The organism is Ruegeria sp. AM1 (assembly GCF_056540745.1).
Genome location: NZ_JBQFXH010000003.1, coordinates 1 through 57,671, shown reverse-complemented (window position 1 = coordinate 57,671; position 57,671 = coordinate 1). Strand labels below are relative to the sequence as shown.

Sequence of the window (57,671 nt, the reverse complement as noted above, 5' to 3'; positions counted from 1 at the left end):
GACCTGATCAATGGCCTGTTCAATCTCGCGATCTGCAACCTGACCGGTGCCATGAGTGTCGGCATAGATCGAAAGCGGCTTGGACACGCCAATCGCATAGCTCAGCTGGATCGTGCAGCGCTCGGCCATTCCGGCGGCAACCACGTTTTTGGCCAGATAGCGCGCGGCATAAGCCGCCGAACGGTCAACCTTGGTCGGGTCCTTGCCCGAGAACGCGCCGCCCCCGTGCGGGGCCGCACCGCCATAGGTGTCCACGATGATTTTCCGGCCTGTAAGGCCCGCATCCCCATCCGGACCGCCAATGACGAATTTCCCGGTCGGGTTCACGTGCCACTCAGTCTCAGCACTCAGCCAGCCGTCGGGCAGGATTTCGCGGATATAGGGTTCGACGATCACGCGGATGTCGTCTGAGGTCAGCGCCTCATCCAGATGCTGGGTCGACAGCACGATCGAGCTGACGCCGACCGGCTTGCCATCCCGGTACACCACCGACAGCTGCGATTTCGCGTCCGGGCCCAGCGCCGGCTCGGTGCCGTTCTTGCGCACTTCAGCCAGACGGCGCAGGATCGCGTGCGAGTACTGAATGGGCGCGGGCATCAGCGCGGACGTCTCGGTCGTTGCATAACCGAACATGATACCCTGATCGCCAGCCCCTTCGTCCTTATCGCTCGACGCGTCAACACCTTGCGCGATATGGGCCGATTGTTCGTGAAGCAGGTTCGTCACCTCGACGGTTTCGTGGTGGAACTTATCCTGTTCGTAACCGATATCTTTGATACACGCGCGCGCGATATCTTCGATCCGGTCCATGTATTCATGCAGCTTTTCCTGATCCGACAGGCCAACTTCGCCACCGATGACAACGCGATCGGTCGTGGCAAATGTCTCGCACGCCACGCGAGCTTCGGGCTCTTCGCTCAAAAAAGCATCAAGTACGGCATCTGAAATACGGTCACAGACCTTGTCGGGATGCCCTTCGGAAACGGATTCCGAAGTAAAAGTGTAGTTCTGTCGGGACATAAAAGTGCTCCATTGAGATTACCCCCGTCACGTCAGGAAGCCGTTGTGACAAGCGACCGTGGGCATACGCCCAGAGGCGAATAGGGTCAATCGCAAATTAGTCCAAGCTGTTTCGGGCGTTGCGCCAAAACAGCGCAAACAAGACCAGCAGCACCAGAAAAACCGCCCTATCCCCCAGACGCGCATAAAGCGTCGGTGTAAGCGCGCGCGGTAACGTCGCATCCACATACCCCGCCTGCCCCAGAGGCAGCGATGCAGTGATACGCCCAAGCGGGTCGATCATGGCAGATACGCCGGTATTAGCCGATCGCATCATCGGCAGTCCTTGCTCAATCGCGCGCATCTGCGCCTGAGCAAGATGCTGATACGGCCCCGAGCGGGTTCCAAACCACGCATCATTGGTGATCTGCAGCAGGAAATCCGCACGCGCAGGCGCGGAAAGTACGTCTTGCGTGAACACCGCCTCATAGCAGATCAGCGGCAAGGCCATCCCCAGTTTTCCAGCGTCCAGCAGATCAGCCCCGGGCCCCGAACTGAACCCATTTCCGGTTGTCGCTGCCAATCCGTGAATGCCGAACTTGGCCATCAGGTCTCCAAAGGGAACATATTCGCCAAAAGGCGCCAGATGGTGCTTATCATAGAGGCCCGCCTGCTGCCCATCCTCATCCAGATAGACCATCGAGTTGTAAATCCGCGCGCCATCCCCGCGCTGGATGCCCAAGACAACCGGCACGCCCTGGGCCGCATCGGCGATGGCCGCAAGATGGGGCTGTGCGCTTCCCAGCCAGGCAGGCACCGACGTCTCGGGCCAGACGATCAGATCCGGTCTGGGCTCTGCCGCCGTAAACTCGATCTGACGCGCAAAGAACAGCGGCGCATAATCACGGTCCCATTTCTGATGCTGCGGCGCGTTCGGCTGAACCATCCGCGCGATGTTGTCACTGTCCACCACTTCTGGGCGCATCGATGCATAGATCAGGGCAAGAGCGGCCAGACCAACCGACATCGCAACAGGCATTGCATACCCCCTTGCGCTTTGACCGCTGACCAAAGCCGCGCCCAAAGGCAAAGTTGCAAACAAGGTTAGCGCCGTCAGGCCATAGGGCCCCACAATTGCCAACATCTGCGCAACCGGCGTATCCACCCAGACCTGCGACGGGCCAGCCCATGGAAAGCCGGTCAGCACATATCCGCGCGCCATCTCGGCCAGCGACAGGCTGACGGCCAGCAACAGGGCTTGCCGCCCCTGCCCTGTCGCCCCCGGCCTGCGCGCGACCCAGAAGGCCAAGGCCCAAAACAACGCCAACCCAGCTGCCATGAAACACAGCGCAAACGGGGCCATCCAGGCATGGCGCTCGGCATCAACCTGAAACGGCTCGATGATCCAGTTCAGCGCGTGGGCAAAATATCCGGTGGCAAAGCACCACCCGACCCATGCGGCCTGCACGCGCGTTGCGCTGGCCAGAAACAGCGGCGCAATCAGCGAAAACGCAATCAGCGTCGCGATCCAATAGCCAAACGGGGCCAACCCAAAAGCCCCCAGCGCGCCCAGCATCGCCGCCAGAACAAGCCTCAGCCAGACAGGCCAACCGGCGGCAGGGTTCATGCAACGATATCCGGCAACATAACGCGCAGCCGCTTGATCCGGCGTGCATCCGCGTCGACCACTTCGAACTCGGGCCCTTCGGGGTGCGGCACAACCTCTCCCCGCGCGGGAATGCGCCCCGACAGCATAAAGACAAGACCGCCTAATGTGTCGATCTCTTCTTCATCCACATCTTCGTGGCTGGTCAGCGAGCGCCCGATCTCGGCTTCAAACTCCTCAAGTGGTACCCGCGCTTGGACGACATAACAGCCGGGTTTCTCCTGAAACCAAAGCTGATCTTCGTCAGCGTCGTGTTCGTCAGCGATTTCACCAACAACCTGTTCAATCAGGTCCTCAATCGTCAGCAGACCGTCGACACCGCCATATTCGTCGATCACCAGCGCCATGTGACGGCGTTCAGTCTGCATTTTGGTCAGCAGAACGCCGATTGGCATGGACGGCGGCACGAATAACAACGTGCGCAACATCGCGCGCATCTCGAATTCGGCCGAGCCGCCATTGAACCCGTGCGTCAGGGCGAAATCCTTAAGGTGAACAAAACCCAGCGGCGTATCCAGCGTTCCGTCATAGACCGGAATACGCGACAGGCCACTGTCGCGAAACAGCTGCGCGAGCTCTTCTTTGGTCGTAGTCAGGGGGACCGACACGATCTCTGCCGTCGGTATCGCCACATCCTCAACCCGCATACGGCGCAAGTTGATCATGCCCCGTGGCTGTGCCGCGTCTGTTTTGTGGCCGTTTACCAACTCGGCCTCATCTTCGTCATGCGAGGAGAATGCATCAATTATTCGAGTAAGAAATCCGCTTTTCTCTTCGGTAGTGTCGTTGCCGTCCTGCGGAAGCGCGCTGTGCGCCGCCCTAGAACTGCCGTCTGTGTCGCCCATTATCCTGTTCCAATTTCTCAGGCACAAATGCCCGCGTTACCCATTATATGGGTCATCAATACCTAATTTGCAAAGTATCTCGACCTCGACACCCTCCATCAAAGTGGCGTCTTGGTCACGAATGTGGTCATAGCCCAGCAAATGTAACATCGCGTGAATGATCAGATGCGTAACGTGATCTTCGATGGCCTTCCCGGCCTCGCGGGCCTCATACGCGCAGGTATCGTATGAAATCGCGATGTCGCCCAGCGCAATTTCACCCGTAAAATCAGGGCTTGGCGGCAAAGGCGTCTTGCCTGCTGCTTCGGGTGCCAGATCTTCGGCAGGCCAGCTCAGCACATTGGTGGGGGTCGGTTTGTCCCGAAACTCGGCATTCAGCTCGGCGATCCGTGCATCGTTGCATCCCAGCAGGCTGATCTCGCACAGCGCGGCGTCCAGTCCGAAGTGATCAAGCACCGCACCGATGGCCCGCCCGGACAGCACCTCAAGATCCTGCCAGCGCGCATCTTCAACCGAGATTTCCAGGTTCATGCCGCCATCTTTCGTTTGCCCCAGCCGATTGCGGGGCCGGCACTTATCCCGTTTCCCGGCCCGCGTCGGCCTCATACGCTTCGATGATGGCCGCGACAAGCGGGTGGCGGACCACGTCTTTCGAGGTGAAATAGTTAAAGCTGATGTTCGGAATCGTTTTTAGCAACCGTTCCGCATCCGCCAGCCCCGACTGGACCCCACGCGGCAGATCGACCTGCGAGCGGTCACCCGTGATCACCATACGGCTGCCTTCGCCCAGACGGGTCAGGAACATTTTCATCTGCATCGTCGTGGCATTCTGCGCTTCATCCAACACAACAAATGCATTGGCCAGCGTCCGTCCGCGCATAAAGGCCAGAGGAGCGATTTCGATTCGCTTCTCCTCGATCAACTTGGCCAGCTGTTTGCCCGGCAGGAAATCATTCAGCGCATCATAGAGCGGCTGCATGTAGGGATCGACCTTGTCCTTCATATCACCGGGCAGATAACCCAGTTTTTCACCCGCTTCGACGGCCGGACGGCTGAGGATAATACGATCCACGTGACCACCGATGAACATCGACACGCCAACGGCAACCGCCAGATAGGTCTTACCGGTTCCAGCAGGCCCGATTCCAAAGGCCAATTCGTTGTTAAATAACGACTGAACATAGGCTTTCTGAGCATCCGTGCGCGGCTCAACCAGCTTCTTTCGCGTCTTGATCTCGACCGTACCGCCTTTGAACATCTCAAGCTGGTCACCATCGCGCGAGCCGGTTTCGGCCTCTGAGTTGCCCATCCGCAATTCTCGGTCGACATCAGCGGCCTCAACCTCGCGCCCCCCTTCGAGCCGGCCGTACAAGGCCTGAAGCACCTCAATCGCCTGTTTCTGGGCATCTTCGTCCCCCAGAACAACAAGCTGGTTGCCGCGGCGGACAATCTGAACCGAAAGCTTGTGCTCGATATCAGTCAGATTGCGGTCATATTCACCGCACAGATCAATCAAGAGCCGGTTGTCTGGAAATTCAACAAGTGCCTCGCGCTGAGGCATTTCATCTTGCGGTGGGGTCAGTTCACCGATGGCCAATCCGTTCTCCTGTCTTGGCGTTTCACCCCGAGCGTAGACAACAAAACTCGGTGGGCGCAAGCAACAGTTTCAAAAATTTACCACTGATGGCAAAACCGCAAGTCGCCCCGGGATTTCGGCCAGGGCCATCCTAAAACCGATAGTTCAGACCAAACCGCAGGTTGCGATAGTTAGGCGTGGATTTGGTGGAAAAGCCCGAGCTGAAGTCAATTTGCTTTGAGTCGAACTGAACGTATTCATATTCACCCGTAATGGACCACCTGTCGGTCAGCTGGTGTTCGGCACCGATGCTGGCTGAAAAACCACTGCGGCGATCATTGTCCACCGAGGTTTGCGTCGACGTTCCGCTGGTGATGCTGCTTGACGTCGAGATGTCCCCGCTCACATACCCCACCGAGACGAAATACAAGATGCTGCGGCTACGGTTGGTCAGACCATTGCGTAGTTTGATCGAGAGCACATCCGAAATCTCGGACCCCGCGCCCACGACGGTGCCGCTGATGTTGGATTGCGTGCTGTCTTCGAGGCTTCCGAAATCATAACCGACTTCAAAACCATAGACATAGTCGCGCCCGCCTATTGCGGGCAAAACACCGCGCCAGCCGCCCCGGACGCCGCCAAATCCACCGGATGTTTCAAGCTCACCGACTGCAAAGGTTCCACCGCTGGTCCGTAATCCGAAACGGTCACTGCCGCCGTTCGCATATCCGCCCGATATGCCCAGATAGAACGCGCTGACATCATCCGAAAGACGTTCTGGCCCAACAACAGCCGGGTCATCGGTGCCCACGGTCAGATTACCGCCGACTGCGGCGCCCGCACATAAAGTGGCCAGAGCCACTCCCAAGAGGGCTTGTCCAAACTTCGGAATAAAAACTCGACTAACAGCTACCACTCTTACCCTCCATCACTGCGAACAGACAATCAGGCCTGCGCAAGCCTTGCTAAGCAGGGTTCAAACATCACCCCTGACAAAGGCTAGCTATGCTGGGAGCATGCTTCAAAGCAATAAATCAAGTATTAATTTTAGTGTAGAACACCAGTTATGGTATATAAACTGCCCATATCAGCAGGTTCAGATTAACTCTCCGGCAAGAGAGTTCGCGCCCGATGCGGTGATCCGAACATCGCGCAAATCTCCGGCGGCGATACTTTCACCAACGACGTGAACCGCATGAAGATACTCGGATTTCCCGACCATCTGCCCGGTCAGACGCCCTGGTTTTTCGAACAATACGCGTACGGTGCGACCGACCATGGAATCCTGAATTTCGCGCTGATGGCGTGTAATCATGGCCTGCAAGCGTTGCAGACGGTCATCTGCCGCTTCTTCGGCAACCTGTGGCCGTTCTGCCGCAGGCGTCCCCGGACGGGTCGAGTATTTGAAGGAATAAGCATAGCCGTACCGAACCTCTTCCACGAGGCTCAAAGTCGCCTTAAAATCCTCTTCGGTTTCTTCGGGGAAACCAACGATAAAATCACCCGACATCAGAATATCAGGCCGTGCCGCACGAATACGTTCAATAAGGCGCAGATAGCTTTCTGCAGTATGGCTGCGGTTCATTCGCTTCAGGATTTTATCTGATCCCGACTGCACCGGTAGATGCAGGTACGGCATTAGCTTGTCACAGGTCCCATGCGCTTCGATCAGATCATCTGCCATGTCATTTGGGTGCGAGGTGGTAAAACGAATGCGCTCCAGCCCATCGACCTTGTTCAGCTCCCAGATCAGACCCGCCAGCGTCATGTCTCCATCAGGTCCCGCCCCATGATAGGCATTCACATTCTGACCCAGCAGAGTGATTTCCCGCACGCCGCGTTCCACCAACTCGCGCGCTTCGTTCAGAATGCGATCGGCAGGGCGGCTGACCTCGGCGCCGCGCGTATAAGGCACCACGCAAAAGGCGCAAAACTTGTCACACCCTTCCTGCACCGTCAGAAACGCCGTTGGGCCGCGCTTCGCTTTGGGACGGTTTTTCAGTTTCTCGAACTTGTCCTCTTCGGGGAAATCGGTGTCCAGCGCCTTTTCCCCGGCGCGGGTCTTGGCCTCCATCTCGGGCAGGCGGTGATAGCTTTGCGGGCCGACCACAAGGTCAACCATCGGCTGACGCCGCATGATTTCCTGACCCTCTGCCTGCGCAACACATCCGGCGACACCGATCTTGAGGTCCGGCTTTTCCGCTTTCAATCCTTTGAAACGCCCAAGCTCGGAATAAATCTTTTCTGCCGCCTTCTCACGAATATGGCAGGTGTTCAGCAGGATCATATCCGCATCATCAGGCGTTTTGGTCTCCACATACCCCTGACCGCCCAGCGCTTCGGCCATACGCTCGCTGTCATAGACGTTCATCTGGCAACCATAGGTTTTGATAAACAGCTTTTTCGGTTCGGACATGGGTTGGGCCTTTGCATTCGCTGGACCGGCGTCATCTATACGCATCGAACGCCGCTTGCAATGCCGCCGCAATTACCCGAATTTGTCGGAAATTTCCAGCAACGCGGAATGCCAGAAGACGATGCAGTACGACTCTCTCGATCACTTCATGAAAACCGGACAGACCGCGCTGACTAAGGGACCCGTTGCCCTTGTCTTTGCCGAGGATGATGTCGAGCTTGAAGGCACCCTGCGCCACCATCTGAACCTTGGGTTCAAATCTCTTGTGGCGTTCATGCCAGCCGAGTTCGAGCTGCCATCGGAACTGAACGAAACTATTCACCGCGTCGCCCTGACCTGCGCCCCAAGATCGGTCGTTTTTGACACAATCAACCGGATCACGCAGACCGCGCCTGATATCTGGTACTACTACTGCTACAACGCGGAATACCTGTTCTATCCGTTCTGCGAAACACGCTCGATCACCGAGATGCTAGCGTTTCACACCGAAGAACGCCGCGATGCGATGCTGTGCCATGTCGTTGACCTCTATGCCGAGGATCTTGCCGCCCATCCCAATGGCGTGGCCGCAGATCAGGCCCTGCTGGACAGCACAGGGTATTATGCCCACGCCCGCCATGATGCGACGGGTCAACCGCTCGAACGTCAGCTGGACATGTCAGGCGGCCTGCGCTGGCGATTCGAGGATCACATCCCCTATGAACGCCGCCGCATCGACCGGATTTCGCTGTTCAAGGCCGCGAAGGGCCTGAAACTGCTGCCGGATCACACGTTCAACGAACCCGAATACAACACCTACTCCTGCCCCTGGCACCATAACCTGACCGCAGCGATCTGTTCATTTCGGGCGGCCAAGGCGTTGAAGAGCAATGCCGGTTCGACCTTTGACATCCCCACGTTCAGTTGGCGCAACTCGATCGGCTTTCAGTGGAATTCCAACCAGTTGCTGGAGTTAGGCCTGATCGAACCCGGACAATGGTTCTAAACGCCTTCAGCGCTGCAGAACCGGAAACCAATCCTCACGCAAATGCTGACCGGGTGTCATCTCGTGTCCAGGAAACGGTGGCGACGTGCGCCCCGGGCGCTCGACATATCGCGCATCATCCCCCACCAGACGCAGGGAAAACGCACGGCGGCGGCTGTCCGAGTGGTTCCCGCGCGCGCCGTGCAGCGTGCGATAATGAAAGGCCACAGCGTCGCCCGGCTCCATCTCGAACTCGACAACCTTCATGCCTTCGGCATCCGGGTCTGGCACAGGAATATACTGACCCTCATCGGCAAAGAACCCTTCTTCCGATACCCAGCGTGTGGGCAGAACCTCTTTTTCCCACAGATGAGAGCCGGCCACGCATCGCAGCGTCGCCTGCCTGACCGGGTCCAGCGGAGACCAGAAGCTGATCGTTTGCCGCCCTTCGACAAAGTAATAAGGCCCGTCCTGATGCCATGGTGTGGCCATCGACGTTCCCGGCTCTTTGACCAGCACGTGATCATGAAACATCTGAACCGTGTTTGACTGCATCAGATCGGCGGCAACCTCAGCCGCAGGCGACTCTTCGATCACTTTGCGGAACTGCGGAATGCGGGACCAGTTGCAATAGTCGTCAAAGAAACGGCCGGTTTCACCAGCCTTTTTGTTTTCGGACGCATAGGGCCCCGGATCCGCCATATTGGCCGCCACCCCGTCGCGCAACGTCTCGACGTAATCCGCGAACAGACCTTTGACCAGAACAACACCGTCTGCCTGATAGTCAGCGATCATGTCCGGTGAGACGAGAGAATGCGGCATCTGCCCCTCCTGATTTTGTGCAATCAAAGACTGCGCAGATTTGTCAGGCGGGTTCAACTCACCATCAACAATGATGAGCGACCGGGCTGTTTGGTATCCGTGGCGGGAATTAAGGCTTCTTTCGCAGACGGATTACAACGTCGACCGAGGCGATTTCGACGCCTTCGGGCGCTTCGGGCAGTTGTTTGATCACCAGTTGATCCGAGGGCGCGTCGCTTAGGCGGCTTTCGTCTTCCCAGAAGAAATGCGGATGATCATGGGTGTTGGTGTCAAAATAGCTTTTTGACCCATCAACAGTGATCTCCTGCAGCACACCAGCCTCACAAAACGCGCGCAGCGTGTTGTAGACGGTAGCAAGCGACACCGCGTCACCCTTCTTTTTGGCCGACTCAAACAGGCTTTCTGCGGTGACATGGCGATGGTTCCCGTCGCCGACCAACAGTTCGGCCAATGCAACCCTTTGACGCGTCGGGCGCAGCCCGGCGTCAACCAACCAGTTTGTAGCGATGTTCTGGCTCTGAGGTGTCATAGATCGGATACCTGATTTCTGCTGATAATATATATAGGTGCCATTAGGTGGGAATTTCAAATGAAATTCATTCGCAAAGAATATGCTAAGCCGCACATGTTGTTGTCTGCTGCTCTTGCAGGACCTTGCATACGGGTGCTAGACGAGGCCAGATAGAACAAAACAGACCCCTGGCAGGAGAGGCGGCAAGAATGGCCCAATTCCCGAGCAGTTTTGACAAGGACGATCTGCTGAAATGCGCTCGTGGCGAGCTTTTTGGCCCCGGCAACGCACAGCTGCCTGCTCCGCCGATGTTGATGATGGACCGGATCACCGAAATTTCGGATGATGGCGGTGCGCATGGAAAAGGCCATGTATTGGCCGAATTCGATATCACGCCTGACCTTTGGTTCTTTGACTGCCACTTCCCCGGCAACCCGATCATGCCCGGCTGTCTGGGGCTGGACGGTTTGTGGCAGCTGACCGGCTTTAACCTCGGCTGGCGCGGCTGGCAGGGGCGCGGCATGGCCGTGGGTGTGGGCGAGGTCAAGCTGACCGGCATGGTGCGCCCTGACCGCAAAATGCTGACCTACAAAATCGATTTCAAAAAAGCGATCCAGACCCGCCGCCTGACGATGGGCGTGGCAGATGGTATCGTCGAAGCGGACGGTGAAATGATTTATGATGTCAAAGACATGAGAGTCGTTCTGTCTGACGCCTGACCCTGACAGGCCCGAAATAAGGAGCACGCACATGCGTCGAGTAGTCGTAACCGGTTTGGGGATCGTCTCCTCCATCGGGAACAACGCCCAAGAGGTTCTGGCCTCACTCAAATCCGGCACGTCCGGGATTGAAGCCAATGAGCAGATGATCGAACATGGCTTTCGCAGCCAGATCGCCGGATCGCTCAAGATCGACGTGACCGAGCATGTGGACAAACGCACGCTGCGTTTCATGGGGCCCGGTGCGGCCTACGCCCATATCGCGATGTCTCAGGCCATCGCTGATTCCGGCCTGAGTGAAGATCAGGTGGTGAACCCGCGCACCGGTCTGGTTGCGGGCTCGGGCGGGCCATCGACCAGTGCCATGCTGACGGCGCATCAGACCGTGCTAAAAAACGGCGCGACCAAGCGGATTGGCCCCTTTGCCGTGCCGAAATGCATGTCCTCGACGATTTCCGCGAACCTTGCCACCCCGTTCAAGATCAAGGGCATTAACTATTCGATCACTTCGGCCTGTACGACTTCGCTGCATTGCATCGGCAACGCGGCAGAACAGATCATGATGGGGAAACAGGATGTGATGTTCGCAGGCGGCGGCGAAGAGCTCGACTGGACCCTATCCTGCCTGTTTGACGCGATGGGCGCGATGTCATCAAAATACAATGACACGCCCGATAAGGCCTCGCGCGCGTTTGACCAGAACCGCGACGGCTTCGTCATCTCTGGCGGTGGCGGCATCGTTGTTCTCGAAGAGCTGGACCACGCGCTGGCGCGCGGTGCCAAAATCTATGCCGAAGTGACTGGTTACGCCGCCACCTCAGACGGTCATGATATGGTTGCCCCCTCGGGCGAAGGCGCGGAACGCGCCATGCGTCTGGCAATGGCTAACGTGCCCGAAGGCCGCAAGGTCGGCTATATCAACGCCCACGGCACCTCGACCCCGGTTGGCGATGTGGGCGAGGTTGAGGCCGTACGTCGCATCTTTGGCGAAGGCAACGTGCCGCCGATCTCATCGACCAAATCGATGACGGGCCACGCGCAGGGCGCCGCAGGCGCGCTTGAAGCGATCTTTTGCCTGCTGATGCTGGACAATGATTTCATTACGCCGTCGATCAATGTCGACACACTAGCCGAAGGCATCTTGCCCGGTGAAATTGCGACTCAAGTAGTTGAAAATGCAGGCTTGGACAGTGTCATGACCAACAGCTTCGGCTTTGGCGGCACAAATGGTTCCATGGTTCTGTCAAAGTATAACGGGTGAATAGGATGTCGGATCAATTAAAAGGCAAACGCGGCCTGATCATGGGTGTGGCCAATGACCGCTCGATCGCGTGGGGCATCGCCAAAGCTATGCACGAGGCCGGCGCCGAACTGGCTTTCACCTATCAGGGCGAGGCGTTTGGCAAACGTCTTGAACCACTAGCCCAGAGCCTTGGCAGCGACTTTATGGTAGATGCGGACGTCACAGACGACGCGTCGCTGGACCGCGCCTTTGGTGAGTTGGGAGAGCGTTGGCCAACCATCGATTTTGTGGTTCACGCCATCGCCTATTCGGACAAATCCGAACTGACCGGGCGGTTTTTGAACACCACCCGCGCCAACTTCAAACATTCGATGGATGTCTCGGCATACTCGTTTATCGAGGTTGCGCGCCGCGCATATCCTTTGATGAAAGACAATGGTGGCACCCTGCTGACACTGACCTATCAGGGCTCGAACAAGGTTGTTCCGAACTATAACGTCATGGGCGTGGCCAAGGCGGCGCTGGAATCGGCGACCCGCTATCTGGCCAATGATCTTGGCCCCGAAGGCATTCGTGTGAACGCCATTTCGCCCGGTCCGATGAAAACGCTGGCCGGAGCGGCCATTGGCGGCGCCCGCAAGACCTATAAGTTCTGCGATCAGAACGCGCCGATGCGCTCAAACGCGACGCTTGAGGCTGTGGGCGGCACTGCGGTCTATCTGGCCTCGGATGCTGGCACCTATACCTCGGGTGAGATTATTCGCGTCGACGGGGGATTCCACGTTCTGGGCATGCCGCAGCCTGATTTCATGTGACCATATCTTTCCCTGCCAGCGCCAAGATTTGAACATCTTTGACCGGCAGGGATTGGGTCATGAGCAAACTTGACCAGATCATTGCAAACAATGCGCGCGCAACCCAGTCCCGCAAGTCAGGACTCAAGGGGGGGCGGGCGCGCATAATGCTGCTGACCCTGACCACCCTGCTGATTTTGTTCGTGTTCTACACGCAGCCGCAGGTGCGCGAGGCTATTCAGCCGTTTCTGAACCAACTGCCCGGGCTGTAATCTCAGCCCTGCGCGTTCACCGAGACAATCTCGATCTCAAAAATCAAATCCTGCCCAGCGAGCGGATGATTTGCATCCAGCGTCACCGTCGTCTCATCGGCTGCGACCACCACAACCGGCAATGCCTGCCCATCAGGTGTCTGCATCTGCAGCTGCGTACCGGGTTCCAGAGGGATGTCTTCGGGAATTCCTTCGCGCGGAATGTCCTGACGCATGGCCGGGTTGATCGGCCCATAGGCATCGACACACGCAATCTCGACCCGTTTCTTCTCGCCGATCTGCATTCCGGGCAGCGCCACCTCCAGGCCCGAGATAACCTCGCCTGACCCGACCGCAAATTCCAGCGGTTCCCGTCCCTCGGAACTGTCAAAGACGTCACCGCCCAGAAGGGTACCGGTGTAGTGAATGCGAACGGTGTCGCCCTGCTTGATCGCGGTCATCGTGGCCTCCGGCCTCGTAAGGAAATGAACGCTAAGCCTAGAGATTGGTACAATATTGTAAACCCTCGGCTCTTTCGCAGCTTTTCCCATTATGCCAACCTGCGCCCGATCAGCGGAGGGATAAATGGCAATCACAACATGCGTGTTCGATGCATATGGCACTTTGTTCGACGTGGCGGCCGCAGCCCGTCAGGCCGCAGCCGAACCCGGGTTCGATACCCTGCGCGAGAAATGGCCTGCATTGGCCAACCACTGGCGTTTGAAGCAATTGCAATATACGTGGTTGCGCGCGGTGGCAGATGCACATGCCGATTTCTGGGACGTCACGCAGGATGGTCTGGACTGGGCGCTTGAGGCTGTGGGGCTGCAGGGCGACATGGCCCTGCGACAACGCCTGCTGGACCTGTATTGGGAGTTGCAGGCCTATCCCGAAGTGCCGACCATGCTGAAGGCCCTGAAAGATGGTGGCCTACAGACCGCGATTCTGTCCAACGGCTCGCCACCGATGCTGGATGGCGCTGTTCAATCTGCAGGTATCGGAGCGGTCCTGGACGATGTCTTGTCGGTCGAAAGTGTCGGCGTCTTCAAACCTCATGTGCGGGTCTATGATCTGGTGCAGCAGAGATTTGGCTGCTCCCGTGACGAAGTGCTTTTTGTCAGCTCAAATGGCTGGGACGCCGCCGGGGCCAGCGGCTATGGCTTTGTGACGGCCTGGGTCAATCGGACTGACGAGCCAATGGATCGGCTGCCCTGGACCCCCGCCCATGTCTTGCCTGATCTGACCTCAATCCCATCGCTTGCAGGGCTGTAATGGCAGATTTCACCACATCTGACGGCCTGCGCCTGTACTTTGAGGATACCGGGGTCGGCACGCCGCTGCTGTGCCTTGCTGGCCTGACCCGGAACAGCGAGGATTTTGGATGTCTCGCACCGCATGTCGCCGATCTGCGGATGATCACAATGGATTATCGGGGACGTGGCCTCTCGGACTATGACCCCGATTTCATGAACTACAATATCCTGCGCGAGGCCCAGGACGCCATCGAACTGCTCGATCATCTGGGTCTGGACCAAACCTATGTGCTGGGCACATCGCGCGGCGGCCTGAACGCCATGGCACTGGCCAGCAGCCACCCGCAGCGCCTCTTGGGTGTGGTGCTGAACGATGTGGGCCCGGTGATTGAACCCGATGGGATCGCCCGGATCATGGAGTTTGTTGGTAAACCGCCCGATGCAAAAACCCATGACCAGATGGCGCAGCTTTTGAAACAGGCGTTAGAGCCCAAGTTCCCCGGCGTGCCACTCTCGGTCTGGACGGCGCGGTCCAGGGCCCAATACAGCGAAACGCCACAAGGTCTGTCCCTGCGATATGACCCGGCGCTGCGCAATGCGCTGATCGAACAGGCCGCCGCCGGACCCCCACCGGATCTGTGGCCTCTTTTCGACGCGCTACGCGGTATTCCCACTGGCGTGATCCGCGGCGCCAATTCCGATATTCTTGGGGCAGCCACCGTCGAACAGATGCACCGCCACCATCCCGGCTTGATATCGGCAGAAATCCCCAACCGCGGCCACGTCCCGTTTATGGACGAGCCGCCCTCCATCGACCTCATTCGCAAGGTACTGAACGCATGAGCACCATCGAGATGATAGAAGCCGCCGCCCTTAGGCTGCAAGGGCATGCCCGGGAAACGCCGCTGCTGAGCTCGCCCTTTCTGGATGAGATCGCGGGCCGCCGGGTGCTGGTCAAACCCGAATGCCTGCAACATACCGGCAGCTTCAAGTTTCGCGGCGCGTGGTCCGCGATATCCGCGCTGGATCAGATGGCGCGCGGGCGTGGCGTCATCGCCTTTTCGTCGGGCAATCACGCGCAAGGGGTCGCCATGGCGGCCGCACAGCATGGCATCCCATCGGTCATCATCATGCCGTCAGATGCCCCGCAGCTGAAAATCGACAACACCCGCGCGCTCGGCGCTGAGGTCATCCTCTATGACCGCGCCACCGAAAGCCGGGAAGAGATCGGCGAAGCGCTGGCCGCCGCGCGCGGCCTGACCCTGATCCGTCCCTATGACGACCCGCAAGTCATTGCCGGTCAGGGAACGACCGGGTTGGAAATCGCCCGTCAGGCGGCTGAACTGGGCGTGACCGAGGGCGACGTTCTGGTCTGTTGCGGCGGTGGCGGGTTGACCTCGGGCGTGGCGCTGGCGCTTGAGAAACGCGCCCCCGGCTTGCGCGCGCGCCCTTGCGAGCCCGAGGGGTTTGACGATGTCAAACGGTCGCTGGCAGCGGGCAGCATTCAGAACAACAACACAACCGCCGGCAACATTTGCGATGCCATCCTGACCCCACAACCCGGAGAGATCACCTTTCCCATTCTGACCCGCCTGTGCGGCCCCGGCCTCGCCGTGTCAGAACAAGAGGCTTTGCAGGCCGTGGCCCATGCCTTCCTGCGCCTGAAGATCGTTCTGGAACCCGGCGGCGCCGTCTCGCTGGCCTCAGCCCTGTTCCGAAAAGACCAGATCGCAGGGGACGCAGTCATCGTTGTTGCCTCAGGCGGCAATGTCGATCCGCAGATTTTTGCCCAAGCATTGGACCTGTTGGCCTGACACGCGGCGGCAGGCCGCACATCCTTCACCCGCACCCGCAATTCAGACAGGAACCAGGACATGAAAATCGCCGATCTCGGGGACGTAAAGCTGCACTACCGGGTCGATGGCGACCCGGATGGCGCGCCAATCGTCTTCGCAAACTCACTGGGAACAGATTTGCGCCTGTGGGATGCTGTCGTGCCCTTGCTGCCTGCCGGGTTACGGATCATCCGGTATGACAAACGGGGGCATGGCCTGTCCTCGCAGCCTCCGGCCCCCTATGCGATGGGCGCGCTGGTGCGGGATGCCGAGCGTTTGCTGGACTATCTCGATATCAAAGACTGCATGTTCGTCGGCCTCTCTATCGGCGGAATGATCGCACAGGGGCTGGCGGTCAAACGCATGGATCAGGTGCGCGCGCTGGTTCTGTCCAACACCGCCGCCAAGATCGCAACGCCCTCGATCTGGCAGGACCGCATCGCTGCGGTCCGCGCGGGCGGGATCGAAGCCATCACCGACGCCACAATGGAGCGCTGGTTTACCAAGGCATTTCGCGACACCCCTGAACATCTGCTCTGGCGCACGATGATGGCGCGCCAGTCGCTCGAAGGATATCTGGGCTGCTGCGAAGCGATTTCGGGCACGGATTTCTACACGCCAACCAGCGGGCTGCGCCTGCCTACTCTTGGCATCGCAGGCAGCGATGATGGCTCAACGCCCCCGGATCTGGTACGCGAAACCATCGACCTTATCCCCGGCGCGCGGTTTGAGCTGATCCGCAAGGCTGGACACCTGCCCTGTGTCGAACAACCCGAGAAATACGCCGCCATCCTTGGGCAGTTTCTGACCGAGACGGGACATATCTAAAGGAGCCTTGATATGGCCGATTTCCTGCTGATCCACGGCTCCTGCCATGGCGCATGGTGCTGGCGCGATCTGATCCCTCAGCTTACGGCGCTGGGTCATACCGCCCGCGCCATTGATCTGCCCAGCCACGGTGCAGACCCGACGCCGATTGCAGAGGTCACGCTGGACAGCTGCCGTGACGCAGTGCTGAACGCCTCGACCCCCGACACCCTTGTCGTCGGCCATTCCTGGGGCGGTTATCCGGTCAGCGCCGCTGCCGAAACATCGCCCAAAGCGATGCGGGCGCTGATCTATCTGTGTGCCTATGTTCCCCAATCCGGCCTCTCGATGATCGAGATGCGAAAGCGCGCGCCGCGCCAGCTGACGGACGGCGCAGTCGAGAAACCCGCCGACGGCCTGTCCTACAGCGTTTACCCTGAGCGGGTGCAGGACCTGTTCTATCACGATTGCAAGCCCGAGATCCTCTCATATGCGCGCCCACGGCTCTGCCCTCAGCCGATCGCGCCGCAAGACACGCCCTTGCGGCTGAGCGATCATTTCGCGCAGGTCCCCAAGGCCTACATCCGGGCGCTGGACGACCGGACCATCCCAACCGAATACGAAGAACAGATGAGCCATTGCGCGCCGCCCGAGATGCGCCTGACCATCGAAAGCTCGTACTCTCCATTCTTTTCGCACCCAGTCAAATTGGCCAGGCTGATGGATCAGATCGCCCGCGCGCTCTGACCGTCATCCGCGCATCCCAGAAGTTACGGGACGTTACGCCGGTTCCTGCAAAGCCTCTCTTTCCAGATGCTGAAACCACCGCTAGGGTCCGTGCAAAGAGTTTGCCCTGGGTCCCATGCGCCTGCCATTTCTGTTTGTTCTCGGTACCGTAATGATCGACGCGATGGGCATCGGCCTTGTCCTGCCGATCATGCCGCAACTGATCGTCGACGTTCAGGGCGGCACCCTGGCCACCGCTGCCATATGGGGCGGTATCCTCAGTACCGCTTTTGCCACGATGCAATTCCTGTTCGGCCCGGTTCTGGGAAATCTGTCAGACGCCTATGGACGCCGAACCGTGCTGCTGGTCTCTCTCTTTGTCATGGCACTGGACTATGTGGTGATGGCCATCGCCGGCAGCATCTGGCTGTTGCTGCTGGGCCGTATCGTCGGCGGCATCACCGCCGCCACCCATTCCACCGCCGCCGCCTTCATGGCGGATGTCTCTGAACCAAAGGACAAAGCCGCGAATTTCGGTCTGCTCGGCGCAGCCTTCGGGTTTGGCTTTGTTCTGGGCCCGCTGCTGGGCGGGGTCCTCAGCGAATTCGGCACACGCGCGCCGTTCTGGGCCGCCGCCGGGCTTTCTGCGCTGGGGTTCCTCGCTGGGTATTGGGTGATGCCCGAAACCGTAACCGACAAAACGCGGCGCGCGTTCAACTGGCGTCGGGCCAACCCGGCGGGTTCACTCCGTGCCATCGCCGGGCTGCCCGGCATTCGACCGATGCTGACGGTCTATTTCCTGTACTCCGTCTCGATCTATGTCTATCCGGCGATCTGGTCGTATTTCACCATCGAACGCTTTGACTGGTCCCCGCAGGTCGTAGGGTTTTCTCTGGGCATCTACGGCATCGGAATGGCGGCGGTGCAGGGTGGGCTGATCCGGCCTGCCACGCGATATCTGGGGGAACGGGTTACAATCATCGTCGGCATGGGGTTCGAAATCGTCAGCTTTGCCCTGCTGGCCTTTCTGACCAGCGGGAAAATTGCACTGATGCTGATCCCGGTCACCGCTCTGGGCGCTGTGGTGACTCCCGCCCTTCAGGCCATGATGTCACGCGCAACGCCGGATTCTCAGCAGGGTGAGCTTCAGGGCGTTCTGGCGGCGCTGCACGCGCTGTCCATGATCCTGTCGCCTCTGGTGATGGCCAGCGTGTTTGCCCAATTCGCAAAGCCGGACGCGCCTGTCTATCTGCCGGGCGCACCGTTCCTTCTGGCCTTGTGTCTGATGCTGGTCGGCCTAGTAGTTTTTCTGCGGTCGCGCCCTGCGATAGCATAACAACGACATATCCATGGCGGTTTCAGCCTTGCGGCAGGTGCTTCGACACGCCACCGTGATCCAAAGCGAATGGGAAACACATGCAAACCATCAAAGCCGCCATATGCCGAACCTTCAACGCACCTCTGGTGATCGAGGATATTCTGATCGCACCGCCCGGCATGGGAGAGATCGAGGTGACCCTCGATGCCGTGGCCATTTGCCATTCAGACATCACCTACGCCAGCGGGGCCTGGGGCGGGTTTCTGCCTGCCGTCTACGGCCACGAAGCGGCGGGTGTCATCACCGCTGTCGGCGATGCAGCGGGTGAGTTTCAGGTGGGCGACTCGGTCGTGGTCACGCTGATCCGCGCCTGCGGCTCCTGCCCTTCTTGTGCCAGTGGTAAGCCGACGATTTGCGAAACGCCCTATGACTCGGCAAATGGTCCATTGCAAACGGCTGATGGCGGCCCGTTGGATCAGGCTATGGCATGCGGCGCGTTTGCCGAAAAGGTTGTGGTCAGCCATCGGCAGATCGTCAAAATCCCAGACACAATGGCCAAGGATGTGGCCTGTCTGCTGTCATGCGGAGTGATCACCGGCGTTGGGGCGGCTGTGAACGCGGCGGGCTTACGCCCGGGGCAGGACGTTGTTGTGATCGGCGCGGGCGGCGTTGGCCTCAACGCGATTCAAGGCGCTAGGCTGGCCGGCGCGCGCCGCATCGTGGCCGTTGACATGACCGATGAGAAACTTGAAATCGCCAAACAGTTCGGTGCCACCCATGGCGTTCTGGCAACTTTGGAGCAACCGTGGAAGGCCGCATACAAGGCGCTTGGCGGCCGTGGGGCAGATGCGGTTCTGATCACGGTTGGGGCAATCCCTGCCTATGATCAGGCCCCGCGCTATCTGGGGCGCGGCGGCAAGGCCATCATGATCGGGATGCCGCATTCAGGTGCAGAAGCCAGCTATGAACCGGTTATTCTGGCGGCGATCGGTCAAGGACTGATCGGCTCGAAAATGGGCGATGTGGTCATTCAGCGTGACATTCCGTGGATGATTGATCTGTACGAACAAGGGCGTCTGAAACTGGACGAGCTGATCTCGGGCCGCTGGTCGCTGGACCAAATTAACGAGGCAATTGAAGACACTAAAACCGGATCGGCCAAACGCAACGTGGTGATCTTTGACAGAGCCCGATAGCCTGATGCATCGCACATAGGAGGACGTCAGATGAAGCTGCTAGACCTCGACATCATCGTGACGGCCCCACCCGCGCCGGGCTGGGGCGGGCGATACTGGATTCTGGTGAAAGTGACGACCGATACCGGGATCACCGGTTGGGGCGAGTGTTATGCGTCTTCGGTCGGCCCTGACACGATGAAGCATGTGATCCGGGACGTGTTCGACCGGCACATGGCTGGTGAAAACCCCGAAAACATCGAATTGATGTTCCGCCGCGCCTATTCCAGCGGTTTTACCCAACGTCCCGACCTGACAGTTATGGGTGCGTTCTCGGGTCTGGAAATCGCCTGCTGGGACATTCTGGGCAAGGACCGGGATCGCCCCGTCCATGCGCTGCTGGGTGGGCAGATGAACGCCCGTATCCGGGCCTATACCTATCTGTACCCCTTGCCGCAACATAACCTGACCGATTTCTGGACCTCCCCCGAACAGGCCGGAGAAAGCGCCGCCGAAATGGTCCGGCACGGCTTCACAGCCGTCAAATTCGACCCCGCGGGCCCCTATACAATGCGCGGCGGGCATATGCCTGCCATGTCCGATATCTCAATGTCCGTCGCGTTCTGCAAGGCGATCCGCGCGGCAGTGGGCGATAAGGCCGATCTGCTGTTTGGAACCCATGGCCAGTTCAATACGGCAGGCGCAATCCGCCTTGGTCAGGCCATTGAGACCTACTCACCGCTCTGGTTCGAAGAACCCACGCCGCCGGACATGATCGAGGACATGGCCCGCGTCGCCCGCAATGTGCGCATCCCCATAGCGACCGGCGAACGCCTGACCACCAAGGCCGAATTCGCTACGGTCTTGCGCGCGGGTGCCGCTGAAATCCTGCAACCGGCTCTGGGGCGTGCCGGAGGTATCTGGGAAATGAAAAAGGTTGCGGCCATCGCCGAGGTCTTCAACGCGCAGATTGCACCGCATCTCTATGCCGGTCCCGTCGAATGGGCGGCCAATGTTCATCTGGCGGCCTCCATTCCCAACCTGTTGCTGCTGGAAACGATTGAAACCCCGTTCCACGATCAGCTGATCAATGGTTCGATCCGCGTTGAAAATGGCTTTGTCACGCCGCCCTCCGCGCCCGGACTGGGAATAGACGTGAATGAGGAACTGGCCCGCGCGCACCCCTATACCGGCGACGCATTGCATCTGCAGATGCAGGAAGACCCGTGCGACTATGTCAACGGCAACAATTTCCAGGGGGGTGCGCCCGCAACCGAGGGGTGACAAGCGCAGGCCAGTTGGGGCATATTTCGCGAATCCCCCAACCTCCGGATCTCATTTCGTGACAGTACAAGACCTAGACCCTCAGGACCTGCCGCCCAAAACACCCGCGGACATGACAGAAAGCGCCGCTCAGGCTGCTGCGTTCCTCAAGACGCTGGCACATGAGGGTCGCCTGATGATCCTGTGCCATCTGGGTGCCGGAGAACGCTCGGTCAGCGAGTTGGAAACGCTGCTTAAGCTGCGGCAGGCTGCCGTAAGCCAGATGCTGGCCCGGCTGCGCGAAGAAGGTCTCGTCACAACGCGGCGCGAGGGAAAGACCATCTACTATTCGCTCAGCGATGGAAAAACCTCGCAGGTGATCGAGTTGCTTTACGGGCTGTTTTGCGCGCCGAACAACCACGGCTGATCAGCTCGCGACATATCCCGCCACAACCTGCAACAGTTTGAACGCTGTCGCCGCGTCATGTTCGACAACCGCCAGGAATTCTTCTTCACCGATCCGCAGGCAGACCAGATCGGTCTCTGCAACCATACTCAGCGCCCGTGGTTCTTTGCGGATCAGACCAAGTTCCCCAACGATTGCCCCGCCACCGACACGGGTAATCAGCTGATCCGGCTCTGACGTTTTCGGCAGATATAGGCCCGCCTCCCCTTCGATGATCATATAGGCGCCGTCTGTCGGCTGATCATCTTTCAGGAAAACGACCTCACCTGACTGTGCTTCGAACCAGCGCGCGCCAAAGGCCAGCAGGCGCAGCTGTCGCCGGTCCAGCCCGGAAAACAGTGGGGCCTGCTCCAGTGCGCGCAGCTTTCTGGCCAAATCCGCCGAAGCCGCGCCATCGCCCTCGACATCCGAGGGTTTCTGGTCCGAAACGACCCGCCCCTGCCGGATCTCAACGAACATATCAAAGACCTCTGGCGTCTCGAACTGGTCGTTCAGATAGATCACCGTGGTTTCAGGCAACAGTTGACGCAGGTTTTTGTAAACCGAAATCTGCGTGTCCATGTCATAGCTGGCCAGCGCGTTTTCGAGGATCAGGATATCGGGCTTCTTGATGGTCGCCCGCGTAAAGGCCAGCGGTTCAGCCAGAACAGCAGGCAGGTTCTGCCCGCCGAGGGCGACGGGCACGTCATAGATAAGCTCGATCACCAGCGGCCGGGCACCATTTTCGGACATGACATCCACGATCAGCTTGCGCGCCTCGTCCGATCGCGCCCCGCCGATCTGGCTGACCTTACCGAACAGCGCATTCTCCATGACGGTCAGGCCCGGCGCGAACTTGGTCACATCCAATGGCACAAATACACCGTTCAGCCGCTCGATCAGCTTGTCCGAATGGCTGTGCCGCAATTCGAGAATCCGCTGTTTCAGCTCGTCGGTAAAGGCAGGTCCGATCTGTTCGGCCGAGATGACAAACGGAACCGCCAGCATATTGGCAAGCTGTGCATCGTCCAGCCCCGCCGCGCCATCTTTGCGGGTCTTTTCGACCAGCTCGACCGCCGCCTCATAGGTCGATGCCTCAAGACCAAGTTTGCGGAACAGGGGGTGATCGGTGCCATCGAGTCCAAAAATCTGACGCAGCATATCGATCACGTCCTGGGTCAGGGCGACAAGGGTTTCATCCAGTCCCAGTTCGCGCAATTGCCCCAGAAACACCGTTTGCCGCGCCAGCAGCTCTTGCGTTACGGGAACACAGGGCGTGGCAAACAGCAGGTTCTCGGCAACAGGCAACGCCGGATTATACGCGGCACGATCGAAAATCAGCGCCTGCTGATCCAGCCCTTCACGGCGTACTGCCTCCTGCACAAGCGGTCGCAATTCGATCAGTTTGCTCGAAAGCGCGGGGTTGTCGGTCGGGTCAAAGACCTGTTCGGTCCCCCGTTGAAACAACGTCGCGCCCGATCCCATGCCATCAATCAGTTGCAGCCACCAGCTGCGCAACAAGCTCGAATTCTCAAAACCGGCCAGTGACGGGTCCAGCCACTCCGTCCGAAAGGGATCGTTGCTGTTTCCCGCGCGCAGCGTCTCGGAAAAATCCGGATCGTCCCCGATATCCGACAGCGGCTTAAAGCGCATCGGCATCATGACGTTGTCGCCAACCGTGCCCTGAAACATCACCGGACGAGAGGTCGCGTGCCCGATCCGGGCTGCCACAACCCCCTGATGTAGCTCTGACAGGTTCACTCCGCCCACCTCTACTCTTCCGGAACTTGGCAGGATTTCTCGGGTTAGTGTCTCGGCCAGCGCCCTGCGATCTTCCTCACTGGGGGCCGCGATACCGATCGTCTTGCCGCCGGGAAAGGTCAGGTCGAGATCGTCCAGAACCTGATTGCCATCCATATCCCTGACTGAGACATGGTTCAGCACGATATCACCGCTCAGCCTTGGACGCTCGGTTGGTTCTCCTTCAAAGAGCTTCTCATCCTGCATGCCGTCGGGGGCAAAGCGTTCGATGACAACCTCCCAGCGCAACGACATGTCCTGGGTCTGGTTGTAATAGGTCAGCAGCTCTTTCCAGGGGGAGCTGAGGTCTTTATACGCCGCCAGCGCAGCGACCAGCGCCCCCAGCGAAACTGATCCCTGCAGCACCAGAAAACCGCCCACCAGATAGAACATGAATGGCGTCAGCTGCGAGATGAAGTTGTTTATGAACTTCATAAAGAACTTCTTCTGATAGATCTCGAACCGGATACCAAACAGCTGCCCCAACTGGTCCGAGATCATGGCCCGGCGATAGCGCCACCCGCCATTGGCGCGCAACGTCGCGGCCCCGGCGGCGTTCTCTCCGATCTGGGCAGCAAGCACGCGCACCTCCTGGATGCGGCGTTTATTCAGCAGGTTGATTTGCTTTTGCAGGCGCGGAATCAACCAGGCCTGCAACGGGATCAGCGCCACCGCAGCCAGCCCGAACCAGAAGCTTTGCAAAAACAGAAACGACAGGATCGTCAGCATCTGCCCCGCCTGCAAAACCGGCTGACTGATAGCATCCCCCATCAGCCCGCCCATCGGTTCGCTTTCGGCGGTGATCATCGACACCAGCTCACCCTGGCTGACGCGTTCAAAATAAGGTTGCGGGAATCTCAGGGCCCTGCTGATCAGCTGATACCGAAACCGGCGCAGCATCCGCTCGCTCAGGACGCCTTTCATGGTGTTGATGCGCATTTTCATCAACCCATGCGCCAGAACCGCCGCAAGGAACCCAAAACACAGAATCATCAGGAACGTCGTCTGTTCCAGGCTATAGCCCCAGACGTTGACGATGGAACTGGAGGCACCGATAGCATCGTTGATGATGCGCTTGGGCAACTCGAGCGTCAGATACAACAGCGGAAACAGCGTCGCCGTCACGGCCAGCAGAACCAGCTGATCGCGTTTTGAATACTTCCAGATAAAACGGAAAATCGTGCGTTCTATAGTGCCTGCCCCTGCAACTGACCCGTGATCCAGCTATGACGATCTTAATCGAGACCTAGCAGAGCGAATTTACTGCATCAGCATCAGGCGAAGCAAATGGTTTCCTATTTTTTTACTTTTATTTAGCTTGTGTGAACTAGTTCATTTGCCTGACGTCAAATTAGTGCCTAGTGTCTGATTCCAGGACGATATCGGGAGGTACTTTTGCCTGCGACTCTTGGCACGTTGCTGCTGTTGCTCTGCTTGCTGCAGATAAAGCACATGTTTGCCGATTTCTATTTGCAAACGCCCAAGATGTTATCCGGGCGTGGCGAATATTTTCACATGGGGCGCGCTCAACATGCTGCCGTGCATGTGGTGGGCTCTATTCTTGCCTTTTTGATTGTTGGCGCGCCTTTGCCGTTTATTCTTGCAATCGTTGCGCTGGAATGGGTCGTTCATTTCAACATCGACTATTTCAAAGCCAGCTATTCCGACAAAAGACGGCTGCAACCCGATCAGGCCGCATTCTGGCGGGCTGCCGGTCTGGATCAATGCCTGCACAACCTGACCTATATCGCGATGGCCTGGGCCTGGGTGAAATTCGTCGTCTGAAGATCAGAGCTCGACCGGTCGGTTGCGTTTGATCGGCCTCAGAACAACATTGGTCTGCGCGCTGGCCACAGCGGGCAGGCGGAACAGGAAATCCTCCAGAAACGTATTGTAAGCTGTCAGGTCAGCGCATAACACCCGCAGGTGATAATCGGCCTGCCCGGTTGTGGCATAACATTCCTGAACCTCTCGGCTGATCTCTATCGCGCGAATGAACTCCACGATCTTTTCCGGGTCATGCCGCGTCAGATGCACATGAACAATCGCCTCGAATGACAGCCCCATGGCCACCGGGTTCACGACGGCCCCGTAACGTTCAACAATGCCTGCGTCTTCCAGCGCCCGCACGCGTCGCCACAGCGCCGAAGCCGACATGTCGACAGCCGCCGCCAGATCGGCATTCGAAATGCGGCTGTCCTTTTGCAGCTGCGTTAATATACGTCGATCGCGGTAATCCAACTGCATCTGATCGGTTTTCCTATCCAGATTTCCCCTCATTACTGAACAATATCTCCACATATTTAGCCTCTGACAAGGCAGAATGGCACATCTTTCCAGCAGAAAAGAATTATCCTCTCATTCCAGTCACCAGCCAGTCGGACCCAAGCGATGAGCCACCCTCAACCCACCCTGCGCACCTATCAACTGAGCGATCGTTATGATCTGACCGAGGGCCGCGTTTTTCTGACCGGCACACAGGCCCTGGCGCGGATCATGATGGATCAGGCAAGGCGCGACAGGCAGGCTGGTCTGAACACGGCTGGGTTTGTTTCGGGCTATCGCGGCTCACCACTCGGGGGCCTGGACCTTGAGCTTTGGCGTGCCAAAGACCGGCTGCAGAACGACCAGATCAAATTCATGCCTGCCGTCAACGAGGATTTGGGCGCAACGGCTGTTTTGGGCGCGCAACAGGCTACGCTGGACCCGCACTGCGCGGTCGAGGGGATCTTTTCCATGTGGTACGGGAAGGGCCCCGGCGTGGACCGATCGGGCGATGCGTTGAAACACGGCAATGCCTATGGGTCATCAGCCAAAGGCGGGGTTCTGGTGGTCGCCGGGGATGACCATGGGTGCGTCAGCTCTTCTATGCCGCACCAGTCTGATGTGGCCTTCATGGCGTGGTTCATGCCAACTCTGAACCCCGCGTCAGTCGAGGAATATCTGGACTTCGGCGCTTATGGCTTTGCCCTGTCGCGTTTCTCGGGCACCTGGGTCGGTTTCAAGGCCGTCTCGGAAACCGTCGAAAGCGCACGCTCGGTCGACCTGAGGCCCGACCGAACCTTCATCTTGCCTGAACTTGACCTGCCCGCAGGCGGCCTGCATGTCCGGTCGGCCGACCTGCCCTCACCTGAAATCGAAACCCGCATCCGGCACAAACTGCGCGCCGTGCGCGCCTTTGCCGAGGCCAATCCGATTGACCGGCGCATCTATGACATCGAAAACGCCAGCTTTGGCTTTGTGACCACCGGCAAAGGTCATCTGGACCTGATGGAAGCGCTGCGGCTGCTGGGTCTGGATGAGGTGGCCTGCCGTCGGCTGGGCATAGACATCTACAAGGTCGGCATGGTCTGGCCTCTGGCCCGGCGCAACGCCCTGCGCTTTGTCAAAGGCAAGGCCGAGGTTCTGGTGGTCGAAGAGAAACGCGGCATCATCGAAAGCCAGTTCAAGGAATACTTTTACGACTGGCCGGGCGACAAGCCGCATAAGATGGTCGGTAAATATGACAGCCATGGCGAACCGCTGATCCCGTGGACGGGCGAGCTCAGCCCCCTGATGCTGGCCCCGATTGTTGCCGCGCGGCTGGATCGCTTTTTCCCGGCAGAGAACCTGCCCGCCAAAGCCCGGGCGCTGACCGACACGCCACCATCGCTGATCACCGTGCCGGGGGCCACCCGCACGCCGTATTTCTGTTCGGGATGTCCGCATAATACGTCGACCAAAGTGCCCGACGGCTCGATCGCAGCCAGCGGCATTGGCTGCCATGTCATGGCCAGTTGGATGGACCGCGAAACCGTCGGGTATGCGCAAATGGGCGGCGAAGGGGTGCCGCATGTGGTGGCCTCCAAGTTCAACGGCGGCAAGCATATCTTTCAGAACCTCGGCGAGGGCACCTGGTATCATTCAGGCTCGCTTGCCATCCGTCAGGCGGTGGCTGCCGACACGAACATCACCTTCAAAATCCTCTACAATGACGCAGTGGCCATGACCGGTGGCCAACCGGTTGACGGCCCGGTCAGTGTCTCGGCCATCGCGCAGACCTGCCGTGCCGAAGGGGTCGAACGGATTGCCATCGTCTCGGATGACATCTCAAAATTCCGCACCGAGGATTTCCCGGCGCGCACCACATTCCATGATCGCGGCGCATTGGACATTGTGCAGCGGGAATTGCGCGACATTCCCGGCGTCACCATCCTGATTTACGAACAAACCTGCGCAACGGAAAAACGCCGCCGGCGCAAACGCGGCACGCTGGACGACCCCAAACGGTTCGTCTGGATCAACGATCTGGTCTGCGAGGGCTGCGGCGATTGCTCGGTCGCGTCCAACTGCCTGAGCGTCGAGCCCCGCGAAACGCCACTGGGCCGGAAACGCAAGATCAACCTAAGCTCGTGCAACAAGGATTATTCCTGCCTGAACGGGTTCTGCCCCAGCTTTGTCACCGTCGAAGGCGGCACGCGCCGCAAGAAAACCGTGGATCTCGACCCCGGCACGCTTACCGCCGGTCTGCCTGATCCCGCCCTGCCGCCGCTGGATCGTCCCTTTGACCTGCTGGCCACCGGGGTTGGCGGAACCGGTGTTGTCACCGTCGGGGCCCTGATCACCATGGCCGCTCATCTTGAGGGGAAAGGCACATCGGTGCTGGATTTCACCGGATTTGCGCAAAAGTTCGGCACTGTCCTCAGCTATATCCGCCTAGGGGCCAGCCCGGCGATGCTCAATCAGGTGCGCATTGATCAGGGCGCTGCGGACGCGGTGATCGGATGCGACGTCGTGGTCAGCTCGGCCCCCAAGGCATCCGCCCATTACAGGAACGGCACGCGAGTCGTTTTGAATCGCGCGGAGATGCCCACCGGTGATCTGGTTTTGCGCCGCGATGCGCAGCTGGATGTTGCGGTCCGCGAACAGGCAATCCGGGATGTGGTCGGCACCGACAACCTGTCAGGCTTTGACGCCAATGGCACCGCCGAGGCCCTGTTGGGCGATGCGGTGTTCGCCAATGTGATCATGCTGGGCTACGCATGGCAGCAGGGCCTCGTGCCGGTATCGCACAGCGCGCTGGAACAGGCGATTGAGCTGAACGGCGTCGCCCCCGATAAAAACCGGCTGGCCTTTGCCGTCGGGCGCGCGCTTGCAGCACAGCCCGAGCGGCTGGCCCAGCACAAAGACACCACGGAAGGTGATGAAACACTGGATCAGATGATCCACCGGCGCGCTGATTTCCTGCGCGAGTATCAGGATGCAGCCTATGCCCGGACATATACTGACCGGATCGCCCATATCCGCGAGGCGCTGCCCGAGGCGCAGGCCCAGCTGCTGCGCAGCGTGGCCAGCAACCTGTTCCGCTTCATGGCCTACAAAGACGAATTCGAGGTCGCGCGCCTGATGAACAGCCCGCACTTTGCCAATGAACTGTCAGAGGCCTTTCAGGGCGATTTCAAGGTCAAGTACCACATGGCCCCGCCTCTGCTGAGCTGGCGCAAAGATGCGGGCGGTCGCCCGCTCAAACGGGCCTTTGGGTCGTGGCTACAGCCGGTTCTGAACGGCCTCTCACGCCTACGCTTTCTGCGAGGAACAGCCCTGAACCCGTTTGGCTATCATGCCGAGGCGCGCCTGCATCGCGATATTCTGGTCTGGTATCAAGGTCTGCTGGATACTCTGCTGGCCCGGTATCAGGAGACCGATGCGAACATCTGGCAGAACATTCTTGACTGCGCAGGTGACATCCGGGGCTATGGGCCGGTTCGGATCAAAGCCGCCGAAACCGCCCGTCAGAAGGCCGCGCAGTTGATCCAAGATCACCTGTCTCAGGCCACCTGATCCAGCACCGACGCCCTGTAGGTTGCCAGCCAACGCTGATCCAGCCGGTCCACAACCTGCGGGTTAAACTGCTCTTCGACCTCCCAATAGCGGCCCGACGGCACCGCGTATCCGATCTCGGCCTCGGCCGCCAATACCTGCGGAACGCCTTGTGTTTCGGGCAAACCGGCAGCCAGCAGGTCCGCTCGAGAGACGCTTGGAAAGGCCAGACGGCTTGCCCCGGTCGACAGCCGCACCACATGGCAGCCCTGCTCTGCCCCCAGCAGCGCCAGTCGCGCCGATTTGGCCTCTAACGAGCGCAAGGTGATGTCAGACCGCAAAGGATCGGCTGTTCCCTGCCCGTAAAAATGCGTGTTGCCCGAACTGGAATAGACCATGTCACATCCCAGATAGGCCAGCACCGAAGGCCGCAGCGCAGCCAGCGCCCAATAGCCAGCAGTGAACGCCATCGTGCCACCGGCATAGACAAACCCGCCATAGGCGTTTTGCGCGGGCACATAATCTTCTGCCGTGATGATCCGCTGGACCGGTCCGATGGCCGGGGGCTGGTTTTCCACAGGAAAATCTTCGGGATGTATCAGAAAATCCCAATCGTCCCGAACGCGCCAAGCGTTATTGATGGCAACCACATGGGTAAAAGGCGCGCGCAACCATTCCCGCGCCTGCAGGGCCGAGGGCGCGCTGCCCAGCACCAGAACCTTCGGACCTTTTTCCATATCGCGATACGCCTTTTCCCACTCCGACAGGGACTTAGTGCGATTTCTTGGGTGCTCTAGCCCAAAACGGAAAAACTGCTTTCCGTATTGATCGGTCGCTTGCGGGAATAGAACCCGACATCGATGCTCTGTTCGATGTAGGGCAGCTCGAACCGCAGCGGTTCCGCGTCGTGGTCGCCGCCATTTTCGCAATACCCAATTAACGCGGCCATCATCTTACCCGCGATGGGGGCGTTTTTGTATTGATTGCCGCTGGTCCCACAGGCCATGTAAAAGCCGGGTAGACTGGATTTGTCATAGATTGGTATCCAGTCGGTCGACGCGTCATACAAGTCCACTACACCGCGCGTTTTTGACGGAATGCCCAGGCTGGGCACACGCTGCGCATAGCGCATGGCTTGCGTGGTCCATTGCTCGGTGAAGTCGCGATCATACTGCACATCATCCGCGCACCATTGGTGCGGATCGCATTCGGGGTCTTCCGAGCCGATCAGGATGTGATTGCCATGTTCGGGTCGGCAATAGCAGGCGATATCGCTGTCTGAAACAATCGTGCCGTCCCGTTCGAAATCAAACCCCTCGGGCGCCGGAACATGCACAACCTCTTGCCGCAGAGGGCGCGTTTCAATGGTCATATCCTCCAACACACCCGCCATCTGGTTGATGATGGATGACCCGGGGCCTGCAACATTGACAACAACCGGCGCATGAACGTCCTCGCCCGAGGCCAGCCGGACGCCGGAAACCCGGCCATTGCTGGTGAGAACTTCGGCGACCTCTGCACCGGTGCGCAGCTCGGCACCCAGCGCCTTGGCGGCATCCATCAGATTTTGTGCCGACAGCGCCGGATCAGTGACATAGCCCGCCTTGGGCCAGTAGACCGCACCCTGCATCTGCGCACCGTTCGGCTGGCCAAATCCGGGGTCTTCCATCTGCTTTGCCGGGGCAAAGCTGTCCAGCGCATAGATCGGCAACCGTTCTCTTATCTGCTCCGGGCTCCAATCCTCGAACGGGCAATGCAGCTCGGTGCTGTATTGCTTGTGCTTTTCCAGAAACCCGTTGGCCTCTGTCTTCATGACCAGACACCCGGTCTCGCGGAACTGCGCCAGATTGGCCTGCTCTGGCAGCCCGAGATAGGCGGCCCAGTCCCGCCAATAATGATATCCTTCCCAGGCAAAGGCGGTGCCGTCAAAGGTGGAATAGTGCATCCGAATGATCGCGCACGACCCCGCGGTTGAGCCATGGCCCACCTGTGTATTGCGATCCAGTGACAGGGTTTTCCATCCGGCCTTGGACATCTCAAACGCAATGGCCGCGCCGATCACGCCGGTTCCGATGATGATTGCTTCCGGTTGGCTCATGATGGATCGCCCTCCCAATAACGGCGCGCATAGGCGCTGAATTCGTCGATTTCTGCCTGCTGCGGCTCAACCCCGGTAAAGACGTAAAGGTAGTGCGGCACCAGTGACAGCCGCGTCGCCAGCGGTTCGTTCAACTGTGCAAGGTCATAGCCGATCTGCATGTAGTACAGCACCCGCGCCCGCGTTTCTGCCTCGTCCGCCGGGTATCCGAAGCGGGCGAACATCGCATGCAACGCCTCAAGCCGCCGCGCGTCCGACTGATCCAGCATCCGCCGCACCTTGCCCGACCGGCGCGCCCAGTCGCGCACCGCGAAATCCAGCGCTGTATCGAACAGCGCGGTATTCACAACGCAGCGATGCACGTTGCAGACAGCCGCCGTTATGGTCTGAGCCTCAGCCTCGGTCTGCGCGATCAGAGCCGCCGTATTCGTCGCCTGCCAGCGCGCCAAGAGCGCGTCCAGCAGCTCCTGCCGGGACTTGAAATACCAATAAAAGGACGAGCGCGAGACGGCCATCCGCTCAGCCAGGTTCAAAACCTTGACCTGCTCGACCCCGTCCGAGATCAGCACATCCATGGCCACGTTCAGCCAGTCATCGCGCGTGACTTTGACATTGCCTCCCAAGGGTTCGGCATCCGGGTCGTCTCGGTGAAGAACTGGTTTTGTCGTCATTCTCGTTGCCCCCGATCAGCTTTCCGGCGATGCGCCGCCCTCTTCCGTACGCCGCGCGATAAAGGCGCGCAACGCCTCGACTCGGTCCGGGTCATGACGCGGAGGCTCAAAGTTCTGCACAATCGACTTCCAGACGTCAGTGGCCCGTTGATTTGCATCCACCGCCCCGCGCTCGCTCCATGTACCGAAATTCGACCAGTCACCCACCAGCGGCTCGTAAAACTGGGTCTGATATCGCTCCATCGTGTGCCCGGCCCCAAAGAAATGGCCTGAGGGCTGAACCTCGCGCAACGCATCCAGCGCGATATCAGCATCGGTGGCCGGGGTGCCCGCGCACAGTTCGGCCACCATCTGCAGGACCTCCAGATCGGTGATAATCTTCTCAAAGGACACGGTCAGCCCACCTTCCAGCCACCCGGCGGAATGAATCACCACCGTCGCCCCCGCCATCAGGCAGCCCCAAAGGCCGAACTGCGTCTCATTCGCGGCCTGCGCATCGTTGATATTGGCAGCACTTCCCCCGGCACAACGCCACGGCAACCCGAGCTTGCGCGCCAGCTGCCCCGCGACCAGCGAAGCGGTGAAATGTTCCGGTGTTCCAAAGGCCGGTGCGCCCGATTTCATGTCTACATTGCTGGTAAACGTACCATAACAGACAGGCGCGCCGGGATTGGCCATCTGGGTCAGAGTGATGGCGGCCAGCGCTTCGGCGTGACTCAGCGTCATGGCGCCAGCAACGGTGATCGGGGCCATCGCCCCCATCAGGGTAAAGGGCGTTACAATCGACATCTGGCCCGCGCGGGCAAAGTCGATCAGCCCCTGCGCCATCGGCATGTCGATCACACGCGGCGAGTTGGTGTTGATGATCGTATAACACCATGGCTGCGCGCGGAATTCATCATCCGACAATCCGCGAAAGCCGCGGATCATTTCAAATCCATCCAGCACCTGCGGTGTCCCACGCGCGTAGATGAATGGCACCTTGTCGCTCAGCGTCAGCTCTGCCTCGGTCATCGCGTAGTGACGCAGATGCATCGGAATGTCCTGCGCCTCGACCAGCGGGGGCACCATATGCAACACGTCAAAATGCTGAGTGATCTGAACCATCTCGCGAAAATCGCTGAGCGTTCCGGGCCGCCGTCCGCGCTCCAGATCGGTTGCGTGCGGGGCACCCGCGCCGGGCTGAAACACCAGCCGCCCCAGTTCCAGCGTGATATCCCGATCCGGCACAGCGCCTTTCATCTGGATGGAACGGGGTGCGGTCTTCAGCTCCGCCTCAACCATATCGCGCCCGATATAGACCATCTCATCCTGCACCCGCGCTCCGCCCTGTTGAAACAGCTTGCGTGCCTCGGGCAGCAGAACCTTGATGCCGATCTCTTCCAGCACGCGCAGCGATGCCTCGTGCAACGCTTCGATCCGATCCTCGGAAAAGGCAGCCATGGGCGGAAACGGGTTGCGCAGGGTACGATAGTCCACGTGCCGTTGCGGCGTATCCGCAGCGGCGGTGCGCGCTCTGCGACCCCGGCGCGTCATGCACGCATCGCCTTGCCCTGCGGATCATATGGCGATGGCGCGACAACGCGCGCGGGCCGTTCAACGCCCACCACATGTACCGACAATTCTGTCCCCGGCGCGGCCTTGTCGCGATTGACCAGCGCCATGGCCAGCGACTTGCCAAGATAATGCCCGTACCCACCCGAGGTGACAAAACCCACGCGCTCATCCCCGGACCAAACCGGTTCATAGCCGCTGGCATCAGCGTCCAGCGCGTCTACCTCCAACGTCACCTGCACTTGATCCGGACCGTTCCCATCACGCTCGGCCATCGCTGCATCCTTACCGACGAAGTCCTTATCCCAGTCGACCCAACGGCTCATGCCCGTCATGCCCGGCGTGTAGGCTTGTGTGAACTCGGCTGACCAGATGCCAAAGCTCTTTTCGAGCCGCGTCGACAGCATCGCGTTGAACCCGCACTCGCGGATGCCCTCATCGGCGCCAGCCTGCAACAGCATCCGGCGCAGCTTGATATGATCGCCATAGCGGCAGTTGATCTCATACCCTTTCTCGCCCGTCACAGACATCCGCGCGACACGGGCGCGGACCAGACCAATGTCGAAATCGCCGCAGCCCATGAATTTCAGGCCCGAAATATCCTGTTCCGCCAGTCTCTCGACCACCGCCTGCGATTTCGGACCAACCACGGCAAAGCCGCAATATTCCTCGCCCAGATCACGCACCGAAACGCCGTCGATCATGTGATCGTCAAACCAGCGCATATGCCAGGCGCGCAGGTAGTAACTGCCCATGATCCACCACGTGCCATCGCCCCAGTTCAGCACCGTCAGGTCCCCTTTGAGTCGCCCAGTCTCGCCCAGCATCGGGGCCAGCTTGGCACGCCCCGGCGCAGGCAGTTTCGACGCCATGATCTTATCCAGCCAAATCTCGGCATTAGGTCCCGACACCTCGAACCGCGAAAAGCCCGAGATATCCATCAGACCCACGCCCTCGCGGATCACCCGGCATTCCTCAGCCACGATCTCATGCGCGTTTGACCGTTTGAGCGTTGGCGTTTCCTCGAACCCTTTCGGCGCGAAATACAGCGGAACCTCCAGATCCCAGCTGACACCCCATTTGCATCCCGCCTCGGTCATCGCATCGTGGGCTGGGGCCATCTTCAGCGGGCGACCGGCCGGCAGTTGCTCGTTCGGATAGGTCATCACGAACCGGCGGGAATAGAACTGCCCCGTCGTTTCACGAATGTATCGCTTGTTCTGCGCATAATCGCCATAGCGCGCCACATCCATCGGCCAGGCGTCAGCCTCGGGCTCGCCATGAATCATCCATTCGGCCAGCGTCTTGCCAACGCCGCCACCCTGCAGGAACCCGGCCATCACCGCACAGGCCGACCAATACCCGCGCTTGCCCGGCACCGGTCCGACCAAAGGGTTACCGTCGGGCGAGAAGGTAAACGCCCCGTTCACCCATGTCTTGATGCCGACATTCTGGATCGACGGATACCGCTCAAAGCCCAGCGTCAGCTCATTTTCGATCCGCTCCAGCTGTTCCTGAAACAACTCTTCGCCATAGGTCCACGGCGCGCCGTCCATGGCCCAATGCTCGTGATCGACCTCATAGATACCAACCAGAACTCCCTTCTGATCCTGTCGCATATAAGTGAAGCCTTCCAGGTCGACTGTCATCGGCATCTCAAAATCGGCTTCGGCCACCTCGGGGATGGTATCCGTGATCAGATAGTGGTGCTTCAGCGGCGACACCGGCAGTTCGATCCCCGCCATGCGCCCGACCTGCTTGGCCCAAAGGCCCGCTGCGTTGACCACGTGCTCGCAAGTTATAGTGCCCTTGTCGGTCACCACTTGCCAGCCATCGTCGGTCTGGATCAGTTCCTCAACCTTGGTCTCTTCATAGTATTCCGCACCGCGCTTCTTGGCCGCTGTTGCATAGGCCTGCACGGTGCCGGTAGTGTCGATATACCCCTCGCGGTCGGCCCACATCGCGCCCAGCACGCCATCGGTGGACATGATGGGACAGCGTTTCTGCGCCTCCTCGGGCGAGAGCAGCTCACAATCATCAATGCCAATGGACTGGAAGATACGATAATTCGATTGCAACCATTCCCACCGTTCGGGCGTACCGGCCAGCGTCAGCCCCCCGGTCATATGCAGACCGATATTCTGACCGGATTCCTTTTCGATCTCACTCAGCAGGTCAATGGTATAAGCCTGCAAAGACGCCATATTGGGATCAGCATTCAACGCGTGAATACCCCCCGCCGCATGCCATGAGGACCCCGAGGCCAGACGCCTGCGTTCAAGCATGACCACGTCCGACCAGCCGAACTTGGCCAGATGATACAGAACCGAGGCGCCCACGACGCCGCCCCCGATGACCACAACGCGATACTGAGATTTCACCCCGACCTCCCATGGATGAGACAGGGTGACGCTAATCGCACTGTTCACCTCTGTCTAGACATTTCTGTCCAGACTGATCAGCAAGGCCCTCTGCCCTTAGAGGCTCGCGCTGGGGCGGGATTGAACCTTGTCGAACCAGGCTTGCGTGGCCCGGTTCCCATCGGGAATGCGCATTTTGATCACGCGTGCGAAATCCACGAAAACAAATGCGGTGATATCCGCGAACGAGAATCCGTCGCCCGCAATATAGACGCTGTCCTCTAACCGGCGCTCCAGCAGATCAAAAAACACCGGCACACGGGCCGCGCTGCGCTGCGCCAACTCCGGGATTTGCTCGTAATTCACCGGGCCGGGGATTGCGCGCCCCTTGAAGGCCGGATGTGTATTGCGCAACGTCTCGCCAATCGGAGCGCCACCCTGCTGCTCGACAATGGCGTTCCACATCAGAACCAGCCCCTTTTCATCGGCCGTGCGCCCCATCAGCGGCGGCTTGGGAAACTGGGCCTCGAGATATGCGGCAATGCCGTGGTTTTCCGTCAGCACCGTCCCCTCATCCGTCACCAGCGTCGGAAGCGTCGCACGGGGGTTTATCGCGCGAAACGCCGTGTCCAGCTGCGCGCCTTCGGCAATCGAGATGTCCCGGGTTTCAATGTCCAATCCCTTTTCGGCAATGAACATCCGGGCGCGGCGGGGGCTTGGGGCGGTGGAGCAATCGTAAAACAGCATCAATGCGATCCTTCTTTCTGGAAATGCCAGAAGGTTAGACCGCATTCATCAGCGGGATCGAGTCACTTCTCCCGATGACCCGACTACACCATGATCAGCGGCGGTAGATGAAACACCGCCCGTCCACCGCCCCTTCGGGCAGTGGCAGCTCGGTCAGACCCTCGAAATACATGCGGTCGCTCGACACCATCAGCCCGTCGGGGGCCAACAGCGGCTCGATCAGGGGCGAGACAAACCGGGCAAAGGCGTCGTTCTTTTCCCGATTGTGCCCACCCAGATCTGCATGGATCAGGCTGGCCGTGGCCCCGAACCGATCCACCGAGGCCGGCAGCGTTTCGCGGACATCCCCCAGAATAAGCTGCGCGTCATCCGGCGTTGAATCGGGATGCGAGGCAACAGCACGTTCAAAAACAAAGACCGGTCGACCCTGTATCCGCTGCATCATGTGGTGAAATGTACGCCCGTTCCCCAGCCCCAGTTCGAACACCGGGCCGTGCTGATCAGAGGTTTGATCAATGGCAAAATCCAAACAGGCGCGCTGAGACACCATGCGGTCGATGAACAGATCCAGACGGCTTTGATTGTCGGGCACGTTATAATCTCTCTTTGATACCATTCGGCGCCAGGTTGGGGCCGAACCTGCCTTAGATGGCAAAAACTCAACACTTTGTGTAGGTGCACAGGCCCGAATTTCACAATTTCGCGACAATTCCCCCCAAGAAGGTGTTTGACTAGTCAGGCACAAGCGCGCGAAACTGTGCCTAAAAAACAGGGAGTTTTAATGCCGATATCCTCACTCGGCCCACCAGGCGGGTTCGCCGCATGACGGCGTTACTATCCGTCCGCGACCTGAGCATCGGCTTTGGCGCAGGAGAACCGGTTGTCAAAGATGTGAACTTTGACGTCGAGGCCGGTCAGACTCTGGCGCTGGTCGGCGAGTCTGGTTCGGGCAAAACCATCTCATGCCGGGCTGCGCTGCGCATCCTGCCTCGCACGGCACAAATTCGCAGCGGCTCGATTACTTTGAATGATTCCAAGGGCTCAGCGGTTTTGACCGAGATCTCGGAACGGCAGATGCGCGGCATTCGCGGCAATCGGATCTCGATGATCTTTCAAGAGCCGATGCGCTCGTTGTCGCCGCTGCACAAAATCGGCAATCAGGTCAGCGAGGTTCTCTGGCTGCATCGCAACGCGTCCGAGGCGCAGGCGCGCAAAGAGGTCCTGACCCAGTTTGAGCGCGTCGGCTTCCCCGACCCTGCCCGCGCCTATGATTCCTATCCGTTCGAACTGTCGGGTGGGATGCGCCAGCGGGCGATGATAGCGATGGCGATGGTCTCGAAACCCGAACTGCTGATCGCAGACGAGCCCACCACCGCGCTGGATGTGACAACACAGGCGCAGGTTCTGGGCCTGATCAAGGAACTGCAGCGCGAAACCGGTATGGCGCTGATCCTTGTGACCCATGATCTGGGCGTGGTTGCCAATATGGCCGAACAGGTCGTCGTCATGCACAAGGGCCGTGTGATGGAGGCCGGGCGCGCCGACCTGATCCTGAATGAGCCCGCCCATCCCTATACCCGCCAGCTGTTTGACGCAGCACCGGAAATCCCGGATCAGGATGCCGTCGGCATTCCGATGCCTGATGAGGATCTGATCCTCGAGATGAAGAATGTCTGCAAAACCTACACCATGCGATCCAGCAAAGGGTGGCGTGCGGACAAACAGATTTTTGCCTGCCGGGGCGTCGACCTCAAACTGGCGCGGGGCAAGACACTGGCCATTGTTGGCGAAAGCGGATCGGGCAAGACCACCGCCGCCCGGATCGCGCTGGGGGCAGAATTGCCCGATGACGGCGGCGAAATCCTGTTCCGTCCCGCGGCCGGTGACGACCCGATCGAGGTTCACCGCATGACCCGCGCCGAACGTACCGCGTTTCAGCGCAAGGCGCAGATGGTGTTTCAGGACCCCTACAGCTCGCTTAGCCCGCGCATGCGCATTCAGGACGCGATGACCGAACCGCTGGAGATTCACCGCATCGGCTCGGTCGCCGAACAACGCGACAAGGCGGCCGCGATGCTGGAACGGGTGGGCCTGAATGCCGATATGCTCAAACGCTATCCGCATGCCTTTTCCGGCGGCCAGCGGCAACGCCTGTCGATTGCCCGCGCGATGATGCTGGACCCGTCGCTGATTGTCTGTGACGAGCCGACCTCGGCGCTGGACGTTTCGGTTCAGGAACAGATCCTTACGCTGCTTGAGCAGCTGCAGGACACCCTGAACCTGTCTTATTTCTTTATCTCTCACGATTTGGCGGTTGTTGCGCGCATTGCCGACGAAGTTGCTGTGATGCGTCAGGGGCTTGTCGTGGAACAGGCCCCGCCCGAGACATTGTTCTACAATCCCCGCCACCCCTACACCAAGGCGTTGATCGCCGCCCAGCCCGAGCCCGACATCAACCGCCCGATCGACCTGAAACTGGTTGCTCTGGGCGCGGGTGCCCCGGACAGTTGGGATGAAGCCTACAGATTTTCTGACTCCATGATACCCTCACTGGTGGAGACAGAGCCCGGCCATAAGGTACGTTGTCATGTTTAGCACCACTCGAAACTTGTTTCTGGCCACTTCGCTGGCCTTTGCCTGGATGCTGCCCGCCACGGCAGAAAATATCCCCGATCTTCAGGAAAGCGACTTCTGGAAGGCCGAAGTGGATGGCGGAAACCTCCCGCCAATTCAGGACCGTGTGCCACAGGAACCCCTGATCGTTGATCTGTCTGCCAAAGGGCGAGAGTTCGGTGCACCAGGCGGCATATTACGCACCATGGTCACGCGGTCGAAAGACATCCGGCAGATGGTGGTCTATGGCTATGCCCGGCTGGTGGGCTTTGACGAAAACTATGTCATCGTGCCCGACCTGCTGGACTCCTACGACAATGAAGAGAACCGGAAATTCACCCTGCATCTGCGCAAAGGGCATAAATGGTCCGACGGCACCCCGTTTACCTCGGAAGATTTCCGGTACTGGTGGGAAGATGTGGCCAATAACGAGCTGCTTAGCCCCTCAGGCCCGCCAGATTTTCTGATCGTCGAAGGCAAGCCCCCTACCGTGTCGTTTCCTGATGAAACAACCGTGGTTTATGAATGGGCAGACCCCAATCCGGATTTCCTGCAATCGCTCGCACAGGCACGACCGCCCTTCATCTATCGTCCGGCGGAATTCCTGAAACAGTATCATGAGAAGTTCGCCGATGCCGAAGATCTCGCTTTTGAGGTCGAAGACGCGCGCGTCAAAAGCTGGGCGGCCCTGCATAACAAGCTGGATAACCTCTATAAGTTCGACAATCACAAGCTGCCGACCCTACAGCCGTGGCTGAATGCAAGCTCAGGTAAGAAAATCCGCCATAACTTCGTGCGCAATCCCTATTATCACCGGATCGATTCGAAAGGTGTGCAACTGCCTTATATCGACGTTGTCGAGATGGAGATTGTGGCCCCTGGTCTGGTCGCCGCCAAAACCAATGCGGGTGAAAGCGACCTGCAAGGGCGCGGGCTGGCGTTCCGGGATGCCTCAATCCTGAAAAAGGGCGAGGCCGGCGGCAACTACACGACGCTCTTGTGGAAAACCGGCGTCGCGTCGCAGATTGCGATTTATCCGAACCTGAACTTTGAGGATGACGGCTGGCGTGAAATCCTGCGCGACGTGCGGGTCCGCCGCGCCCTCTCTCTGGCGATTGACCGCAAGACAATCAATCAGGCGCTGTATTTCAAGCTGGCCCATCCGGGCGCGATGTCAGTGCTGCCGGCCTCGCCTTTCTACGATGAAGAAAACGCGCAAGCTTGGGCGCAATATGACCTCGAGCAGGCCAACGCCCTGCTGGACGACGCCGGGTTGCAGCAGCGCGACGGCAATGGCATCCGCCTGCTGCCTGACGGTCGCCCGATGGAGCTGATCATTGAAACAGCGGGGGAACGGCAAGAGGTAGAAAACGCCCTGCAGATCGTGACCGACAACTGGCGCGATATCGGGATCAAGCTGGTCATGCGCCCGCTGGATCGCGACATCCTGCGCAACCGTGTGTTCTCAGGCAATACCATGGCATCGGTCTGGTTCGGCTGGGATGATGGCATCCCGCAGGCCCATACCTCGCCCGCGTATCTGGCCCCGACCGATCAGGTCTTTCTGGCTTGGCCCAAATGGGGGCAGTATTATCAAACCGGCGGTGACGCGGGCGAGCCGCCCGACATGCCCGACGCTGAACGCCTGATGGCGCTGGCTCATGATTGGGAGGTCGCCTCGACCGATGAAGAGCGCGAGGCCATCTGGGCGGAAATGCTCGATATCCATGCGGATCAGCTCTATGCCATCGGCATTCTGAACGGCGCTCCGCAACCCATCGTGGTCTCCAACCGCCTGCGCAATGTGCCCGAACAGGCCATGTGGGCATGGGAACCCGGCGCACATTTTGGCATTCACCGCCCCGACGAGTTCTTTTTCGTCGACTGACAGGAGCAGCTAAATGATCATGCTGCGCTATGCGGTGTACCGCTTTTTCACGATGCTGCTGACGCTGCTGGTGGTGTCGGTATTGATCTTCGTGATCATCAACCTGCCGCCCGGCGACTATCTGAGCAACCAGATCGCCGAATTACAGGCATCCGGACAGTCCGCAGGCGTCGCCAAGGCGGAATTTCTGCGAAAAGAATACTCGCTGGACCGTTCTCTGCCCGAGCAATACCTGATCTGGATCGGCTTCTGGCCCGGCCCGCACGGGTTCGAGGGGTTGCTGCAAGGCAACTACGGCTGGTCCTTTGAATTTGACCGCCCCGTGCGCGAGATTGTTGGCGACACGCTCTGGCTGACCGTCGTGGTCAATTTGGCGGCCATCCTGTTTGTCTATGCGGTCGCCCTGCCCCTTGGCGTGATTGCGGCGGCCCGGTCGCGGACATGGATCGACTATACGTCGGCCTTTGTGGGTTATCTGGGTCTGGCCACACCAAACTTCCTGCTGGCGCTCATTCTGTTCTACTATGGCCACCGCTATTTCAACCTGCCCATTGGAGGGTTGATGGACCCCTCCTTCGAGGGTCAGCCGATGAGCTGGGAGAAGCTCAAATCCATCCTGATCCACCTGATCGTGCCGACATTTGTGATCGGCACCTCAGGCGCATCGGCCATGATGCAGCGTCTGCGCGCCAACATGTTGGACGAGCTGGGCAAACCTTATGTCGAAACCGCCATTGCCAAAGGTATGGCCCCCTCACGGATGCTGACGAAATACCCGCTGCGCGTCGCGTTCAACCCCTTTGTCGCCGACATCGGCAACCTGCTGCCGTCGATGGTGTCTGGCTCGGTTCTGGTCTCGGTCGTCCTTGGCCTGCAAACCATTGGCCCGACCCTGTTGACCGCACTGAAGACACAGGATCAGTTCCTCTCTGCATTTATCCTGATGTTCGTGGCCTTGCTGACACTGATCGGCACCATGATCTCTGACATCCTGCTGGTCATGCTCGATCCGCGCATCCGATATGAGGGGCGTGACGCATGACCCAGAAACCCGATGGTCGTTACGTCGACGATGCGCCTTTCGACCCCGCAGCCTCGATCCAACAGCTGGAGCGCGCGGATCTTGACGCGCCCAATTGGGTGCTGGTCTGGCGCAAATTCAAAACGCACAAACTGGGCCTGATTTCGGGCATCTTCCTGCTGCTGTGTTACCTGATGCTGCCCTTCGCGGGCTTCATCGCTCCTTACGGGCCAAATGATCGCAATGGCGAGCACCTCTACGCCCCGCCGCAATCGGTCAATTGGTTTCACGAGGGCGCATTCATTGGCCCCTATGTCTATCCCATCGTGGCCGAGGCCGATCTGGAAACCTTTCAGTGGAAATTCGTGCCCGACACCGAAGACCCGCGCCCGATCCGGTTCTTCTGCGAGGGCTCGGAATACAAACTGGCCGGGTTCATCAAATCCGACACCCACCTCTTCTGCGCGCCCGAAGGGGCGACCCTGTTCCTCTGGGGCTCAGACCGGCTGGGCCGCGACATCTTCAGCCGCATCCTCTATGGCGCGCAACTGTCGTTGACCGTTGGCCTGATCGGCATTTCGGTGTCCTTCTTCCTTGGCATCCTGTTCGGCTCGATGGCCGGATATTTTGGAGGCCGCATCGACTGGGTGATCAACCGGGTCATCGAAATCCTGCGCTCGCTGCCGGAACTGCCGCTCTGGCTGGCCCTGTCCGCTGCCGTGCCTTCGAACTGGAGCCCGGTTGCCGTCTTCTTCATAATCTCGATCATTCTGGGCATTCTTGACTGGCCCGGTCTCGCCCGGTCCGTGCGCGCCAAATTCCTATCGCTGCGCGAAGAGGAATATGTGCGCGCCGCTGAAATGATGGGGGCCAGCTCGGGTCGGGTGATCCGCAAACACCTGCTTCCGAACTTCATGTCTCACCTGATCGCGTCGGCCACCTTGTCGATCCCGGCGATGATCCTTGGCGAAACAGCGCTCAGCTTCCTCGGCCTCGGCCTCCGGGCACCCGCCGTCAGTTGGGGGGTCATGCTGAACGATGCGCAGAACCTCGCCTCGATCGAGATTTACCCGTGGACCGCCATCCCGATGCTGCCGATTATCGTGGTGGTGCTGGCGTTCAACTTCCTGGGCGACGGGCTGCGCGACAGTCTCGACCCGTATCAGCAATGAGCTTGCTGGCATCGCTCCCCGCTGCCGACACCTATCAGGTGCAGGGCAAAGGCGCGCGGCCCAGCGCCTTTGCCGTCTCGGAACTTGCCACCGCAAGCTTTGCTGCGGTGGGTCAGGAACTTGCGCGCCTGATGGTCGCCCTGAACCTGACCAATACCTCGCCCGACATCACGGTGGATCACCGTCTTGCCTCGCTGTGGTACGGGTTTTCGTTCAAACCCGACGGGTGGGAGATGCCCAGCCTCTGGGACGCCATCGCCGGAGACTACCGGGCCGCAGACGGCTGGATCCGGTTGCACACCAACCTGCCACATCACCGCGTTGCCGCACTCAAGGTTCTGGGCGCTAAAGCGGACCGATCCATCGTTGAACAAGCTGTCAAAGACTGGGCGATCTCAGATCTTGAGACCGCCGTTGTCGCACAAGGCGGCGTGGCCGCCGCTATGCGCAGCCGGGCCGAATGGCTGGATCATCCGCAAGGCCGCGCCGTGACCCGCGATCCGCTGATCGGCTGGCAAAGACCGCGCGGCGTCACCTTGCGCGACCGCCCTCAGGCCAGCGCCAAACGTCCTCTAGCGGGCCTGCGCGTGCTTGACCTCACGCGGGTTCTGGCCGGGCCGGTCTCAACCCGCACGCTGGCCGGATTCGGGGCCGAGGTGCTGCGCATCGACCCGCCCGGATGGGATGAGCCCGGCGTGATCCCGGACATCTCGCTCGGCAAAACCTGCGCCTATCTCGACCTCAAATCCCCCGCCGGGCTGGAGCGTCTGAAAGAGCTGCTGTCACAGGCTGACGTCTTTGTGCACGGCTACCGCCCCGGCGCGCTCGACGCGCTTGGGCTGGATCGGTCACAACGGGATACGCTGGCCCCCAACCGCATCGAGGTCACGCTGGACGCCTATGGCTGGCAGGGCCCTTGGGCAGGTCGGCGCGGGTTTGACAGCCTTGTTCAGATGAGCGCAGGCATCGCGGATGCCGGGCGCGACTGGGCCAAAGCCGACAAGCCACACCCGCTGCCGGTGCAGGCGCTGGACCACGCCACCGGCTATCTCATGACCGCGGCTGTATTGTCCGCCCTGACCGAGGGCGCGGCGCATGGCTCGGTCATGGATGCGCGCCTGTCGCTGGCCCGCACCGCAGAGCTGCTGGTCAGCCTTGCCAAATCCGACAGCGGCGCAGAGATTACAGCCCCGCACCCTGACGACTATGCACCTGTGACCGAGGCCTCGGGCTGGGGGCCCGGCCATCGCCTGAAACCCGCGCTCAGCGTGGGGGACGCACCCATGCACTGGACGCTGCCCGCCCCCAAAACAGGAACGTCTGAAGCCGTCTGGCCATCGCTGAAATCCTGACGCCACCGCCGCGCGAAACGCGCGGCCCGGCCCAACGCTTTGGATGGCGTCTCGTCAGAGACGCAAGCCAAAGGGGCGGAAGGCCCCCTTACCGGTCATCCCCGCCGCCGCCCGGGCCGATATCGTCCAGATAATCCTCATCTATAGCTGCCTGCGCCGCACCCGTGACAGCCTCGCGCTCTTTGGGGGTCAGCTCCTCGGTCTCTTTCCCATCCGCCAGACGCACGGTGACCTCGCGGTGCGCAAACCGAATGCCTTCACGGGCAAACAACTCGCGGATTTCTTGATAGACCTTCTTGCGCACCAGCCATTGGTCACCGGGTTTTGTCATAAATTTGACCCGGATAATCATCGCCGAATCCTGCATCTCGATCACGCCCTGCGATTTCAGCGGCTGGATAAAGTTCTCGCCAATCACTGGATCGCTCAGCAATTGCTGCCCCAGCTTCTTGATCAGCTTGCGCACCTTCTCGACATCGGTGTCGTAGGTCACCCGCAAAGGCAGTTTCATAATCACCCAGTCGCGGGAGTAGTTGGTCAGCACCTTGATCTCACCGAATGGTATGGTGTTCAGCGCCCCCAGATGGTGCCGCAACTGCATCGACCGGACTGATATCTTTTCGACGGTGCCCTTCACATCGCCAATGTCGATATATTCCCCTTTCCGGAACGCATCATCCAGCAGGAAGAATGCGCCCGAAAAGATATCGCGCACCAAAGTTTGCGAGCCAAAACCAACCGCCAGCCCCACAACACCGGCACCGGCAAACAGCGGGCTGACATTGATACCCAGCTCCATCAGAACAATCAGAACGATGGTCACCACAACAACGGCCAAGATCGCGCCCCGGAACAGCGGCAGCAGCGTTGCCAGACGGCTCTGCCCGCCTTCACCCCCCTCATCGCCCAGCTCGGCCTCTGCGCTGCCGTCATCGGACTCCTCGGCGATCTTGCTGTCGATCCAGATGCGGAAGAAGTGAAACAGGATATACCCGATAAACAGGACCACCATCACGTCCAGCGCCCGTTCAATCGGCAGGTCCTGGCTCCAGTCCGCATCCGGATACCAGATCACGACCAGAGCATAAGCCCCGATGACAAAGGCCAGAATACCGGCCACCCGGCGCGCTAGATCTTCATAGGTCAGCAGGTGATGTTTTCTCAGGTCAGCCTCGGCGGTCTGAGAGGCCGCCGCACCTTCGCTCTCCTCTTCCTCCTCGGCCTCGGCATTCATCTCGCCGATCCTGCGCGAGCGGTCAAAGTAGCGCTCCAGCAGATAGTTCATCGCACCATAGGCAACGACAACCGACATGAAGATCAGGTAAGAACTGGCAATCAACGGCAGCGGCGTGGGGTTCTCCAGCGCCAGATCAACCGCCAGCCGGAACCAGCTAAAGATAATATAGACGATCAGCGCCGGGGCCCAGCCATAGGACACAAAGCGCAGCAACCATGACACCTGATCAGGCGCAGCCCCTCCGCGAATGGCATTGGAAATGGGACGCGCGTTGAAAATGATCATCAGCGCGTTGCCCAGCGCGCCCAGCATTGTCAGAACGCCATAGACCAGCGCGTAGACGTTGTAGTTCAGCCCGAAATCCGCGACCCAGGTCGAAAACATAACCACCGAGATATCATAGGTCGCCAACGCCGAGGCCCAGACATACAGACGCTTTGCGTCCCGATCGGAAAACGGCGGCAGGCGGTACTGGCTCAGAAACGGTGACAGAACCATCCGCCACAGGTCAGAAACCGTGCGGGCCAGAAAGAAGGCCGAGAAAATCGCCACCACGGTGAACTGGATCGAGATGTCTTTGGCCTCGCCAAAGAACAGATACCCAACGATCAGCGCCATCAGCATGGCAAAGATCGTCCCGCCGATCCCCATCACAAACCGGAAAACGAGGAAGGGCATCTTCTCACGATAGCCTGTCGGATTGTCTTTGACCCGTGCCACCACCCATCGGCGCGCGAAACGCTTGCCATAGAGCTCGATGGACAACCAGCGCCCCAGTAGCAGGAACAGGATGTTCCAGGCCAGAACCTCAACATAAGTCCTTATTCGACCATCGGGGCTGGTTTGGCGCAGCACATACTGAACTTCGAAAATCGAATACGGCAGGGCCTCCAGACGCGACTCAACCGACTCGCGGAACTTCGAAAACCGCTCCTGCGCTTTCATCAGTTGCGAGCTTTCGGACATATGGTCGGACGCGGCCTCATCATTGGCGCCATCCCCCCGAGTGCCCGCCCCGGAAACCACCTGACCGCCGCTGTCGATCACGATGACGCTAGCGCCCGCCTCGGTGGCTGCCCGGATCGCCGCTGCCACATCATTGTCCTGCGTCTCGGTTTCGCTGCTTGTTCCGCTTGAATACCCCGGAATCAACGAGGTCTGCGCCAAAGCCGCGCCAACCAGCGCAAAAATCGCCACCCAGAACACCAGGATCAATCTGACAAGAAAGTTCGGTTTCATATGGTCTTGCATCCAGTTCGCTTGCTGACCGACAGACTACAGAACCCCATCGCGGTGTTCAAATCATCCCCACGGACATTTTTAACATCGTGTATTGCCGTGTTCTTGGCGCAATGCTCTGGTGCGGGTATTTTCAAGCTCTCAGAAATTGAATATGACCGGATATGCATTTGCCGCTGGCCCTGAACCTTTGGTGCGCATGTCTGATAATGCTCAATATCCTGTTGCCAAATCGCAATGCTTGGCGCATTTGCGGGGCGCTCGGTCATGCTTTGGCAGGCGGAACGACGAAATTTGCGATAACACATGCGAACGCGCGGGTATTGCACCGAAACTAAGAAAACGGGCGAAGGCATGAGCCTAGGCATCACGAAAGACAAATCCGGCCGAGCGCCGCGCATTTTATTCTACAGCCACGATACGTTCGGTCTTGGACATCTGCGCAGATCGCGTGCGCTGGCGGCTGCGATCACCAAGGCTGACCCGCTGGCTTCGGCCCTGATCCTGACCGGCTCACCGGTTGCAGGCCGTTTCACTTTTCCGCGCCGTGTCGATCACGTCCGCCTGCCTGGCGTGACCAAACGCGCCGATGGCTCATATGCGGCGCAAACCATCGGCATGGGCATCGACGAAGTCACCGAATTGCGCGCGGGGCTGATTCAGACCGCCGTGCAGCAATACAACCCCGATGTTCTGATCGTCGACAAGGAACCGACCGGCTTTCGGGGTGAATTGCTGCCAACGCTGGAATGTCTGGAGAAGTCGCGTGAAACCAAGCTGGTACTTGGCCTGCGCGACGTGCTCGATGAACCCGAAGTTCTGGCCGCCGAATGGGCCCGCAAAGACGCTGTTGCCGCGACCGAGCGTTTCTATCACGAAATCTGGGTCTATGGCCTGCGCTCGGTTTATGATCCGACGCAAGGGCTGCCGCTCAGCCCGGCGGCGCGGTCGCGAATGCATTGTACCGGCTATCTGCGCCGCGATCTCGGCCCGATCGGAGAGCCCCCGGAACAGCCCTATATCCTGATCACTCCCGGCGGCGGCGGCGATGGCAAGGCGATGGTCAACCTTGTGCTGTCCGCCTATGAAAAAGACCCCACCCTGTCGCCACGCGCGGTTCTGGTCTACGGCCCCTTCCTGTCGGGCGAGCTGCGCGAAGAATTCGAAACCCGGGTGGCGGCCCTGGACGGTCGGGTGACGGCGGTTGGGTTTGAATCCCAGATCGAAACCCTGTTTGCAGGTGCCGCCGGTGTCGTCTGCATGGGCGGGTACAACACGTTCTGCGAAGTGCTGTCTTTTGACAAACGCGCCGTCATCGTGCCGCGCACCACGCCCCGGCTGGAACAATGGATACGCGCCTCGCGTGCTGAAGAGCTTGGCCTTGTGCGGATGCTCGACGAAACCCGCGACGGCCTGTCCGCCGACGCCATGATCGGCGCGATCCGTAACCTGCCGCATCAGCCACTACCTTCGCAGGCGATCAGCGATGGCTTGTTGGATGGTCTCGACTATGTCACGCACCGCGTTGATGCCCTGCTGGGCGGAGAGCAGGAACGGGCCACCGGATGACCACCACAGAGCCTAAGCTGGCGGTGCTGGTCAAAGGCTGGCCGCGCCTCTCTGAGACGTTTATCGCACAGGAACTTGTCGCCCTTCAGGATGCGGGCCATCACTTTGACATCTGGTCGCTGCGCCACCCAACCGACACCAAGCGGCACCCGCTGCATGATCGATTTAAGGGGCAGGTCCATTATCTGCCTGAATATCTGTATCAGGAACCACAGCGCGTCTGGCGCGCCCGCGCGACAGCCCGGCAGCTGCCCGGATATGCGGATGCCTACACGGTCTGGCGCCGCGATCTGCGCCGCGATCCGACCCATAACCGCATCCGCCGCTTTGGTCAGGCCTGCGTTCTGGCCGCCGAACTTCCGTCCTGCACCCGCGCGATGTATGCCCATTTCATGCACACCCCCTCCTCTGTCGCGCGCTATGCCGCCATCATGCGCGGCGTCGACTGGAGCTTTTCGGCCCATGCCAAGGATATCTGGACCTCGCCCGACTGGGAAAAGCAGGAAAAGCTGCAGGCCGACACATTCGGAGCCGCCTTCGGGGCCACCTGCACAGCCGTCGGCGCAGAGCATCTGCGCGCGCTCGCCGATGATCCTGCGCGCGTCGATCTGATCTATCACGGACTCGACCTGTCCCGTTTCCCCGCCCCACCGGTACGTGAACCGCGCCAACCCGACAGCCCGTTTCATATGATTTCAGTCGGCCGGCTGGTCGAGAAAAAAGGCTTTGATCGCCTAATCGACGCATTTGCGCGGCTGCCCTGGTCGCTGGACTGGCACTGGACCCATATCGGCGGCGGCACGCTGGATAAGGCCCTGCGCGAGAGGGCCTCCAAGGCCGGTTTGGCAGGCCGGATCACCTGGAAGGGCGCCTGCGATCAGCCCGAAGTGATTGCCGAGATGCGCAAGGCCGATCTGTTCGTCCTGCCCAGCCGCATTGCCGCAGATGGCGACCGGGACGGGCTGCCCAACGTGCTGATGGAAGCCGCCTCACAACATCTGCCGATCCTTTCTACGCCCGTATCGGCCATCCCCGAATTCATCGAAACCGGCACGCATGGGCTGTTGTCCGAGGATGATCCCGCCGCGCTTGCCCGCGCGCTTGAAACGCTGGCCGCCGATCCCGCCGCAACAGAGCGGATGGCCAAAGCCGCCTATGACCGGCTGATTGCCGATTTCCGGATGGACCCCGGCATCGCGCGCCTGTCCGAACGCCTGACCGCTCTGTGTGCGGAGCAGGCCTGATGGCCCGCGTCGCCTTCTATGCGCCGATGAAATCGCCCGACAGCCCGACCCCCTCGGGCGACCGCGAAATGGCGCGCAACCTGATGCGCGCCATCGCAGCAGATGGCGACACCGTTGATCTGGCCTCTGACCTGCGCATCTATGACAAGGCGGGCGAGAGCGCGGTTCAAACCCAACTGCGCAGCGCAGCCCAGACCGAAGCCGAGCGTCTGATCGCAGAGCTGCCGCAGGACACCGACCTCTGGGTGACCTATCACAACTACTACAAAGCCCCCGATCTGCTGGGCCCGCAGGTCGCACGGGCGCGCGGTATTCCTTACGTTCAGCTTGAAAGCACACGCGCAACCAGCCGTCTGACCGGACCATGGGCCGGCTTCGCGCAAGCTGCGCATGATGCCTGCGATGCGGCGCAGGTGATCTTTTATCACACGGCCAACGACCTGATCACGCTGGAGCGGGAAAGATACGACGATCAGGCGCTGGTCGAACTGCCGCCTTTTCTGCCTATCCCGACACTGCCCCAGCCATCGGCCTGTTCAGGAGCAATGCTAACAGTGGGAATGATGCGGCACGGTGACAAGCTTGCTTCATACCGGATACTGGCCGAAGCCCTGCGCCATCTGCCGGGCGACTGGTCGCTGAACATCGTCGGCGACGGCCCTGCCCGCGCCGAGGTCGAGGCCCTGATGGCCCCGTTCGCCGCGCGTGTGACATTTCTTGGCCAGATGGATGGCCCCGCGTTGCAACGGGAATACGAAACCGCCGCTTTGTTCGTCTGGCCGGGCGTCAACGAAGCCTATGGCATGGTCTACCTTGAGGCGCAGGCCCGAGGTCTGCCGGTCGCCGCTCAGGATCGGCCGGGCGTGCGCGACGTGCTGATGCCGTCCGATCACCCCACCGTCGATGCAGGCGCCTCGGGTCTGGCGCGCCGAATGCAGATGTTGCTGGCAGATCGGGGCTTGCGACTGGCGGAAGGCGCGCGCGCGCGCGATTATGTGGCCGACCGCCACCTGATCCGGTCGGCAACCGACCAGTTCTGGCGCACCGTGCGCCCCCTGCTGGAGGATCAGGCATGACAAAACTGGCATTGCTGCGCCACGGCCATACCAGCTGGAACCGCGCGGGCCGCATTCAGGGCCGCAGCGACATTGCGCTGGATGATCAGGCCCGTGCCGAACTGGCCGCCTATCGTCTGCCTGCCCCGTGGGATCAGGCCGTACTCTGGGCCAGCCCGCTTAGCCGCGCCAGTGATACTGCGCGGCTGGTTGCAGATCGCGCACCGCAGACCTCGGACGCGTTGATCGAAATGAACTGGGGCGATTGCGAGGGCCAGCGCGGCATTGACCTGATCGAGGACGCGAACAGCGGCTATCGCCATATCGAAGATTGGGGCTGGGATTACCGCCCTCCGAATGGAGAAAGCCCGGCTGAGATCTGGGCGCGCCTCGAACCGTGGCTCTCAGGGCTGCACAATGATGCGGTCGCGGTTTGCCATATCGGCATCATGCGGGTGATCCTGGCCAAGGCCTGGGGTTGGGATTTCCGGGGCCCTGCCCCGTTCAAAATCAAGCGCAATCGCCTGTTTGTGGTCGATCTCGACGCCATGCAGCCCGAAGCGGACCCCATTCGCCTGATTGCGCGCGAGGCCCCGGCATGAGGGTGATGATTGTCGTCACCCATCTGCTTGGGACCGGCCATCTGAGCCGGGCACTGACGCTGGGGCGGGCTTTTGCTGCGCAAGACCATGAGGTGCTGGTTGTTTCGGGTGGCATGCCTGCGCCGCAATTGGACAGCAAAGGGCTGTCGATCCTGGGTCTGCCGCCGCTGCGGTCGGATGGCACGGATTTCACGCGCCTGCTGACCCAAGCAGGTGAGGTGGCCGACCCCGCATACCTGAACGCCCGCGCCACCGCACTGGTGCAGGCCGTGCGCAGTTTCAGGCCTCAGGTCCTGATCACCGAGCTGTATCCGTTTGGCCGCCGCAGCCTGAGCGCGGAATTTCAGGCCGCGTTGACGACGGCGTCGGACCTGCCCGAGCGGCCGGTCATTCTGGGCTCGATCCGTGATATTCTTGCGCCGCCCTCAAAGCCGTCCAAAGCCGCACGCGCCGATGAGATTATCGCACGGTTCTATGACGGAATTCTGGTGCATTCCGATCTGCAGATCACGCCGCTGAACGTCAGCTGGCCGGTCTCGGAAGACCTCTCGGGGTGCCTGCATTACACCGGCTTTGTTGCGCCGGAAGCCCCCGCTCCGCACCCCGACAGGGTGGGAGAGGGTGAAATTCTGGTCAGCGCGGGTGGCGGCTCTGTTGGGCAACCGATCTTTCGCGCGGCCATCGAGGCCGCCCGAAAGATGACCAACATGCGCTGGCGCATGTTGGTGGGTGGGCAGGACGCAGCGACCCGCATCGCTGAGTTGTCAGAGCTGGCGGAGGGCACCTCCGTTCTGCTGGAACCGGTCCGCCAGGATTTCCGCCAGATGCTGCCGCTGGCCAGCGCCTCGGTCAGCATGTGCGGCTATAACACCGCGATGGACCTACTGCAGACCGGGACACCTGCCGTGCTGATCCCGTTTGACGATGGCAATGAGGTCGAACAGGGTTTGCGCAGTCAGAGCCTTGCGCAACTGCCCGCATTTGAGGTGCTGCCCAGCCATGATTTAGACGGGAAGGCCTTGGCCGACGCGCTGATCCGGGTAACCTCGGGCCAGCTGCGAGACCCCATGAGAACCGGTTTCGACGGTGCCAACCGCTCGGTTGCCATCGCGACCGAGCTGCTGGAGCGCCGCAGATGATTGTTGACTGGCACCCTCTGACCACCGAACTGAAGGTCTGGCAGGCGCAGGGGCTGAACTTGCCCCTTTGGTGGCGCGATGACGACGCCATCTCCCCGACCCGGCAGCTGGATCATCTGACCGAGCTGAGTGAGCGCCTCGGCCTGCCCGTCCATCTTGCGGTCATTCCGCGGGATGCGGATCAGGCGCTGGCGCGCCATGTCGGCGACCGGCCCACGCTGATCCCGGTTGTGCATGGCTGGGCGCATCAAAACCATGCCCCGAAGCAAGAGAAGAAGGCCGAGTTCCGCATGCACCGCCCAACAGATACAATCATCGCGGACGCCGAAGCCGGCCTGGCGCGGTTGCGTAACCTGTTCGGGGCTGCGCTGCGCCCGGTGTTTGTCCCGCCATGGAACCGGATCGACCCAGAAATCACCGCCCGGCTTCCCGAAATCGGGTTTCGGCTCCTGTCGACCGCAACGCCCCGAAAGGCACCGCAAGCCGCCCCGGGGCTACAACAGGTTAATACCCATCTCGATCCGATCGACTGGCGCGGAACGCGCGGGCTGGCTGATCCGGAGGCGCTGATCGCCCAGACCGTCCAGTTACTCCAGGATCGTCGTCAGGGCCGCGCAGACAATAGCGAACCATTTGGTGTGTTGACCCACCACCTTGTCCATGATCAAGACATCTGGACCTTTACCCAAGACCTGCTCAGCAGGCTTCTGGACGGCCCGGTGACTGTCTGGACCACAACTGACTGATCAAGGAGCTCCCGATGAGCCGACTGGATTCCATGCTGCGCCGTCTGACCGCGCAACGCGACGGGTTGAACTGGGCGGCGGAACAGACCGCTGATATCGCGGGCGAGGTTCTGGACATGGGTCTGGGCAATGGCCGGACATACGACCACCTGCGGGAAATCTTGCCGGACCGACGCATCTGGGTGATGGACCGGGTACTGCAGTGCCATCCCGACAGCACCCCGCCGCCCGAGGATTTTCTGCAGGGCGAAGCCGAGCCGATGCTGGAAAAACTGGCCCAAAACGGTCCCTGCATCGCGATGGCGCATTATGATTTCGGGCGCGGGATCAAAGCCGAGGATGTGGCGGAGGCCGCTCGGCTGAGCCCATTGATTGCCAATGTTATGCTACCGGGGGGATTGCTGATCTCAGGACAGCCGCTGGTGGGGTTCAACCAGATCAAAGGCCCCGAAACCATCGCCCCGGACCGCTATCTGTTCTACCGCGCCTAGGGTCAGGCTCCCTTAATCCTTCGGACGCGAGAACCGCTGCAAAGTAGCGGCTTTGATCGCCTGGAATTGACCCTGCCGGTCCCTGCGCGTTCAAAGCCTCTGCTTTTTTGCCGTTCGCGCGCCAGAGGCGCAGGATTAAGGGGTCCTGACCCTACGCGACCCGACGCCCGCGCGACCAGACCCCATTCAGCACCGGAACACCTGCCCGCATGCGAAAGCGGATCAGATCGGCGCGCAGACCCACCTGCACAGCGCCCCGATCCTCCAGCCCTGCTGCCTGTGCCGGAGCCTGCGTCACCGTGCGCATACCCTGCGCCATATCCCCCCACAACGCGCCCAGCTGTACCGCCGACAGCAACAGGGCGGCGGGCACGTAATCCGACGACACAATGTCGAGATATCCCAGCGCGGCAAGCTCGTGCGCCGAAACATTTCCCGAATGCGATCCGCCGCGAATGATGTTCGGCGCGCCCATCATCACCTTGATGCCGTGATCATGGCAGGCACGGGCGGCCTCGACCGTGGTCGGGAATTCTGCCAGCCGGATGCCGTGACTGGCCGAGATGCTTACCTGATCTTCGGTCGTGTCATCATGGCTGGCTAGAACCGCTCCGAACCGGCGGGCGGCTTTGACAGCTTCGCCCTCGTGTTTGTCACCAAACTGATCGCGCAAGCCTTTCAACTGGGCCACATGCTGCAGGAACGTGTCGTCGTTCATCGCATATTTGCCCTTCAGGTAGGCTTCGAGTTTCACCATATCTCGAAACTGCCGCTGCCCGGGTGTATGATCCATGATCGACACCAGCCCCACCCGATCCTCGGGGCCGAACTCATCCAACTCGTCGACCAGCGTTTCCGAACAGACCTCGGCCCGCAGGTGTAGGAAATGGCTGATCTTCAGCGCATCCTGATCGCGCAGCTGCCACAGCTCTTGCGAAAGACCGCGCGCATATTGCAGGTATCGCCGTGCCCCCGACGGGATCGAGCCCACACGCATGGCGTCAAACACCGTTGTCACCCCTGCACCTGCCAGCTCGGCATCATGGGCGATGATCGCCGCCGCGTGGGGCCAGTCCACACCCGGGCGCGGCTGGATGTGACGTTCCAGATTGTCGGTGTGCAGCTCGACCAGACCGGGGCTGACATAATCTCCGCCGCAATCGATCGCCCCTGCGGGCACCGCAGCGCCTGTATCGATGTCGGCAATGGTTTCGCCTACAAGCCTGACACTGCCGGTGACGGTCTCAGCGGGCAGGACAAGCGTGGCATTGGCAAGGATCAATTCTTCTGTCATCTGAACTTCACACGGTTTGGGCACTGGGAAAGGCCACGCAATAGGAGGCCGATGTGATATTCACGCGATATGCGATCTATTTTGCGCCACCTGCCAGGTCGGAATGGGTAAAATTCGCAACCAGTTGGCTGGGTTGGGATATGGAAACCGGACAGAGCGTGGCCCAACCCGCCATCGACGGGCTGGATGTCGCCGCCTTGACGCGGGTGCCGCGCAAATACGGGTTGCATGCGACCATGAAGCCGCCGTTTCACCTGCACCCGGACCAATCGCCTGAGGCGTTGCAGCGCGCATGCGCGGCCCTCGCCGCGCGGCAGGCACCCATCTCGCTTGAGACCTTGGACATCTCGCGCATGGGCCGGTTTCTGGCATTGCGCCCTCAGGGGGACACAACCGCGCTGAACGCGCTGGCGGCGGCCTGTGTCCGCGATCTGGACAGGTTCCGCGCACCCGCATCCGGGACCGAATTGACCCGCCGCCGCGCCGCCGCCCTGACGCCCGCGCAAGAGGTCAACCTGACCCAATGGGGCTATCCTTACGTGCTGGATGCGTTCCGCTTTCACATCACGCTCAGCGGCAGGCTGGATAAACCTACGCTGGCGCTGACCCAGACGGCGCTGGAACAGCATCTTGGCCCCCTGCTGCCCAGTCCCTTCCAGATCACCGATTTGGCCCTGATGGGCGAGGCCCTTGATGGCCGCTTTCACCTGATCCAACGCTTTGCCCTTTCTGGCTGAAGATATGACGGGATGGCCTCGACAGTTGCGTCCAGCGGGCCGGATTTGTCCAGCATAAGCATGCGGCGCACCGTTTTTGCTGACGTCTCTAAGTTCAGTCCTCACAGATCATCTTTCCAAAAACTTAGACCTGCAAAGCGCCGGACACCAGCTGCTGCAAGGGCATGGGCGGATCGTCCGGCACCCGACCGCCCGAAACCGCCCGCGGGTTTAGAATCGTCCGCCGGATCATCTACTTGGTCTCTTTGCCCACATGTTCAAAATTGCACTGAGATACTCTTTAGCACCTTCACAGATGTAGAGAACGCGGTGTAGGATTTGCGATCACGGTTGTCTGCCTTACAGCCGCTGTTGCAGTTTCGGTCTTTCTTATTGGCCGTGACAAACGCCGTCGAACCACGCTCGGGCAGGACAGCGACGGCCAATGGGTCTGGACCGATTTTGACGGCCGCACGGTTCGATCGCACATCCACCCCGATGATCCCGGTGGCGAATGGTGGAAAGAACGCAAGCTCATGGGGTCAGACTCCAGCGGGGCTGGCTGGGGCGGTGACGGCGGCATCTAGCTCGGTTGAGCAGTCTCTTTGACCGCCCCCCGCATTTTGACCTCGCATCGCCATCTGCGGACTAGGCCGTGCTCGGACTGAATATCCACGTCGTCCGGCAGCCCGATCTGTTCGACGACCCCATCACCTGAGGACTGCCCGCGCGGTCGAGCCCGAATGTCCAGCGGTCGCCCCTCCTGCCGCGCAGTCTCAGTAAACCGCGACAACAGATACATCTGTCCGCGCCAATGGAAACCTCCTATACCACCGTCAGCTTACTTTTTGATTCATGAGGCCCCTATGAGCTTTGACCGCACCATCAAGATCGCCCCGTCGATCCTGTCCGCCGATTTCGCCAATTTCGGGCAAGAGATTCAGGCCATCGAGGCGCAGGGGGCCGATTGGGTTCATGTGGATGTCATGGACGGGCATTTTGTACCCAACCTCACCTTTGGCCCCCCGGCGGTGAAAGCATTTCGCCCGCATGTGAAAACCGTGATGGACGTGCATCTGATGATCACACCGGTTGATCCCTATATTCAGGCCTATGCCGATGCGGGCGCCGACATTCTGACCGCCCATATCGAGGCTAGCGCCCACACACACCGCACCTTGCAAGCGATCCGCGCCGCAGGCATGAAATCCGGCGTTGCCCTCAACCCGGGCACGCCAGCCGAGGCGGTTGAGCACCTGCTGGACCTGACCGATCTGGTTTGCGTGATGACGGTGAACCCGGGCTTTGGCGGTCAGAAATTCATCGACATGACCAGCAAAGTCCGGCGTCTGCGTCAGATGATCGGAGATCGTCCGATTCACATCGAGATCGACGGGGGCGTCGACCCAAACACCGCCCCTCTGGTTGCGGCGGCCGGCGCTGACGTGCTGGTGGCCGGATCGGCCGTGTTCAAAGGCGGCTCGGTGTCGAACCCCGAAATCTATGGTGAGAACATCCGCGCCGTGCGCAGCGCCGCGGCGTCAGCACTCACCTAACGGCAAAGCTCCCGCCAGTCGTCAGCGTTCCTTGCGGAACGCCTCCTCCTGTTGGGCCCGGCATCGCGCTGCGCGCGATG

General features: G+C 60.1%; 52 protein-coding genes and 1 riboswitch (1 of these 53 running past the window's edge). Of the genes, 30 read left to right on the top strand and 22 right to left on the bottom strand.

Going from position 1 to position 57,671, the window contains the following annotated elements:
* The 7 genes from metK to miaB all read right to left on the bottom strand — a co-directional run.
* A protein-coding gene (gene metK / locus ACR0I7_RS10705) for a methionine adenosyltransferase (protein ID WP_480510809.1) crosses the window boundary here: on the bottom strand, nt 1-1,020 show its 5' portion. The gene continues 162 nt to the left of window position 1, outside the view; only the first 1,020 of its 1,182 coding nucleotides appear in the window; the start codon lies at nt 1,018-1,020; its stop codon lies off the left edge, out of view.
* A gap of 5 nt (nt 1,021-1,025) precedes the next feature.
* Nucleotides 1,026-1,075: riboswitch (SAM-SAH riboswitch) on the bottom strand.
* Between the two features lie 42 nt (nt 1,076-1,117).
* Nucleotides 1,118-2,626, bottom strand: a complete 1,509-nt coding sequence (gene lnt / locus ACR0I7_RS10700) for an apolipoprotein N-acyltransferase (protein ID WP_480510807.1) — start codon at nt 2,624-2,626, stop codon at nt 1,118-1,120.
* Nucleotides 2,623-3,510 carry a hemolysin family protein gene (locus ACR0I7_RS10695; protein ID WP_480510805.1) on the bottom strand — a complete coding sequence of 296 codons (888 nt, stop codon included), beginning with the start codon at nt 3,508-3,510 and terminating at the stop codon, nt 2,623-2,625. The genes lnt and ACR0I7_RS10695 overlap by 4 nt, the downstream gene beginning before the upstream one ends.
* A 36-nt stretch (nt 3,511-3,546) precedes the next feature.
* Nucleotides 3,547-4,041, bottom strand: coding sequence for an rRNA maturation RNase YbeY (gene ybeY, locus ACR0I7_RS10690; RefSeq protein ID WP_480510803.1), 495 nt, complete (start codon nt 4,039-4,041; stop codon nt 3,547-3,549).
* A gap of 43 nt (nt 4,042-4,084) precedes the next feature.
* Entirely contained in the window at nt 4,085-5,107 is a 1,023-nt protein-coding gene (locus ACR0I7_RS10685; protein ID WP_480510801.1) for a PhoH family protein, read from the bottom strand.
* A gap of 130 nt (nt 5,108-5,237) precedes the next feature.
* Nucleotides 5,238-5,948, bottom strand: a complete 711-nt coding sequence (locus ACR0I7_RS10680) for an outer membrane protein (protein ID WP_480510799.1) — start codon at nt 5,946-5,948, stop codon at nt 5,238-5,240.
* 234 nt (nt 5,949-6,182) lie between these two features.
* Nucleotides 6,183-7,502: a tRNA (N6-isopentenyl adenosine(37)-C2)-methylthiotransferase MiaB gene (gene miaB, locus ACR0I7_RS10675; protein ID WP_480510797.1), complete on the bottom strand. Its 1,320-nt coding sequence runs from the start codon at nt 7,500-7,502 to the stop codon at nt 6,183-6,185.
* 121 nt (nt 7,503-7,623) lie between these two features.
* On the opposite strand from miaB, the gene ACR0I7_RS10670 reads away from it, so the two are divergent.
* Entirely contained in the window at nt 7,624-8,487 is an 864-nt protein-coding gene (locus tag ACR0I7_RS10670) for a hypothetical protein (protein WP_480510795.1), read from the top strand.
* Between the two features lie 6 nt (nt 8,488-8,493).
* Here ACR0I7_RS10670 and ACR0I7_RS10665 read toward each other — a convergent pair whose 3' ends face one another.
* Together ACR0I7_RS10665 and irrA are read right to left on the bottom strand one after the other, a co-directional pair.
* On the bottom strand, nt 8,494-9,288 hold the full coding sequence (locus ACR0I7_RS10665) for a phytanoyl-CoA dioxygenase family protein (RefSeq protein ID WP_480510793.1): 795 nt from the start codon (nt 9,286-9,288) through the stop codon (nt 8,494-8,496).
* A 109-nt stretch (nt 9,289-9,397) separates the two neighbouring features.
* Complete coding sequence (gene irrA / locus ACR0I7_RS10660; protein WP_480510791.1) at nt 9,398-9,817, bottom strand: iron response transcriptional regulator IrrA; 420 nt, start codon at nt 9,815-9,817, stop codon at nt 9,398-9,400.
* A gap of 191 nt (nt 9,818-10,008) precedes the next feature.
* Here irrA and fabA point away from each other — a divergent pair, with 191 nt between their 5' ends.
* Genes fabA through ACR0I7_RS10640 form a run of 4 tightly spaced genes read left to right on the top strand, consistent with a single transcriptional unit; the run spans nt 10,009 to nt 12,827 of the window.
* Nucleotides 10,009-10,518 (top strand): bifunctional 3-hydroxydecanoyl-ACP dehydratase/trans-2-decenoyl-ACP isomerase, encoded by a 510-nt coding sequence (gene fabA / locus ACR0I7_RS10655; protein WP_171100566.1) that lies wholly within the window; start codon nt 10,009-10,011, stop codon nt 10,516-10,518.
* A gap of 31 nt (nt 10,519-10,549) precedes the next feature.
* Complete coding sequence (fabB, locus tag ACR0I7_RS10650) at nt 10,550-11,779, top strand: beta-ketoacyl-ACP synthase I (RefSeq protein ID WP_480510789.1); 1,230 nt, start codon at nt 10,550-10,552, stop codon at nt 11,777-11,779.
* A 5-nt stretch (nt 11,780-11,784) separates the two neighbouring features.
* Nucleotides 11,785-12,576 (top strand): enoyl-ACP reductase FabI, encoded by a 792-nt coding sequence (locus tag ACR0I7_RS10645; protein WP_480510787.1) that lies wholly within the window; start codon nt 11,785-11,787, stop codon nt 12,574-12,576.
* Nucleotides 12,577-12,635: 59 nt separating this feature from the next.
* On the top strand, nt 12,636-12,827 hold the full coding sequence (locus tag ACR0I7_RS10640; protein ID WP_480510785.1) for a hypothetical protein: 192 nt from the start codon (nt 12,636-12,638) through the stop codon (nt 12,825-12,827).
* Nucleotides 12,828-12,829: 2 nt separating this feature from the next.
* Here ACR0I7_RS10640 and ACR0I7_RS10635 read toward each other — a convergent pair whose 3' ends face one another.
* The gene (locus ACR0I7_RS10635) at nt 12,830-13,267 is read right to left on the bottom strand and encodes an FKBP-type peptidyl-prolyl cis-trans isomerase (RefSeq protein WP_480510783.1); all 438 of its coding nucleotides are present in this window, start codon (nt 13,265-13,267) and stop codon (nt 12,830-12,832) included.
* Nucleotides 13,268-13,391: 124 nt separating this feature from the next.
* On the opposite strand from ACR0I7_RS10635, the gene ACR0I7_RS10630 reads away from it, so the two are divergent.
* The 9 genes from ACR0I7_RS10630 (at nt 13,392) to ACR0I7_RS10590 (ending at nt 21,610) form a co-directional block, all read left to right on the top strand.
* Nucleotides 13,392-14,078, top strand: coding sequence for a haloacid dehalogenase type II (locus ACR0I7_RS10630; protein ID WP_480510781.1), 687 nt, complete (start codon nt 13,392-13,394; stop codon nt 14,076-14,078).
* Nucleotides 14,078-14,902 (top strand): alpha/beta fold hydrolase, encoded by an 825-nt coding sequence (locus ACR0I7_RS10625; protein WP_480510779.1) that lies wholly within the window; start codon nt 14,078-14,080, stop codon nt 14,900-14,902. The genes ACR0I7_RS10630 and ACR0I7_RS10625 overlap by 1 nt, the downstream gene beginning before the upstream one ends.
* Complete coding sequence (locus ACR0I7_RS10620) at nt 14,899-15,873, top strand: threonine ammonia-lyase (RefSeq protein WP_480510777.1); 975 nt, start codon at nt 14,899-14,901, stop codon at nt 15,871-15,873. Before ACR0I7_RS10625 ends, ACR0I7_RS10620 begins: the two co-directional genes overlap by 4 nt.
* 60 nt (nt 15,874-15,933) lie before the next feature.
* Nucleotides 15,934-16,722: a 3-oxoadipate enol-lactonase gene (gene pcaD / locus ACR0I7_RS10615; RefSeq protein ID WP_480510775.1), complete on the top strand. Its 789-nt coding sequence runs from the start codon at nt 15,934-15,936 to the stop codon at nt 16,720-16,722.
* Between the two features lie 12 nt (nt 16,723-16,734).
* A complete protein-coding gene (locus ACR0I7_RS10610; RefSeq protein ID WP_480510773.1) occupies nt 16,735-17,448 on the top strand; it encodes an alpha/beta fold hydrolase in 714 nt (237 codons plus the stop codon).
* A 115-nt stretch (nt 17,449-17,563) separates the two neighbouring features.
* Nucleotides 17,564-18,763 carry a TCR/Tet family MFS transporter gene (locus ACR0I7_RS10605; RefSeq protein ID WP_480510772.1) on the top strand — a complete coding sequence of 400 codons (1,200 nt, stop codon included), beginning with the start codon at nt 17,564-17,566 and terminating at the stop codon, nt 18,761-18,763.
* 80 nt (nt 18,764-18,843) lie between these two features.
* Nucleotides 18,844-19,941 carry a Zn-dependent alcohol dehydrogenase gene (locus ACR0I7_RS10600; RefSeq protein WP_480510770.1) on the top strand — a complete coding sequence of 366 codons (1,098 nt, stop codon included), beginning with the start codon at nt 18,844-18,846 and terminating at the stop codon, nt 19,939-19,941.
* Between the two features lie 30 nt (nt 19,942-19,971).
* Entirely contained in the window at nt 19,972-21,204 is a 1,233-nt protein-coding gene (locus ACR0I7_RS10595) for a mandelate racemase/muconate lactonizing enzyme family protein (RefSeq protein WP_480510768.1), read from the top strand.
* Nucleotides 21,205-21,316: 112 nt separating this feature from the next.
* Complete coding sequence (locus tag ACR0I7_RS10590) at nt 21,317-21,610, top strand: ArsR/SmtB family transcription factor (RefSeq protein ID WP_480511169.1); 294 nt, start codon at nt 21,317-21,319, stop codon at nt 21,608-21,610.
* Here the strand turns inward: ACR0I7_RS10590 and ACR0I7_RS10585 are convergent, their stop codons facing one another.
* Nucleotides 21,611-24,607: an ABC transporter transmembrane domain-containing protein gene (locus tag ACR0I7_RS10585; RefSeq protein WP_480511168.1), complete on the bottom strand. Its 2,997-nt coding sequence runs from the start codon at nt 24,605-24,607 to the stop codon at nt 21,611-21,613.
* 216 nt (nt 24,608-24,823) lie between these two features.
* On the opposite strand from ACR0I7_RS10585, the gene ACR0I7_RS10580 reads away from it, so the two are divergent.
* Nucleotides 24,824-25,213, top strand: a complete 390-nt coding sequence (locus tag ACR0I7_RS10580) for a DUF3307 domain-containing protein (protein ID WP_480510766.1) — start codon at nt 24,824-24,826, stop codon at nt 25,211-25,213.
* Between the two features lie 3 nt (nt 25,214-25,216).
* Here ACR0I7_RS10580 and ACR0I7_RS10575 read toward each other — a convergent pair whose 3' ends face one another.
* Nucleotides 25,217-25,675, bottom strand: coding sequence for an Lrp/AsnC family transcriptional regulator (locus ACR0I7_RS10575; RefSeq protein ID WP_480510764.1), 459 nt, complete (start codon nt 25,673-25,675; stop codon nt 25,217-25,219).
* A 144-nt stretch (nt 25,676-25,819) separates the two neighbouring features.
* Between ACR0I7_RS10575 and ACR0I7_RS10570 the strand changes: the two genes are divergently transcribed.
* Nucleotides 25,820-29,248, top strand: a complete 3,429-nt coding sequence (locus ACR0I7_RS10570; RefSeq protein WP_480510762.1) for an indolepyruvate ferredoxin oxidoreductase family protein — start codon at nt 25,820-25,822, stop codon at nt 29,246-29,248.
* Here ACR0I7_RS10570 and ACR0I7_RS10565 read toward each other — a convergent pair.
* From ACR0I7_RS10565 to ACR0I7_RS10535, 7 genes are all read right to left on the bottom strand, one after another.
* Nucleotides 29,236-29,964: a hypothetical protein gene (locus tag ACR0I7_RS10565; protein ID WP_480510760.1), complete on the bottom strand. Its 729-nt coding sequence runs from the start codon at nt 29,962-29,964 to the stop codon at nt 29,236-29,238. The two genes, ACR0I7_RS10570 and ACR0I7_RS10565, sit on opposite strands and share 13 nt — an antisense overlap.
* A 56-nt stretch (nt 29,965-30,020) precedes the next feature.
* A complete protein-coding gene (locus ACR0I7_RS10560; protein ID WP_480510758.1) occupies nt 30,021-31,325 on the bottom strand; it encodes an NAD(P)/FAD-dependent oxidoreductase in 1,305 nt (434 codons plus the stop codon).
* The gene (locus tag ACR0I7_RS10555) at nt 31,322-31,996 is read right to left on the bottom strand and encodes a TetR/AcrR family transcriptional regulator (protein ID WP_480510756.1); all 675 of its coding nucleotides are present in this window, start codon (nt 31,994-31,996) and stop codon (nt 31,322-31,324) included. Before ACR0I7_RS10555 ends, ACR0I7_RS10560 begins: the two co-directional genes overlap by 4 nt.
* 15 nt (nt 31,997-32,011) lie before the next feature.
* Complete coding sequence (locus ACR0I7_RS10550; protein WP_480510754.1) at nt 32,012-33,532, bottom strand: trimethylamine methyltransferase family protein; 1,521 nt, start codon at nt 33,530-33,532, stop codon at nt 32,012-32,014.
* Nucleotides 33,529-35,931: a GcvT family protein gene (locus tag ACR0I7_RS10545; RefSeq protein ID WP_480511167.1), complete on the bottom strand. Its 2,403-nt coding sequence runs from the start codon at nt 35,929-35,931 to the stop codon at nt 33,529-33,531. Before ACR0I7_RS10545 ends, ACR0I7_RS10550 begins: the two co-directional genes overlap by 4 nt.
* A 96-nt stretch (nt 35,932-36,027) precedes the next feature.
* Complete coding sequence (locus ACR0I7_RS10540; protein ID WP_480510752.1) at nt 36,028-36,657, bottom strand: glutathione S-transferase; 630 nt, start codon at nt 36,655-36,657, stop codon at nt 36,028-36,030.
* Between the two features lie 94 nt (nt 36,658-36,751).
* Nucleotides 36,752-37,273: a class I SAM-dependent methyltransferase gene (locus tag ACR0I7_RS10535; RefSeq protein WP_480510750.1), complete on the bottom strand. Its 522-nt coding sequence runs from the start codon at nt 37,271-37,273 to the stop codon at nt 36,752-36,754.
* Between the two features lie 206 nt (nt 37,274-37,479).
* Between ACR0I7_RS10535 and ACR0I7_RS10530 the strand changes: the two genes are divergently transcribed.
* From ACR0I7_RS10530 to ACR0I7_RS10510, 5 genes are read left to right on the top strand one after another with little or no spacing between them, the layout of a single operon-like run.
* Nucleotides 37,480-39,252, top strand: coding sequence for an ABC transporter ATP-binding protein (locus tag ACR0I7_RS10530; protein ID WP_480510748.1), 1,773 nt, complete (start codon nt 37,480-37,482; stop codon nt 39,250-39,252).
* Nucleotides 39,245-41,158 (top strand): ABC transporter substrate-binding protein, encoded by a 1,914-nt coding sequence (locus ACR0I7_RS10525; protein ID WP_480510746.1) that lies wholly within the window; start codon nt 39,245-39,247, stop codon nt 41,156-41,158. The genes ACR0I7_RS10530 and ACR0I7_RS10525 overlap by 8 nt, the downstream gene beginning before the upstream one ends.
* Nucleotides 41,159-41,171: 13 nt before the next feature.
* Nucleotides 41,172-42,200, top strand: coding sequence for an ABC transporter permease (locus ACR0I7_RS10520; protein WP_480510744.1), 1,029 nt, complete (start codon nt 41,172-41,174; stop codon nt 42,198-42,200).
* On the top strand, nt 42,197-43,351 hold the full coding sequence (locus tag ACR0I7_RS10515) for an ABC transporter permease (protein WP_480510742.1): 1,155 nt from the start codon (nt 42,197-42,199) through the stop codon (nt 43,349-43,351). Before ACR0I7_RS10520 ends, ACR0I7_RS10515 begins: the two co-directional genes overlap by 4 nt.
* Nucleotides 43,348-44,703 carry a CoA transferase gene (locus ACR0I7_RS10510; protein ID WP_480510741.1) on the top strand — a complete coding sequence of 452 codons (1,356 nt, stop codon included), beginning with the start codon at nt 43,348-43,350 and terminating at the stop codon, nt 44,701-44,703. Before ACR0I7_RS10515 ends, ACR0I7_RS10510 begins: the two co-directional genes overlap by 4 nt.
* A gap of 88 nt (nt 44,704-44,791) precedes the next feature.
* Here ACR0I7_RS10510 and ACR0I7_RS10505 read toward each other — a convergent pair whose 3' ends face one another.
* Complete coding sequence (locus ACR0I7_RS10505) at nt 44,792-47,179, bottom strand: mechanosensitive ion channel domain-containing protein (RefSeq protein ID WP_480510739.1); 2,388 nt, start codon at nt 47,177-47,179, stop codon at nt 44,792-44,794.
* A gap of 354 nt (nt 47,180-47,533) precedes the next feature.
* Between ACR0I7_RS10505 and ACR0I7_RS10500 the strand changes: the two genes are divergently transcribed.
* From ACR0I7_RS10500 to ACR0I7_RS10470, 7 genes are read left to right on the top strand one after another with little or no spacing between them, the layout of a single operon-like run.
* Nucleotides 47,534-48,748 (top strand): glycosyltransferase family protein, encoded by a 1,215-nt coding sequence (locus ACR0I7_RS10500; protein ID WP_480510737.1) that lies wholly within the window; start codon nt 47,534-47,536, stop codon nt 48,746-48,748.
* Nucleotides 48,745-49,992, top strand: coding sequence for a glycosyltransferase family 4 protein (locus tag ACR0I7_RS10495; protein ID WP_480510735.1), 1,248 nt, complete (start codon nt 48,745-48,747; stop codon nt 49,990-49,992). Before ACR0I7_RS10500 ends, ACR0I7_RS10495 begins: the two co-directional genes overlap by 4 nt.
* The gene (locus ACR0I7_RS10490; RefSeq protein ID WP_480510733.1) at nt 49,992-51,068 is read left to right on the top strand and encodes a glycosyltransferase family 4 protein; all 1,077 of its coding nucleotides are present in this window, start codon (nt 49,992-49,994) and stop codon (nt 51,066-51,068) included. The genes ACR0I7_RS10495 and ACR0I7_RS10490 overlap by 1 nt, the downstream gene beginning before the upstream one ends.
* A complete protein-coding gene (locus tag ACR0I7_RS10485) occupies nt 51,065-51,649 on the top strand; it encodes a histidine phosphatase family protein (RefSeq protein WP_480510731.1) in 585 nt (194 codons plus the stop codon). Before ACR0I7_RS10490 ends, ACR0I7_RS10485 begins: the two co-directional genes overlap by 4 nt.
* Nucleotides 51,646-52,788, top strand: a complete 1,143-nt coding sequence (locus tag ACR0I7_RS10480; RefSeq protein WP_480510730.1) for a glycosyltransferase family protein — start codon at nt 51,646-51,648, stop codon at nt 52,786-52,788. Before ACR0I7_RS10485 ends, ACR0I7_RS10480 begins: the two co-directional genes overlap by 4 nt.
* Nucleotides 52,785-53,534, top strand: coding sequence for a polysaccharide deacetylase family protein (locus ACR0I7_RS10475; RefSeq protein WP_480510728.1), 750 nt, complete (start codon nt 52,785-52,787; stop codon nt 53,532-53,534). Before ACR0I7_RS10480 ends, ACR0I7_RS10475 begins: the two co-directional genes overlap by 4 nt.
* A gap of 14 nt (nt 53,535-53,548) precedes the next feature.
* A complete protein-coding gene (locus ACR0I7_RS10470; RefSeq protein WP_480510726.1) occupies nt 53,549-54,025 on the top strand; it encodes a class I SAM-dependent methyltransferase in 477 nt (158 codons plus the stop codon).
* A 151-nt stretch (nt 54,026-54,176) separates the two neighbouring features.
* On the opposite strand, the gene ACR0I7_RS10465 is transcribed toward ACR0I7_RS10470, so the two are convergent.
* Nucleotides 54,177-55,319, bottom strand: coding sequence for an alpha-D-ribose 1-methylphosphonate 5-triphosphate diphosphatase (locus ACR0I7_RS10465; protein ID WP_480510724.1), 1,143 nt, complete (start codon nt 55,317-55,319; stop codon nt 54,177-54,179).
* Between the two features lie 53 nt (nt 55,320-55,372).
* Between ACR0I7_RS10465 and ACR0I7_RS10460 the strand changes: the two genes are divergently transcribed.
* Nucleotides 55,373-56,056 carry a DUF1045 domain-containing protein gene (locus tag ACR0I7_RS10460; protein WP_480510723.1) on the top strand — a complete coding sequence of 228 codons (684 nt, stop codon included), beginning with the start codon at nt 55,373-55,375 and terminating at the stop codon, nt 56,054-56,056.
* 562 nt (nt 56,057-56,618) lie between these two features.
* On the opposite strand, the gene ACR0I7_RS10455 is transcribed toward ACR0I7_RS10460, so the two are convergent.
* Nucleotides 56,619-56,837 (bottom strand): hypothetical protein, encoded by a 219-nt coding sequence (locus tag ACR0I7_RS10455; protein WP_480510721.1) that lies wholly within the window; start codon nt 56,835-56,837, stop codon nt 56,619-56,621.
* A gap of 64 nt (nt 56,838-56,901) precedes the next feature.
* Here ACR0I7_RS10455 and rpe point away from each other — a divergent pair, with 64 nt between their 5' ends.
* Nucleotides 56,902-57,591, top strand: coding sequence for a ribulose-phosphate 3-epimerase (gene rpe, locus ACR0I7_RS10450; RefSeq protein ID WP_480510719.1), 690 nt, complete (start codon nt 56,902-56,904; stop codon nt 57,589-57,591).
* Nucleotides 57,592-57,671: the final 80 nt, after the last annotated feature.

Bases quoted from the DNA above. Each gene is read 5' to 3' on its own strand.
- ACR0I7_RS10635 (WP_480510783.1), bottom strand. From the start codon at position 13,267: ATGACCGCGATCAAGCAGGGCGACACCGTTCGCATTCACTACACCGGT.
- ACR0I7_RS10530 (WP_480510748.1), top strand. From the start codon at position 37,480: ATGACGGCGTTACTATCCGTCCGCGACCTGAGCATCGGCTTTGGCGCA.
- ACR0I7_RS10465 (WP_480510724.1), bottom strand. From the start codon at position 55,319: ATGACAGAAGAATTGATCCTTGCCAATGCCACGCTTGTCCTGCCCGCT.
- ACR0I7_RS10510 (WP_480510741.1), top strand. From the start codon at position 43,348: ATGAGCTTGCTGGCATCGCTCCCCGCTGCCGACACCTATCAGGTGCAG.
- pcaD (WP_480510775.1), top strand. From the start codon at position 15,934: ATGAAAATCGCCGATCTCGGGGACGTAAAGCTGCACTACCGGGTCGAT.
- fabA (WP_171100566.1), top strand. From the start codon at position 10,009: ATGGCCCAATTCCCGAGCAGTTTTGACAAGGACGATCTGCTGAAATGC.
- ACR0I7_RS10670 (WP_480510795.1), top strand. From the start codon at position 7,624: ATGCAGTACGACTCTCTCGATCACTTCATGAAAACCGGACAGACCGCG.
- ACR0I7_RS10570 (WP_480510762.1), top strand. From the start codon at position 25,820: ATGAGCCACCCTCAACCCACCCTGCGCACCTATCAACTGAGCGATCGT.
- ACR0I7_RS10470 (WP_480510726.1), top strand. From the start codon at position 53,549: ATGAGCCGACTGGATTCCATGCTGCGCCGTCTGACCGCGCAACGCGAC.
- ACR0I7_RS10540 (WP_480510752.1), bottom strand. From the start codon at position 36,657: ATGCTGTTTTACGATTGCTCCACCGCCCCAAGCCCCCGCCGCGCCCGG.
- ACR0I7_RS10605 (WP_480510772.1), top strand. From the start codon at position 17,564: ATGCGCCTGCCATTTCTGTTTGTTCTCGGTACCGTAATGATCGACGCG.
- ACR0I7_RS10555 (WP_480510756.1), bottom strand. From the start codon at position 31,996: ATGACGACAAAACCAGTTCTTCACCGAGACGACCCGGATGCCGAACCC.
- irrA (WP_480510791.1), bottom strand. From the start codon at position 9,817: ATGACACCTCAGAGCCAGAACATCGCTACAAACTGGTTGGTTGACGCC.
- ACR0I7_RS10485 (WP_480510731.1), top strand. From the start codon at position 51,065: ATGACAAAACTGGCATTGCTGCGCCACGGCCATACCAGCTGGAACCGC.
- ACR0I7_RS10565 (WP_480510760.1), bottom strand. From the start codon at position 29,964: ATGGAAAAAGGTCCGAAGGTTCTGGTGCTGGGCAGCGCGCCCTCGGCC.
- ACR0I7_RS10535 (WP_480510750.1), bottom strand. From the start codon at position 37,273: ATGGTATCAAAGAGAGATTATAACGTGCCCGACAATCAAAGCCGTCTG.
- ACR0I7_RS10455 (WP_480510721.1), bottom strand. From the start codon at position 56,837: ATGTATCTGTTGTCGCGGTTTACTGAGACTGCGCGGCAGGAGGGGCGA.
- lnt (WP_480510807.1), bottom strand. From the start codon at position 2,626: ATGAACCCTGCCGCCGGTTGGCCTGTCTGGCTGAGGCTTGTTCTGGCG.
- ACR0I7_RS10575 (WP_480510764.1), bottom strand. From the start codon at position 25,675: ATGCAGTTGGATTACCGCGATCGACGTATATTAACGCAGCTGCAAAAG.
- ACR0I7_RS10525 (WP_480510746.1), top strand. From the start codon at position 39,245: ATGTTTAGCACCACTCGAAACTTGTTTCTGGCCACTTCGCTGGCCTTT.
- fabB (WP_480510789.1), top strand. From the start codon at position 10,550: ATGCGTCGAGTAGTCGTAACCGGTTTGGGGATCGTCTCCTCCATCGGG.
- ACR0I7_RS10480 (WP_480510730.1), top strand. From the start codon at position 51,646: ATGAGGGTGATGATTGTCGTCACCCATCTGCTTGGGACCGGCCATCTG.
- ACR0I7_RS10515 (WP_480510742.1), top strand. From the start codon at position 42,197: ATGACCCAGAAACCCGATGGTCGTTACGTCGACGATGCGCCTTTCGAC.
- ACR0I7_RS10595 (WP_480510768.1), top strand. From the start codon at position 19,972: ATGAAGCTGCTAGACCTCGACATCATCGTGACGGCCCCACCCGCGCCG.
- ACR0I7_RS10505 (WP_480510739.1), bottom strand. From the start codon at position 47,179: ATGAAACCGAACTTTCTTGTCAGATTGATCCTGGTGTTCTGGGTGGCG.
- ACR0I7_RS10665 (WP_480510793.1), bottom strand. From the start codon at position 9,288: ATGCCGCATTCTCTCGTCTCACCGGACATGATCGCTGACTATCAGGCA.
- ACR0I7_RS10490 (WP_480510733.1), top strand. From the start codon at position 49,992: ATGGCCCGCGTCGCCTTCTATGCGCCGATGAAATCGCCCGACAGCCCG.
- ACR0I7_RS10645 (WP_480510787.1), top strand. From the start codon at position 11,785: ATGTCGGATCAATTAAAAGGCAAACGCGGCCTGATCATGGGTGTGGCC.
- miaB (WP_480510797.1), bottom strand. From the start codon at position 7,502: ATGTCCGAACCGAAAAAGCTGTTTATCAAAACCTATGGTTGCCAGATG.
- ACR0I7_RS10625 (WP_480510779.1), top strand. From the start codon at position 14,078: ATGGCAGATTTCACCACATCTGACGGCCTGCGCCTGTACTTTGAGGAT.
- ACR0I7_RS10600 (WP_480510770.1), top strand. From the start codon at position 18,844: ATGCAAACCATCAAAGCCGCCATATGCCGAACCTTCAACGCACCTCTG.
- ACR0I7_RS10695 (WP_480510805.1), bottom strand. From the start codon at position 3,510: ATGGGCGACACAGACGGCAGTTCTAGGGCGGCGCACAGCGCGCTTCCG.
- ACR0I7_RS10630 (WP_480510781.1), top strand. From the start codon at position 13,392: ATGGCAATCACAACATGCGTGTTCGATGCATATGGCACTTTGTTCGAC.
- ACR0I7_RS10610 (WP_480510773.1), top strand. From the start codon at position 16,735: ATGGCCGATTTCCTGCTGATCCACGGCTCCTGCCATGGCGCATGGTGC.
- ACR0I7_RS10640 (WP_480510785.1), top strand. From the start codon at position 12,636: ATGAGCAAACTTGACCAGATCATTGCAAACAATGCGCGCGCAACCCAG.
- ACR0I7_RS10495 (WP_480510735.1), top strand. From the start codon at position 48,745: ATGACCACCACAGAGCCTAAGCTGGCGGTGCTGGTCAAAGGCTGGCCG.
- ACR0I7_RS10475 (WP_480510728.1), top strand. From the start codon at position 52,785: ATGATTGTTGACTGGCACCCTCTGACCACCGAACTGAAGGTCTGGCAG.
- ACR0I7_RS10590 (WP_480511169.1), top strand. From the start codon at position 21,317: ATGACAGAAAGCGCCGCTCAGGCTGCTGCGTTCCTCAAGACGCTGGCA.
- ACR0I7_RS10620 (WP_480510777.1), top strand. From the start codon at position 14,899: ATGAGCACCATCGAGATGATAGAAGCCGCCGCCCTTAGGCTGCAAGGG.
- rpe (WP_480510719.1), top strand. From the start codon at position 56,902: ATGAGCTTTGACCGCACCATCAAGATCGCCCCGTCGATCCTGTCCGCC.
- ACR0I7_RS10520 (WP_480510744.1), top strand. From the start codon at position 41,172: ATGATCATGCTGCGCTATGCGGTGTACCGCTTTTTCACGATGCTGCTG.
- ACR0I7_RS10550 (WP_480510754.1), bottom strand. From the start codon at position 33,532: ATGACGCGCCGGGGTCGCAGAGCGCGCACCGCCGCTGCGGATACGCCG.
- ybeY (WP_480510803.1), bottom strand. From the start codon at position 4,041: ATGAACCTGGAAATCTCGGTTGAAGATGCGCGCTGGCAGGATCTTGAG.
- ACR0I7_RS10500 (WP_480510737.1), top strand. From the start codon at position 47,534: ATGAGCCTAGGCATCACGAAAGACAAATCCGGCCGAGCGCCGCGCATT.
- ACR0I7_RS10560 (WP_480510758.1), bottom strand. From the start codon at position 31,325: ATGAGCCAACCGGAAGCAATCATCATCGGAACCGGCGTGATCGGCGCG.